45 protein-coding genes, 7 tRNA genes and 1 pseudogene are annotated in these 45,806 nt (G+C 42.7%); 30 read left to right on the top strand and 23 right to left on the bottom strand.

All coding sequences use genetic code 11. The features are described from left to right. The coding region (locus BM739_RS18595; protein WP_139326919.1) for an IS3 family transposase at positions 1-258 on the top strand (258 nt) is incomplete at its 5' end. Between the two features lie 803 nt (positions 259-1,061). Then, positions 1,062-1,403, top strand: coding sequence for a hypothetical protein (locus BM739_RS20175; RefSeq protein WP_139326918.1), 342 nt, complete (start codon positions 1,062-1,064; stop codon positions 1,401-1,403). On the opposite strand, the gene kdsA is transcribed toward BM739_RS20175, so the two are convergent. From kdsA to hemA, 7 genes are all read right to left on the bottom strand, one after another. After that, positions 1,334-2,182: a 3-deoxy-8-phosphooctulonate synthase gene (gene kdsA / locus BM739_RS18585; protein WP_076543124.1), complete on the bottom strand. Its 849-nt coding sequence runs from the start codon at positions 2,180-2,182 to the stop codon at positions 1,334-1,336. The two genes, BM739_RS20175 and kdsA, sit on opposite strands and share 70 nt — an antisense overlap. 62 nt (positions 2,183-2,244) lie before the next feature. Then, the gene (locus BM739_RS18580; protein WP_076543123.1) at positions 2,245-3,498 is read right to left on the bottom strand and encodes a DUF819 domain-containing protein; all 1,254 of its coding nucleotides are present in this window, start codon (positions 3,496-3,498) and stop codon (positions 2,245-2,247) included. Between the two features lie 168 nt (positions 3,499-3,666). Continuing rightward, positions 3,667-4,455, bottom strand: a complete 789-nt coding sequence (locus BM739_RS18575; protein WP_076543122.1) for a SirB1 family protein — start codon at positions 4,453-4,455, stop codon at positions 3,667-3,669. 9 nt (positions 4,456-4,464) lie between these two features. Then, positions 4,465-4,860: a SirB2 family protein gene (locus tag BM739_RS18570; protein WP_076543121.1), complete on the bottom strand. Its 396-nt coding sequence runs from the start codon at positions 4,858-4,860 to the stop codon at positions 4,465-4,467. Between the two features lie 200 nt (positions 4,861-5,060). Then, positions 5,061-5,918, bottom strand: a complete 858-nt coding sequence (prmC, locus tag BM739_RS18565; protein WP_076543120.1) for a peptide chain release factor N(5)-glutamine methyltransferase — start codon at positions 5,916-5,918, stop codon at positions 5,061-5,063. 9 nt (positions 5,919-5,927) lie between these two features. Then, complete coding sequence (gene prfA / locus BM739_RS18560) at positions 5,928-7,013, bottom strand: peptide chain release factor 1 (protein ID WP_076543119.1); 1,086 nt, start codon at positions 7,011-7,013, stop codon at positions 5,928-5,930. Positions 7,014-7,027: 14 nt separating this feature from the next. Continuing rightward, positions 7,028-8,278: a glutamyl-tRNA reductase gene (hemA, locus tag BM739_RS18555; RefSeq protein ID WP_076543118.1), complete on the bottom strand. Its 1,251-nt coding sequence runs from the start codon at positions 8,276-8,278 to the stop codon at positions 7,028-7,030. A gap of 316 nt (positions 8,279-8,594) precedes the next feature. Here hemA and lolB point away from each other — a divergent pair, with 316 nt between their 5' ends. The 3 genes from lolB to BM739_RS18540 all read left to right on the top strand — a co-directional run bounded on the left by lolB (position 8,595) and on the right by BM739_RS18540 (position 11,242). Then, positions 8,595-9,230, top strand: a complete 636-nt coding sequence (gene lolB / locus BM739_RS18550; RefSeq protein WP_254843586.1) for a lipoprotein insertase outer membrane protein LolB — start codon at positions 8,595-8,597, stop codon at positions 9,228-9,230. 97 nt (positions 9,231-9,327) lie between these two features. Next, the gene (ispE, locus tag BM739_RS18545) at positions 9,328-10,197 is read left to right on the top strand and encodes a 4-(cytidine 5'-diphospho)-2-C-methyl-D-erythritol kinase (protein ID WP_076543116.1); all 870 of its coding nucleotides are present in this window, start codon (positions 9,328-9,330) and stop codon (positions 10,195-10,197) included. Positions 10,198-10,294: 97 nt separating this feature from the next. After that, a complete protein-coding gene (locus BM739_RS18540) occupies positions 10,295-11,242 on the top strand; it encodes a ribose-phosphate pyrophosphokinase (protein ID WP_076543115.1) in 948 nt (315 codons plus the stop codon). 322 nt (positions 11,243-11,564) lie between these two features. Here the strand turns inward: BM739_RS18540 and BM739_RS18535 are convergent, their stop codons facing one another. The 11 genes from BM739_RS18535 to BM739_RS18485 form a co-directional block, all read right to left on the bottom strand. Next, a complete protein-coding gene (locus tag BM739_RS18535) occupies positions 11,565-12,143 on the bottom strand; it encodes a GNAT family N-acetyltransferase (protein ID WP_076543114.1) in 579 nt (192 codons plus the stop codon). Positions 12,144-12,560: 417 nt separating this feature from the next. Continuing rightward, positions 12,561-12,635, bottom strand: a tRNA-Gln gene (locus BM739_RS18530). A 56-nt stretch (positions 12,636-12,691) separates the two neighbouring features. Further along, positions 12,692-12,776, bottom strand: a tRNA-Leu gene (locus BM739_RS18525). A gap of 106 nt (positions 12,777-12,882) precedes the next feature. Beyond that, a tRNA-Met gene (locus tag BM739_RS18520) sits at positions 12,883-12,959 on the bottom strand. A gap of 5 nt (positions 12,960-12,964) precedes the next feature. Beyond that, positions 12,965-13,039 (bottom strand) — tRNA-Gln (locus BM739_RS18515). Positions 13,040-13,064: 25 nt separating this feature from the next. Then, positions 13,065-13,139, bottom strand: a tRNA-Gln gene (locus BM739_RS18510). 48 nt (positions 13,140-13,187) lie between these two features. After that, positions 13,188-13,272: transfer RNA gene (locus BM739_RS18505), tRNA-Leu, on the bottom strand. A gap of 123 nt (positions 13,273-13,395) precedes the next feature. Further along, positions 13,396-13,472 (bottom strand) — tRNA-Met (locus BM739_RS18500). A 204-nt stretch (positions 13,473-13,676) separates the two neighbouring features. Beyond that, the gene (ychF, locus tag BM739_RS18495; RefSeq protein WP_076543113.1) at positions 13,677-14,768 is read right to left on the bottom strand and encodes a redox-regulated ATPase YchF; all 1,092 of its coding nucleotides are present in this window, start codon (positions 14,766-14,768) and stop codon (positions 13,677-13,679) included. Between the two features lie 75 nt (positions 14,769-14,843). Then, the gene (pth, locus tag BM739_RS18490; protein ID WP_076543112.1) at positions 14,844-15,431 is read right to left on the bottom strand and encodes an aminoacyl-tRNA hydrolase; all 588 of its coding nucleotides are present in this window, start codon (positions 15,429-15,431) and stop codon (positions 14,844-14,846) included. 263 nt (positions 15,432-15,694) lie between these two features. Then, entirely contained in the window at positions 15,695-16,918 is a 1,224-nt protein-coding gene (locus BM739_RS18485; protein WP_076543111.1) for an FAD-dependent monooxygenase, read from the bottom strand. A gap of 260 nt (positions 16,919-17,178) precedes the next feature. Here BM739_RS18485 and BM739_RS18480 point away from each other — a divergent pair, with 260 nt between their 5' ends. The 6 genes from BM739_RS18480 to lnt all read left to right on the top strand — a co-directional run bounded on the left by BM739_RS18480 (position 17,179) and on the right by lnt (position 23,330). After that, positions 17,179-17,598 carry a hypothetical protein gene (locus BM739_RS18480; protein ID WP_076543110.1) on the top strand — a complete coding sequence of 140 codons (420 nt, stop codon included), beginning with the start codon at positions 17,179-17,181 and terminating at the stop codon, positions 17,596-17,598. 92 nt (positions 17,599-17,690) lie between these two features. Beyond that, entirely contained in the window at positions 17,691-19,121 is a 1,431-nt protein-coding gene (miaB, locus tag BM739_RS18475) for a tRNA (N6-isopentenyl adenosine(37)-C2)-methylthiotransferase MiaB (protein ID WP_076543109.1), read from the top strand. Positions 19,122-19,254: 133 nt separating this feature from the next. Then, the gene (locus tag BM739_RS18470; protein WP_083698218.1) at positions 19,255-20,376 is read left to right on the top strand and encodes a PhoH family protein; all 1,122 of its coding nucleotides are present in this window, start codon (positions 19,255-19,257) and stop codon (positions 20,374-20,376) included. Continuing rightward, a complete protein-coding gene (gene ybeY, locus BM739_RS18465) occupies positions 20,366-20,830 on the top strand; it encodes an rRNA maturation RNase YbeY (RefSeq protein ID WP_076543108.1) in 465 nt (154 codons plus the stop codon). The genes BM739_RS18470 and ybeY overlap by 11 nt, the downstream gene beginning before the upstream one ends. Positions 20,831-20,881: 51 nt before the next feature. After that, on the top strand, positions 20,882-21,760 hold the full coding sequence (corC, locus tag BM739_RS18460) for a CNNM family magnesium/cobalt transport protein CorC (protein WP_076543107.1): 879 nt from the start codon (positions 20,882-20,884) through the stop codon (positions 21,758-21,760). A gap of 43 nt (positions 21,761-21,803) precedes the next feature. Continuing rightward, a complete protein-coding gene (gene lnt, locus BM739_RS18455; protein ID WP_139326917.1) occupies positions 21,804-23,330 on the top strand; it encodes an apolipoprotein N-acyltransferase in 1,527 nt (508 codons plus the stop codon). 87 nt (positions 23,331-23,417) lie between these two features. On the opposite strand, the gene BM739_RS18450 is transcribed toward lnt, so the two are convergent. Next, positions 23,418-23,918 carry a zinc ribbon-containing protein gene (locus tag BM739_RS18450; protein ID WP_076543105.1) on the bottom strand — a complete coding sequence of 167 codons (501 nt, stop codon included), beginning with the start codon at positions 23,916-23,918 and terminating at the stop codon, positions 23,418-23,420. 120 nt (positions 23,919-24,038) lie between these two features. On the opposite strand from BM739_RS18450, the gene leuS reads away from it, so the two are divergent. From leuS to lipA, 14 genes are all read left to right on the top strand, one after another. Beyond that, on the top strand, positions 24,039-26,618 hold the full coding sequence (gene leuS, locus BM739_RS18445; RefSeq protein WP_076543129.1) for a leucine--tRNA ligase: 2,580 nt from the start codon (positions 24,039-24,041) through the stop codon (positions 26,616-26,618). Positions 26,619-26,754: 136 nt separating this feature from the next. After that, positions 26,755-27,249 carry an LPS assembly lipoprotein LptE gene (lptE, locus tag BM739_RS18440; protein WP_076543104.1) on the top strand — a complete coding sequence of 165 codons (495 nt, stop codon included), beginning with the start codon at positions 26,755-26,757 and terminating at the stop codon, positions 27,247-27,249. After that, entirely contained in the window at positions 27,249-28,280 is a 1,032-nt protein-coding gene (holA, locus tag BM739_RS18435; protein ID WP_076543103.1) for a DNA polymerase III subunit delta, read from the top strand. Before lptE ends, holA begins: the two co-directional genes overlap by 1 nt. Continuing rightward, the gene (nadD, locus tag BM739_RS20680; protein WP_076543102.1) at positions 28,277-29,149 is read left to right on the top strand and encodes a nicotinate-nucleotide adenylyltransferase; all 873 of its coding nucleotides are present in this window, start codon (positions 28,277-28,279) and stop codon (positions 29,147-29,149) included. The genes holA and nadD overlap by 4 nt, the downstream gene beginning before the upstream one ends. Before the next feature lie 119 nt (positions 29,150-29,268). Beyond that, entirely contained in the window at positions 29,269-29,598 is a 330-nt protein-coding gene (gene rsfS / locus BM739_RS18425) for a ribosome silencing factor (RefSeq protein WP_076543101.1), read from the top strand. Next, positions 29,598-30,068 carry a 23S rRNA (pseudouridine(1915)-N(3))-methyltransferase RlmH gene (rlmH, locus tag BM739_RS18420; protein ID WP_076543100.1) on the top strand — a complete coding sequence of 157 codons (471 nt, stop codon included), beginning with the start codon at positions 29,598-29,600 and terminating at the stop codon, positions 30,066-30,068. Before rsfS ends, rlmH begins: the two co-directional genes overlap by 1 nt. 95 nt (positions 30,069-30,163) lie before the next feature. Further along, positions 30,164-32,020: a penicillin-binding protein 2 gene (gene mrdA, locus BM739_RS18415; RefSeq protein WP_076543099.1), complete on the top strand. Its 1,857-nt coding sequence runs from the start codon at positions 30,164-30,166 to the stop codon at positions 32,018-32,020. Beyond that, positions 32,017-33,129, top strand: a complete 1,113-nt coding sequence (gene rodA / locus BM739_RS18410; protein WP_076543098.1) for a rod shape-determining protein RodA — start codon at positions 32,017-32,019, stop codon at positions 33,127-33,129. Before mrdA ends, rodA begins: the two co-directional genes overlap by 4 nt. Before the next feature lie 95 nt (positions 33,130-33,224). Beyond that, positions 33,225-34,256 carry a lytic murein transglycosylase B gene (gene mltB, locus BM739_RS18405; RefSeq protein WP_076543097.1) on the top strand — a complete coding sequence of 344 codons (1,032 nt, stop codon included), beginning with the start codon at positions 33,225-33,227 and terminating at the stop codon, positions 34,254-34,256. A gap of 49 nt (positions 34,257-34,305) precedes the next feature. Then, on the top strand, positions 34,306-35,121 hold the full coding sequence (locus BM739_RS18400; protein WP_076543128.1) for a septal ring lytic transglycosylase RlpA family protein: 816 nt from the start codon (positions 34,306-34,308) through the stop codon (positions 35,119-35,121). Between the two features lie 280 nt (positions 35,122-35,401). Next, positions 35,402-36,592 (top strand): serine hydrolase, encoded by a 1,191-nt coding sequence (locus tag BM739_RS18395; RefSeq protein ID WP_076543096.1) that lies wholly within the window; start codon positions 35,402-35,404, stop codon positions 36,590-36,592. 278 nt (positions 36,593-36,870) lie between these two features. Beyond that, complete coding sequence (gene ybeD / locus BM739_RS18390; RefSeq protein WP_076543127.1) at positions 36,871-37,137, top strand: DUF493 family protein YbeD; 267 nt, start codon at positions 36,871-36,873, stop codon at positions 37,135-37,137. A 102-nt stretch (positions 37,138-37,239) separates the two neighbouring features. After that, entirely contained in the window at positions 37,240-37,890 is a 651-nt protein-coding gene (lipB, locus tag BM739_RS18385; RefSeq protein ID WP_076543095.1) for a lipoyl(octanoyl) transferase LipB, read from the top strand. Position 37,891: 1 nt separating this feature from the next. Beyond that, positions 37,892-38,857 carry a lipoyl synthase gene (gene lipA / locus BM739_RS18380; protein WP_076543094.1) on the top strand — a complete coding sequence of 322 codons (966 nt, stop codon included), beginning with the start codon at positions 37,892-37,894 and terminating at the stop codon, positions 38,855-38,857. A 70-nt stretch (positions 38,858-38,927) separates the two neighbouring features. On the opposite strand, the gene BM739_RS18375 is transcribed toward lipA, so the two are convergent. From BM739_RS18375 to BM739_RS18360, 4 genes are all read right to left on the bottom strand, one after another. Beyond that, complete coding sequence (locus BM739_RS18375) at positions 38,928-39,146, bottom strand: DUF6500 family protein (protein ID WP_076543093.1); 219 nt, start codon at positions 39,144-39,146, stop codon at positions 38,928-38,930. A 60-nt stretch (positions 39,147-39,206) separates the two neighbouring features. After that, entirely contained in the window at positions 39,207-39,614 is a 408-nt protein-coding gene (gene rimI, locus BM739_RS18370; RefSeq protein ID WP_254843587.1) for a ribosomal protein S18-alanine N-acetyltransferase, read from the bottom strand. 181 nt (positions 39,615-39,795) lie between these two features. Beyond that, positions 39,796-40,161 (bottom strand): hypothetical protein, encoded by a 366-nt coding sequence (locus tag BM739_RS18365; RefSeq protein WP_076543091.1) that lies wholly within the window; start codon positions 40,159-40,161, stop codon positions 39,796-39,798. Positions 40,162-40,388: 227 nt separating this feature from the next. Then, positions 40,389-41,240 carry a GGDEF domain-containing protein gene (locus tag BM739_RS18360; RefSeq protein WP_076543090.1) on the bottom strand — a complete coding sequence of 284 codons (852 nt, stop codon included), beginning with the start codon at positions 41,238-41,240 and terminating at the stop codon, positions 40,389-40,391. Between the two features lie 376 nt (positions 41,241-41,616). On the opposite strand from BM739_RS18360, the gene BM739_RS20745 reads away from it, so the two are divergent. From BM739_RS20745 to BM739_RS18340, 5 genes and pseudogenes are all read left to right on the top strand, one after another. Continuing rightward, positions 41,617-42,249: an amidohydrolase family protein gene (locus BM739_RS20745; RefSeq protein ID WP_368483161.1), complete on the top strand. Its 633-nt coding sequence runs from the start codon at positions 41,617-41,619 to the stop codon at positions 42,247-42,249. Beyond that, positions 42,246-43,271 (top strand): amidohydrolase, encoded by a 1,026-nt coding sequence (locus BM739_RS20740; protein ID WP_368483160.1) that lies wholly within the window; start codon positions 42,246-42,248, stop codon positions 43,269-43,271. Before BM739_RS20745 ends, BM739_RS20740 begins: the two co-directional genes overlap by 4 nt. A 182-nt stretch (positions 43,272-43,453) precedes the next feature. After that, positions 43,454-44,242: an oxidative stress defense protein gene (locus BM739_RS18350; RefSeq protein WP_083698217.1), complete on the top strand. Its 789-nt coding sequence runs from the start codon at positions 43,454-43,456 to the stop codon at positions 44,240-44,242. 248 nt (positions 44,243-44,490) lie between these two features. Next, positions 44,491-45,423, top strand: coding sequence for a dihydroorotate oxidase (locus BM739_RS18345; RefSeq protein WP_076543089.1), 933 nt, complete (start codon positions 44,491-44,493; stop codon positions 45,421-45,423). A 117-nt stretch (positions 45,424-45,540) separates the two neighbouring features. Next, a pseudogene (locus BM739_RS18340) lies at positions 45,541-45,806 on the top strand (IS110 family transposase); the annotation flags it as partial.

Below are 45,806 nucleotides of genomic sequence, written 5' to 3'. Positions count from 1 at the left end.
CTGAGGCTGCATAAGTTTGTCGGCAGTATGAGTAAAAAAGGATGTTGCTGGGATAATGCAGTAGCAGAAAGCTTTTTCGGTAGCTTGAAGCAGGAACGAGTTCATTGGCGCAATTATCGGACGCGCTATGCAGCTCAACAAGATGTCTTGAATTACATCACGATGTGGTACAACAGCCAACGGATGCATTCATACCTCAATTATCAAAGTCCTAATGAATTTGAGCGTAAGGGTAAGCCGTTAAAAGAAGTGGCTTAACGAACTTAACTAGGGTGACCGAATTCAGTTGACCAGGTCAACAGTCTCATAAGAAAATTACGTTCCCAGCATTACATTAATGATATTTACGCTACCAATAATTGCTCTGTATTTAAGTTTATTAAACCTTTTAAGGGTGTTGATTATAGTTATGTTGCATTGCTAGAGGGCATTCAAGCTTTAATATCATTTAATAGTAGCGATGAAAAAGGAAGTAGGGTTTCTGAAATATGCAATATTTTTAAACACTTAGATAGTTAGTTTGAATGCCAAATAAAGCTATTTATAACAAGTGAGGTCAATACAAGCTTTAATAAGGTAGTTGGTTGGCTCATTATTATTGAATAGCTTCATCCCTAAATGGCGTTCTCGATGTTTTTGTTCGAGGTTACCCAACTCTATCCTTAGGTGGTTCTACTTTAAACTGATTTATAACTTTTATTTAATGTTTAGCTTAATGTTTATTGGCTAGGTTATAGAAGACCATCACTTCCATCTAATCCATTGCCTGCCGCAGGCTTATGTGCAGATACATCCAAGACACGCCGTGAACACATCCCTGTGGGCTCTGCGAAAACATCCCTGTTTTCAAAGGTCTTGAGCGCATCTACACTGGGATTATTATTTCTTCGATTTAACTTTATTCATAATAATTTAAAGATCAAAAAAATATAAATCTAAGAATCTAAAAGGCTCAATTTGAATTGAGGTCATCGAGAAAAGACCGTGAGCTTGGCATGGATGCCAAGCTAGCTTTCGTTAGGCCATGGATGGCCTATCGGAAGCGTTAGGGCTTTTCGACAATGACCGAAGACGGATACAAACGAAGTCAAAAGCTGGATCAATCCCCATCGAAAATTATGCGCTTTTCAGCATTTTTCGTCGGGGCGCTGGGGGATATCCAAAAGGGGAACAAGCGCTTTTCCCCTTTTGGTCTGCTCTTTACAACGGAAGGGGCGAAGCACCACGACCTTGATCTTATTTCAAAAACTAATAAAAAATTCAACTTAAATATGAACCCACAAAAAAGCCCCGAACTTAATCATAAGTTCAGGGCTTTTAAAAAATCTTTTATCTACTTACTGGTATCAATCGGCGCAAATGATTTAACCAAATCATCAACCGCTTTCATCTGGGTTAAGTAGTTTTCTAACTGATTCAGTGGCAATGCACATGGGCCGTCACACTTAGCATTATCAGGATCTGGATGCGCTTCAATAAACAAACCCGCTAAACCTAACGCCATACCACTACGCGCAAGTTCAGTTGCTTGAGCGCGGCGTCCGCCGGCACTATCAGTACGTCCACCAGGACGTTGCAGTGCATGAGTTGCATCAAAGATGACTGGGTAACCGGACTGCTTCATTTCATCCATACCCAACATATCAACCACTAGGTTGTTATAACCAAAGCTTGAACCACGTTCACACAAAATAATGTTGTCATTACCGGCTTCATTAAACTTCTTAATGATATGACGCATTTCATGAGGCGCTAAGAACTGCGGCTTTTTCACGTTAATGATTGAACCCGTTGCAGCCATCGCAACCACGAGATCAGTTTGGCGGGCTAAAAATGCTGGCAACTGGATAATATCAACCACATCAGCCACTGGCTGACACTGATGAATTTCATGCACATCGGTGATAATAGGCACATTAAAGGTCGACTTAATCTCTTCGAAAATCTTTAAGCCTTCTTCCATACCTGGACCACGATATGAGTTCACAGATGAGCGATTTGCTTTATCAAATGACGCTTTAAATACGTAAGGAATACCCAGTTTTTGGGTTACTTCTACGTAATGCTCTGCAATTTTCATTGCCAGATCGCGAGACTCAAGCACATTCATGCCACCAAATAAAACAAACGGTTTATCATTCGCAATTTCTAGCTCATTTAAACCAATGATTTTATGATCCATAGTCATTTCTCTTTAATCAATACCATGGGATTAGCCGCTGCTAACCCCATTAAAAAATAATGTTATACCGCAAGTATCTGCAGTAACTGGCCACACATCCAAGCCATATACGTGCCTACAGCATAGCCCAATACTGCCAACAATACGCCTACTGGCGCGAGTGCGGGATGAAACGCTGCTGCAACCACGGGGGCTGACGCTGCGCCGCCAACGTTAGCCTGACTGCCCACCGCCATATAAAACAGCGGCGCTTTAATAATTTTAGCCACGATAAGCATAAAGCTTGCGTGTACCAGCATCCAAATAATACCAATGGCGAAATACCACAGGTTTTGCTCATCAGCTAACTTGGATACATCCATATGCAAACCAATGGTCGCGACAAGAATATATAAAAATGCCGATGCCACTTTCGAGGCGCCCGCAGCTTCTATCTGTTTTACAGGACTAAAAGATAAGGCTAAACCAATAGTGGTGGCGATAACAACCAGCCAGAAGAACTTGGAGGTTAAGCTGTAGTCTTGAGTCCAAGGGTAATTAACTTCAAAAAATGGTCCTAAAAAGTCTGCCGCAAAATGCGCTAACCCGGTAACACCAAAACCGATGGCCACAATCAGCATTAAATCACGTAGTGAAGGTATACGGGCATTTTCTGCATGGTACTTTTCAACTTTGGCTTTGAGGGCTTCAAGGGCGGTGGTGTCTGCGCCTGTTTTAGCATCAATCTCTTTCGCACGAGATGCCATCAGTAATAATACAGCCATCCACAGGTTAGCGACAATCACATCTACAGTCACCATCACTGAAAAGATATCGCCGCCCACTTCATAAATTTCTTTCATTGAGGCTTGGTTAGCGCCGCCGCCAATCCAACTGCCCGCAAGCGTGGTCATTCCGCGCCATACTGCATCTGGGCCATTGCCGCCTAATACGTCAGGATTAATCGCTGAAATAATTAATAGTGCTATGGGGCCGCCGATGACAATCCCCACTGTGCCGGTTAAAAACATCACAATGGCTTTAGGGCCTAAACTTAAAATCGCTTTTAAATCGACACTTAAAATCAATAACACCAAACAAGCAGGTAATAGGTAACGCGAGGCAACATAATAGAGTTTTGAGGTGTCACCATCGACGATACCAAAGGTATTCAGTAGTGAGGGTAAGAAGTAACACAGCAATAAGGCTGGGATAAACTTATAGAATTTTTGCCAAAATGGGTGTGCTGACGAACTGGTATAGAAAACAAAGCCGAGAATGACGGCAAGTAATCCCAGTGCGGTTGCGTCATTGGTTACCATGGGGGTGGTGGTCATGAAAAAGCTCCCTTGCAAATGCATTTCATAGTGAATTTATTATTGTTATGAATGTACTTTAAAGTACTTATTATTTTTAAATTGGTGAAGTTACTGGCAGATTAACTGCTTTGCGATAAACAATTCAGGCTCATAAATGAGCCTGAATTTGAATATTATATTAACCACTTAGTGATAAGTCTGTGGTTGTTGACTTAACTCTTTCAGCTGAATTTTGACAATTTCTGTCACCGGATCGTGTGGACTGCTGTCGATAAAGTGCTGTAAATCTGAAATGGCCACTTTAATGCACCCCAGTTGCTGGGCAATAAAAGCGCGCTCTCGATTTAAGCTCACATCATCAGGATGCCACTGCAGCAATAAATTGCAGCATTCCATCGCTTGTTCAAATTTCTGGGTTACGATGCAACCCGCTTTTAGCTCATGTAACATACGAGTTATTAAGCGTTTTAGGCTGGCTGTTTTTAAGTACTTAGGCTTAAGCATGGCCGAATTACCTAACTCACCACGCACCAGTAAATGCAATTGGTGGCGGCTTAATTGCTGCCCCGTTAGCGGATCGATATAAATGATATTATCATTTATATGGCTTCTCACTACGGTGTGCCCCGGTAATAATACCGCTTCTAAGCTAATATCAAGCTGCTTAGCCAATAAAATTAATACCGTGGCTAAGGTGGTGCTGTTACCTTGGCGGGTCATAATGCAGCGACCAAGATCGGCAGCATCAACACTGAAGTAATCATCACGCACACAAAAGCCTAAATCATCATAAAACCAGTGCAATAAGCCTTCAAAGCGCTGTTGCTGATCTTCGACATATAAGCTCATCACTGAGCCGGCAATTTCGTACCAAGCCCAAAGCGCTTTCTTCTCTTGAGAAAAGCCAAGATGTTGTGTTATTTCAAATGCAGTTTCGGGGATCTTAACTGCATCTTTCATTTGATGTTTTGCCATTAAACTCTATTAACCCATTAATACAACTTGTTTAAAATGAGCCAGCCTGGCAGCTAATACGAGCCATCCGATAGCACCTAAAAAGGCGAAGATTTTGAATAAATTGTTACGGTTACCTTTAAGCGCCATAACGCCCAATCCAATGTAGGCTAAAACCGCAATTAATTTTTCAGTCATCCACTCATCGACAAATGGATATTGTTTGATCATGAAGCACAAGATTAGCCCTGATAACAATAAGAAGGTATCAATGACATGAGGGGCAACTTTAACAAACTTTTTATCCATGATTGGCGACTTGCGCATGTGTAGTACAAAGCGAGTGACAAAAAAGACCACACTTAAAAAGATGAAGGTTAAGTGTGTGTGTTTAACAGCTGGATATAAACTGTAAAAGGTTTCCATTATTGTTTTTCTCTTTGAGCTACCGATAAAATGGCCGCTAGTTTACTCGATCTGGCGGCTTATTAGCAATGTTGTGAAAATCACCCCACGAGGCCAGTCACTATATAAGTAAATCAGCAACTAACTCAGTAGTAACTGGGTAAGTAACTCAATGGATCACTGCCAATGATTAACGAACGCCAAATGGCGGTTGCAAGTGCTTAAACCTTGTTCCATTGACCTAAGGTGCAACGGTCATTACTGCCAAAATCTCGCACGGTTGCTACATTGTCATAACCAAGATCAATGAGCTTTTGTCTTACGACCAGCGCCTGTTCAAAGCCGTGTTCCAGCAATAAATAGCCACCTTCAGATAAGTACGCCCGCGCATGGGTTGCGATATGAAATAAATCAGCAAAACCTGCGTCACCTGCGGTCAATGCACTTGATGGTTCAAAGCGCACATCCCCCATGGCTAAATGCTCATCGGCTTCATCAATATAAGGAGGGTTTGAGACAATTAATTGAAATTGCTGACCTTCAATTGCACTAAACCAATCTGATTGTAAAATTTCAACTTGAGTGAGATTTAAGTTTTGCCGATTGGCTTTAGCAAGTTCTACCGCATCTGTGACTTTATCAACGGCTGTGATTTGCCATTGCGGTCGCTCAGATGCAAATGACAATGCTATCGCGCCTGTTCCCGTGCCTAAATCCAGTACCTTAGCGGTTTCGGCTACAGGTAAATTTAACGCGGTTTCAACTAAGATTTCAGTATCAGGGCGCGGGATTAAGGTGGTGGCGTTAACAATAAATGGCAATGACCAAAATTCACGTTCACCAATAATGTGCGCGACAGGCACACCTTGCTGGCGCTTTTCGACCATGGCTTTATAAGCTTTGAATTGATCGGTAGTGAGGACTTTTTCAGGCCAAGTATAAATGAAGCTACGCTGCTTATTGATGCAATGCAGAAGTAAGGCTTCTGCATCGATATTGGCCGATTCAGATGAATCGACCAATAAACTGTAAGCCCATTGCAAAGACTCCGCAATGGTAGAGAAAGAAGACTGTGACAAGGTTACTCCTTAGTCGTCAGCTAATGCAGCAAGCAAGTCCGCTTGTTCCTCTTGCATTAATGGCTCAATAATGGCGTTTAAGTCGCCTTCCATGATTTCATTTAAGCGGTATAGCGTTAAATTAATTCGGTGCTCACTCATACGACCTTGTGGGAAGTTGTAAGTACGAATACGTTCTGAACGATCACCACTTGCCACTAGATTACGGCGGGTTGATTCTTCTTCGCTACGACGCTTTTCATCTTCAACCGCTTGTAAGCGCGCTGAAAGTACACTCATGGCTTGGGCACGGTTTTTATGTTGCGAGCGTTGATCCTGACATTCCACCACAATACCTGACGGTACGTGAGTAATACGAATGGCTGAATCGGTTTTGTTGACGTGCTGACCACCTGCGCCAGATGCGCGGAAGGTATCGACTTTTAAGTCTGCTGGATTAATTGAAATCTGTTCAGCTTCAGGCACTTCTGGTAATACAACCACGGTAACGGCTGAGGTATGTACTCGGCCTTGAGATTCTGTTTCTGGTACACGTTGAACACGGTGTCCGCCAGATTCAAATTTCAATTTACCGTAAACGCCTTCACCAGTTACGTGAACGATTAATTCTTTAAAGCCACCATGCTCACCTTCGTTGGCGTTCATGATTTCCATTTGCCACTTATTCGACTCACAAAAACGTGAATACATGCGGAATAAGTCACCGGCGAATATAGCGGCTTCATCACCACCGGCGCCGGCGCGGATTTCTACGAAGGCATTACGGTCGTCATTAGGATCTTTTGGAAGCAATAAGATTTGTAATTCATCTTCAAGCTCTGCAATGGCTTTTTTGGCTGCTTTAATTTCTTCTTGCGCCATTTCACGCATTTCTGCATCATCTTCAGTGAGCATTTCTTGCGCAGACTCAAGATCGGCTTGAGCCTCTTGAAACGCTTTAAAGCTTTTTACAATATCTTCTAACTGAGAATATTCTTTTGATAAGCCGCGAAAGCGGTCTTGATCCGCAATAACTTGTGCATCACTCAGTAATGCCAATACTTCTTCATTACGTTCAAGCAAGCCTTCCAGCTTGCGAATAACCGACTCTTTCATTTAGCTTTATTACCTTAATTTTTATCCAAACCAAGCGTGACACGTAATTGGCCTAAGGTATTCAAGTCCCCTTGACGACTAGCAGACGTTAACGCTTGTGTCGGTGCATGGATTAAGCGATTGGTTAGCCTATTGGCTAGCTCTAAAATCACTTGTTCATTGTCACCACCTTGAGTTAGTTTGTTCAAGGCGCGCTCTACTAATTCATCTTTAATTGCCAAACTTTGGCTTCGGTATTCTCGAATACTGTCTACAGACTCTAACGAACGCACCCATTCCATAAAGATATGAGATTGTTCATCGGCAATTACTTCTGCCTGCTCGGCGGCTTCTTTACGTGAAGCCATGTTCTGTTCAATGATGCTGTGTAAATCGTCTACAGTATAAAGGAAAGCATCGTCTAATTCGCCAACTTCTGCTTCTATATCACGAGGAACTGCAATATCAACCAATAGCATGGGTTGATGACGACGTTGTTTCAGTGCCTTTTCGACCATGCCCTTACCTAATATAGGCAATGGACTGGCGGTAGAGGATATCACGATATCGGCTTTAGGTAGATAGTCTGGTATTTGTTGCAGCGTAATTGCCGTTGCATCAAACTCTTCACGCATCGCCTGTGCGCGCTCAACCGTTCGGTTAGCCACTACAATACCGGCAACCTCATTGTCTTTTAAATGCTTGGCAACTAATTCAATGGTTTCACCAGCGCCAATCAATAATACATTGGTGGTGCTCAGTGATGAGAAAATATGTTTGGCCATACTGACAGCGGCAAACGCCACTGACACCGCGGCGGCGCCAATTTCAGTTTCAGTACGCACTTTTTTAGCCACTGAAAAGGTGTTTTGAAACAAACGGTCAATAGTAACTGCCGTTGTACCTGCCTCTTTAGCTTTCACAAAGGCTTGTTTAACTTGCCCAAGAATTTGTGGCTCACCTAATACTAGAGAATCTAGACCTGAAGACACCCGCATTAAGTGTTTAACGCATTCCTGATCTTCATAGCTATAAATACAAGGCATGAGATCGTCATGACTAAGATTATGATAATCCTCTAGCCATTCAATGATGTCTTCTTTAGTGCCGTTGTTGCAATAAAGTTCTGTACGGTTACAGGTTGACACGATCACGGCTTCACCCGAGCTAGTTCGACTAGCTAGACTCTTCATCGCATCGTGAATCTTATCCGGTGAAAAGGCGACTTTCTCTCGAAGATCGACCGTGGCGGTTTTATGATTTATTCCGATTGCTACTAGGCTCATGTGACTCGTTTTAAGTTCTTCGCAGGATCATTAATTAGGTCATTCTACTTAATTGGTAAAACTAAAAACACAATTGGCTTAACAAAACGGAATAATTATCTATTTTTTTTCTAATAATTCTATCTTGTTAACAAAATCAACCATCATTTGACAAATTACACCAAGAAAAACAGGGTTATGAATATCTACTTTAGCTAATATTGTCTAGTATAGGAGTAATAATTAATCAAATCTGCTTTATTTATAAAAGCATTTTTACAATCAGCTTATTGCCCAGTATCATGCATTATCGCTTTTTTTATCCCAGTGAGTCCCTTTGCGAATTTTAACAACTTACCTAAAACACTTACTGTTAATGAGCTGCTTATTATTAACCGCTTGCTCTATTAGTCCACCGCACACGCTTTCAAAAACACAAGTGCAGCAACCCAGTGACGCCCAAGCATGGGAATTACAAGGTAAACTGGCTTTTCGTTCTAGCAGTGATAAATTTAGCACCAACTTATTTTGGCTACACGATCAAAGCAGCCAATATGATCGCGATGAATTAACCCTCACCACCATGATTGGCACCACCGTATTGTCACTTAAGTCTGAAAATGGTCGCGCCAGTTTAGACATTCAAGATAAAACCTACACAGACAACAACCCTGAACGGCTAATCTACCGCGTCAGCGGCATGAGCATTCCCATTACTAAATTACCGCTTTGGATCACAGGTCAAGTCGCCGCTGATGATGAAGTGCTAGAATATAACCCCGATGGCAGCATTAAACGTTTTAGCAGTGCTGATAATGGCGGAGATTGGCTGGTAAGCTTTATGAGTTATCAGCAACAAAGCGGTGCTAAACTGCCCAGATTACTGCAAATCAATCGCGCCGATGTGCAAATAAAAATTCAGATAAATCAATGGCAAGCTCTCACAGCTAATCTGGCACAAACCAATAACTAATCGATATTGGTTTATCGGCTATTGATGATGCGCTGTTAGCTAATACTTATATAGTCACTTCGACTCAAAATGACAAAACCTCTTGAATGGCTTTTACATGACAACAAATAAAGACAATTTGGCAATCTCCACTGATTGGCCAGCTCCAGCAAAGCTTAATCTGTTTTTGCATATTACCGGACAAAGAGCTGATGGTTACCACGAGCTGCAAACCCTGTTTCAGTTTATTGACCAGTGTGACTATTTAGATTTTCAGCCGACAGCGTCGAAACAAATAAGCTTGCATTCAGAATTATCAAAAGTTGTCGCAGAAAAAGATAACTTAATTCTAAAGGCCGCAAAATCTTTACAAGAATATTGCAATTATCAGGGCGGCGCACAAATTTGGCTGCGAAAAAACCTGCCTATGGGTGGCGGTTTAGGTGGCGGTTCATCTGATGCGGCCACCACATTAGTGGCATTAAATAAGTTGTGGGGGCTTGATTTACCCCATGAAACCCTAGCCGAAATCGGCCTAAAACTTGGCGCGGATGTCCCTGTTTTTATTAATGGTTTTGCAGCTTTTGCTGAAGGCGTTGGAGAGCAGCTTATTGCAGTACAACCAGCACAGTTGTACTACCTCGTCATAGTGCCTGAAATCCATGTCTCCACCCAAGCGATTTTCCAATCACCAGAGTTAACTCGCAACACTCCTAAATTAGCAATTGATACTTTAATGCAGCAAAATTGGTCAAATGATTGCCAAAAACTTGTCACAGAAAAGCACCCTCAAGTTGCCAATGCCTTAAGCTGGCTGGTAGAATATGCGCCGTCAAGAATGACCGGAACTGGCGCATGCGTCTTCGGTGAATTCCAACAGCAACAATCGGCGCTGGACGCTTTGGCACAACTGCCAACGACCATGAGCGGCTTTGTTGCTAAAGGCTTAAACGTGTCACCTTTGATGACACGTTTAAACCAAGATTAACAAATACCTTCTAGAAATGTATTTTGCTTATTGATGACAACATCCTTAAGTCGCATTTTTAGCCACTAACTTAAAGCCAACACCTGAGGTTCATAAAGTGCCCGATATCAAGCTCTTTGCTGGTAACGCTACCCCTAAACTAGCCAAAAAAATAGCCGACCGTTTATTTTGCAAACTTGGCGATGCAGTAGTAGGCCGTTTCAGCGACGGTGAAATCAGTGTTCAAATCAATGAGAACGTACGTGGTGCTGATGTATTCATCATCCAATCGACTTGTGCACCGACCAACGACAACCTAATGGAACTTATCGTTATGGTTGATGCGCTTCGCCGTGCATCTGCTGGTCGTATTACCGCAGTAATTCCATACTTCGGTTACGCTCGTCAAGATCGTCGTGTTCGTAGTGCTCGTGTACCTATTACTGCTAAAGTTGTTGCAGACTTCTTATCAAGTGTTGGGGTTGACCGTGTATTAACTTGCGATCTTCACGCTGAGCAAATTCAAGGTTTCTTTGATGTGCCTGTTGATAACGTATTTGGTAGCCCAGTGTTACTTGAAGATATGTTAGGCAAGCAACTTGATAACCCAGTTGTTGTTTCTCCTGACATCGGTGGTGTTGTACGTGCTCGTGCAGTGGCAAAACTACTTGATGATTCTGACTTAGCCATTATCGATAAGCGTCGCCCACAAGCGAACGTTGCTCAAGTAATGCATATCATTGGTGATGTTCAAGGCCGTGACTGTATTATTGTTGATGACATGATCGATACTGGTGGTACTTTATGTAAAGCGGCAGAAGCGTTAAAAGAACATGGTGCTAACCGTGTATTCGCTTATGCAACTCACCCAGTGTTTTCTGGCAATGCAGCGAAAAATATCGCTGAATCAGTTATCGATGAAGTTATCGTTACCGATACTGTGCCATTAAGCCCTGAGATCGCTAAACTTGAAAAAGTCACTCAGCTAACAATGTCAGCAGTACTTGCTGAAGCGATCCGTCGCGTTAGCAACGAAGAGTCTATTTCTGCGATGTTCCGTCACTAATTACTAGATTAGTTTCGATATCGTAAAAAGCGCACTCTTTAACGAGTGCGTTTTTTTATGGCTTTAATTGTTTCCTCTGACTTAAACAAGATGAGATATCAGTCATTAACCATAAGTTATTGGCCGTTAGTTATTAGCAATTAGTTATTGCCCGTTAGTTTCACAAACTAGCGATTGAACGATAATTTTTTCGCATCTATGGCTTTAATTGTTACCCATGACTTAAACAAGATGAGATATCAGTCATTAACCATAAGTTATTGGCCGTTAGTTATTAGCAATTAGTTATTAACCATAAATTATTGCCCGTTAGTTTCTGAAACTAGCGATTAAAGGATAGTTTTTTTCGCATCGCTTTGGCGCCTGCCCCATAACTTGCTTCAATTGCTGCAGCTTGCAGCTCACTCACCTCAAGATCTAATTCAAAACCTTGCTTCTGCCAAAAAGGCACTGAACCTTGTATGGCAATTAGTAACACTTCTTTATAACCCTTTGCTGTCGCTAGCGCGATTAAATGCGCCACCATCAGCTTACCAACGCCCATGCCCTTTACATCCTTAGACACTGCGAGATCATGCAAGAACAGCCTTATCGCGCTGCCTTGCTTGGATTTACTACCTGAGGCAGCAGTATGAGTTGACGACAGTGGTTGGTGCAATTTCGGCGCTTCAGCGCCCGCTAGCTCATGGGCAAGCAGATATGCCTGTATTGGCGCGCTTGACGACAGCGGCGAATCGGCATTTTCAGTCTGATTTGAACAGTAAGCAAAACAAGCATGGGGTGAGTGCAGCCACTTACTGCGCAGCACTTCCATAGTTTCAGGTTCAATTTCGCTATATACCTGACACTGTAAATCATAAATGGCTGGCCATAGGCGCTCAGTAATGGGGATTATCGACATAATTAACCTGAAATACTCATAATAAAAAATACCACTGATGAATTTGCTAGCTTAACGGATCAATTGCCGCTGTACACAGCTATGCGAATAAAATGACAGCTCGGTAGTAAAAAATTATTCAACATAGCAAAAGCGTTAGTTAACTGAGGGAAATGTATGAGGGCTTTTAATTAGAGCTATTAACTCGCGCGCGAGCCAAGGCCTACTTCAAAGACGAAATTAATTCGAAGACCAAGTTAATTCGAAGACCAAGTTAATTCGAAGACTAAGTTAATTCGAAGACTGTGTTAATTCGAAGGCTTACCAGATCCAGAACTGCTTGGCTTGAATGGCCTGTACTGAGTTGTGCAGTAAATTATAGACAACAAAAAGCCCGTCATAAGACGGGCTGTTTGCTTTGATTGCAATAATCAAATTTGGCTGGGATACCAGGATTCGAACCTGGGGATGCCGAGATCAAAACCCGGTGCCTTACCACTTGGCGATATCCCAAAATTGGTTATGTATAACTTTTCATAAAGGAAGGTTTACATATTGAAAAAATTTGATGGTACGGGAAGAGAGACTTGAACTCTCACACCTTACGGCACCAGAACCTAAATCTGGCGTGTCTACCAATTCCACCACTCCCGCATCAAATCTTTCTCAGAATATACACTAATTATATACAGTGTAAACTCTGTTGTTGCTCTTTTCTAACTAAGTAGCATAGGGTTACCCACTAGTCTACCTTCAAACATGGTAGCAATGGCGGGACTTGAACCTGCGACCCCAGCATTATGAATGCTGTGCTCTAACCAGCTGAGCTACATTGCCTAAGATGGCTGGGATACCAGGATTCGAACCTGGGGATGCCGAGATCAAAACCCGGTGCCTTACCACTTGGCGATATCCCAATAATCTTGTCTACTTACTTTAAAATGGCTGGGATACCAGGATTCGAACCTGGGGATGCCGAGATCAAAACCCGGTGCCTTACCACTTGGCGATATCCCAATCTAAAGCTTTTTCGAAAAACCCGCTAATGCCAGTCTTTCTATATAATGGTACGGGAAGAGAGACTTGAACTCTCACACCTTACGGCACCAGAACCTAAATCTGGCGTGTCTACCAATTCCACCACTCCCGCACTGACTCTGTTTAACATCCAGAACACGATGCTCATTTAACCTTGAGAAGGTAGCCAGTCATATTTCTAAAACCTTGCGGCTTTAACTAACCAGCGAATCTCTAGTTTGACATCTTGAGAAGATGGTAGCAATGGCGGGACTTGAACCTGCGACCCCAGCATTATGAATGCTGTGCTCTAACCAGCTGAGCTACATTGCCACTTTATCTTTCGTTGCCCTCGTCGTGAGGACGGGGCGTATTATGCTTATTCAGCGTATCGAGGTCAACTGCTTTTTTTAGCTATTTTCATCAATTGACACTGTTCGGCTATAAGTTCACCAAACTGCGTAGCAAATCGGCATATTTGACCGAAAAAGTTAACCTCGACCGCTTGTTTGACTAATTAAAGTCTGAAAATACTATTTATACGTTGAATAAGAAATGCATTACATCGCCATCTTTAACGATATAAGCTTTACCTTCTACGCGTAACTTACCTGCTTCTTTAGCGCCTGCTTCACCATTAAACTCGATAAAGTCGTCATAGGCCATTACTTGGGCGCGAATAAAGCCACGCTCAAAGTCGGTGTGGATCACACCAGCAGCTTGTGGCGCACTGGCACCAACAGGCACAGTCCATGCTCTTACTTCTTTTACACCAGCAGTAAAGTAAGTTTGTAAGTCCAATAATTCATAACCACCACGAATAACGCGATCAAGGCCTGGCTCTTCAAGACCAAGGTCTGCCATAAACTCATCACGCTCTTCAGCGTCCATCTCAGCAAGCTCAGACTCAATAGCGGCACATACTGCAACAACCACTGCGTTTTCTGTCGCTGCAATGGCTTTAACAGCGTCTAAATGCGGATTATTTTCAAATCCATCTTCTGATACGTTAGCAATGTACATGGTTGGCTTTAGGGTTAAGAAGTTAAGGTAGGCAATTGCAGCCATTTCTTCTTTGCTTAACTCTAATGAACGCAGCATTTGGCCTTCATCTAAAGTCGGACGCATTTTTTCAAGTACTTCTACTTCAAACTTAGCATCTTTGTCGCCGCCTTTAGCGCGCTTTTGCTGACGGAAGATAGCACGCTCTAAGCTGTCTAAATCCGCTAACGCAAGTTCAGTGTTGATAACATCAATATCGCCAGCAGGGTCAACCTTGTTAGCAACATGGACGATGTTGTCATCTTCAAAACAACGTACAACGTGACCAATGGCATCAGTTTCACGAATGTTAGCTAGGAACTTGTTACCTAAACCTTCACCTTTTGATGCGCCAGCAACTAAACCTGCAATATCCACAAATTCCATTGTAGTCGGTAAAATACGTTCTGGATTAACAATCGCTGCTAATGCATCTAAACGTGGATCCGGTACTGGAACCACACCCGTATTTGGCTCAATGGTACAAAACGGGAAGTTAGCAGCTTCGATTCCTGCTTTAGTTAACGCATTAAATAGTGTTGACTTACCAACGTTTGGCAAACCCACAATGCCGCATTTAAAACCCATATTTTTACCTTTATATAATTAAACTCACCTAGGAAGTGGTAAGTTGTGTCAAATCAATAATCAAAGCGCGGCTAATTAGAGCGCTTTAAATGTGTGTAATCGGTGCATCGCTTTCGCCATGTCTTCTTTAAACAGTATTTCAGTTGAACGCACCGCTTCATCTATTGCTGCGTCCATCTTTTCTTGATCGCTCGCTGGCGCTTTACCTAAGACATAACCACTGACGCGGTTTTTATCTCCAGGGTGACCAATACCAATACGTAATCGGTAAAAGCCTTTTTCATTGGCAAGCTTAGCAATAATATCTTTTAAGCCATTATGGCCACCATGACCACCGCCCAGTTTAAACTTAGCAACGCCCGGCTCCATATCAAGCTCATCATGAGCCACTAAGATCTCTTCAGGTAAAATACGAAAAAAGTTCGCTAATGCCCCTACTGACTTACCGCTTAAATTCATAAACGTGGTAGGTATAAGTAGGCGAACATCTTTACCGTCAATAGTGACTCTGGCGGTTAAGCCAAAATATTTACTGTCTGGCGCTAAGGTGGCGCCACATAAACGCGCTAACTCTTGTACATACCATGCACCCGCATTATGACGAGTGTGGGCGTATTCAGCACCAGGGTTAGCAAGGCCGACAATTAGTTTTATTTGACTCATTAGCACTCAATTTCAGTGGTTAAATGACTGCGTTATCTTCAAAATCATTTATCCGTCTTAATAGTTATAGACTAAGATTTTGTGATTTGAAGGCGCTAAAGCGCGGCATTTTAACACTCAAAACTGAACTCAACAAATACAGTGTGGTAATTAGCTGCAATGGGGTTAACTTTAACTGTTAAAAGGTTTGCAGTTAATGGCGTTAACCCGCATTTTAAATTGCAGTAACAAAGTAAGGTAGGTGGTGGCTTAAAACAAGCTGATTAACTTAAGCCCAGTGCGTATTTAAGCACCTTCTGTTTGATCGGATTGTCGTGGTTTGCAAGCTTCAATAAACCATTTCTTAATAGCTTTATCGGTAATAAATCATTACTAAAGCCAGCATAGAATGCATCCATTGCTGACATCATCAATAAGTTATCGCTATATCGTTGACACTGATATTGCTTTAAGCACGATGCAGTCCACCAAGGTTTATCATTGCCAACAGCATCGGCAATGGTCGCTATCAACACATCGACATCTTTAAAACCAATATTAACCCCCTGCCCTGCAAGCGGGTTAATGGTATGCGCTGCATCACCTAAAATCACAATATTGTCTTGGCAATAATCTTGGGCATGGCGCCTTGTGAGCGGAAAGCTGCCTCTATCTATAACGGTAAAGCTTGGCTCAAGCCTTGATGGAAAGTGCGCTCTAATTTGCTCTGCCAGTTGTTTATGATTGAGCTGCATCAACTGCTTAATGCGACTATTACTGTCATACCATACTAATGAGGCGTTATTACCCGGTAATGGCAGTAATGAGCGTGGCCCTTGAGGGGTAAACTGTTGCCAAGTAATGTCTTGCTGCGCGGTGTCCGTTTCAACATTTATCAACATGGCTGACTGAGCATAATCCCAGCCAGTAATACCAATACCGGCCCATTGTCTTACTTGTGAATTAGCCCCATCTGCGCCAACTAATAATGATGCATGTAATTCCACGCCACTTTTAAGGGTTGCTTTAATACCTTGAGACAATGACTTTACGTCACTATTGCTCATTTCAATACGCTCGAAGCTAGCAACGCTATCAGGGCAATAACAATGCACATTATCCATAGCATCAATTTGCTGCCACAGACTCAGTTGAATTAAGCGGTTCTCAAAAAAGTAGCCTAAATGAGTTTCATTTATTTGATCAGCATGAAAACGGGTAATGCAATCATCGAGCTCCCAAGTTTCTAAGCCTTTGTAGGCAACATGACGCATGGTGCGAAGTTGCTCCATGACGCCCAAGCGTTCAAGTAATTGCTCAGAGGCCACACTAATCGCTGATACGCGTAAGTCTAAAGGCTGCTCAGGTAAATAGGCTTTAGGCGCGAATGCTTCAATCATGGCAACGTTTAAACCTAATTGACCTAATCCAACAGCCACAGCTGCGCCCACCATACCACCGCCAACGATAACGACATCATGTTCAACTACATTCGATGCTTGCTGCATTGTTTATTTACCTTTAAAAAAAGCTGTAATACTGAAACGACATTGGCTGTGATGATGATTATGCCAATAAGTGTCACTGAAACTATGTACAAAGATGTCTGTAACGCCTCAATCGTGTCGATATGTTGCTATCTTGAGTTTGAGCAACACCTGCTTACAATGGTTAAACTTTAACCATTAAACCTTACCTTATACTGAGACTGTCTAGTATGACATGCCTTGCAACCAACCCCTTAAATGCCAAGGTAAGAGAGGATAGTATGTTCAGTCAAAGTACCTATGTACAATCTAATAATGGAACCCTTAAATCACTAACAAGCAGCCGTAATACGTTAATGAGTTATGTAAAAAAGTTTACTAAGTCATTCTTTACTATGCCGCTACTTGCAGGGCTTCTTGCTGGTGCTGCCATTATGCCAATGACAGCACAAGCCGAAGTGCAACCGATGGAAACCATTACGGTTATTCACCGTTCATCCTTCGATTATGCCTTATATCAACAAACCACGGAAATGCTTACGCAGTTTAATAGAGAGCTAGCGCAAAAAATAATTGTTCAAGCGAGACAAGATAACGTCACAATGGCGAAACAATTTGGCTATTTTACCAATCAATCAAACGAGTTAGCCCAAATAGATAAACACCCTGAAAATATAGGGGTATTCGTCATTTCAGAATAATGCCGTCTAAGTGTGCACAAAGGCTAGCCAGCGAGCCTTTGTGCAGTTAAAATACTCGGCTATTTTTCTGTGGTAATAGAACGGCGTAACTGATGAGTAAAAAACTACACATAAAGACCTGGGGCTGTCAGATGAATGAATACGATTCATCTAAAATGGCTGACTTGCTGGACGATTATCAAGGTTATACCTTGACTGAGGATGCTGAAGAAGCAGACGTACTGCTACTAAACACATGTTCAATTCGCGAAAAAGCGCAGGAAAAAGTGTTTCATCAGCTTGGACGCTGGAAAACCCTCAAAGACAAAAATCCTAATCTAATTATCGGTGTAGGTGGTTGTGTAGCCTCACAAGAAGGTAAAGCCATTAAAGAGCGTGCTCAGTGCGTTGATATTATTTTTGGCCCACAAACCTTACATCGCTTACCTGAGATGATCACCCAAATTAATAATGGCGATAAAGCGGTTATTGATGTGAGCTTCCCTGAAATTGAAAAATTCGATCGCCTACCAGAGCCTCGCGCTGACGGTCCATCGGCGTTTGTGTCTATTATGGAAGGCTGCAGCAAATATTGTTCATTCTGCGTTGTACCATACACCCGTGGTGAAGAAGTTAGCCGCCCGGTTGATGACGTTATTTTAGAAATCGCACAACTTGCTGAGCAAGGTGTACGTGAAGTCAATCTACTGGGGCAAAACGTCAATGCATTCCTTGGTGCTACCCATGATGATGATATTTGTACCTTCGCAGAATTACTGCGTTTAGTGGCATCGATTGATGGTATCGACCGTGTGCGTTACACCACCAGTAACCCCATTGAGTTTTCACAAGACATTATCGATGTTTATGAAGACACCCCTGAAGTGGTGAGTTTCTTACATTTACCAGTGCAATCAGGTTCAGACCGCATTCTAACTAATATGAAACGTGGTCATATGGCCATCGAATATAAATCGATTATTCGTCGTTTACGTAAAGCGCGTCCTGATATCCAAATCAGTTCTGACTTCATTGTCGGCTTCCCTGGCGAGTCAAATGCTGAATTTGAAGACACCATGAAGTTGATTGAAGATGTCAGTTTTGACCACAGCTTTAGCTTTATCTACAGTGCCCGTCCAGGAACACCAGCGGCTGATTTGCCAGATGATGTCACTATGGAAGAAAAGAAAAAGCGCTTAGCGATTTTACAAGACCGTATTACCCAACAAGCCATGCGCTACAGCCGCCAAATGTTAGGCACAGTGCAGCGTATTTTGGTTGAAGGGCCTTCAGTTAAGGATCCAATGGAGCTTCGCGGCCGTACTGAAAATAACCGCGTCGTGAACTTTGAAGCCGATCCTAAGTGTATTGGTGGTTTTGTGGATGTTGAAATTGTTGATGTATACACCAACTCGCTGCGCGGCGTATTTATTCGCGGCGAAGACGAAATGGATTTACGTCGCAGTTTACGTCCGTCAGATATCGTAGCCAAACACAAAACTGATGATGATATTGGTGTAAGCCAATTTACCCCAGGCAGCTAATTTAGCCATAAAGCGGGTTTATCATTATTTAATAAAGGCGGCCTCGAGCCGCCTTTATTGTGCTTTTCAGTTAATACCGTGGTATTTTAACTTTCATACCTATTCGCATTCTTTTTCTTTTGGAGCATTATTTTTGTCCACTAAAGTTACTACCATGAATTTATACCTCGAGCCTGCTGAAACTCGAAGAATTGCCTCATTATGTGGTCCATATGATGACAACATTAAACAGCTTGAACGTCGTTTAGGTGTTGAGATTATCCATAAGAATAATCATTTCAAAATCGTTGGCCTGCCAAGACATGCCTTTAATGCTAATAATTTACTGAAACAGTTATACATTGAAACCCAAACGGTTAAAGGTAGCACCCCAGATTTAGAGCCAGAGCGAGTGCATCTCGCCATTCAGGAGGTCATTAACCTCGAAGCTGAATCATCGGCTGAAGATGACACCCTGCATATCAAAACCAAGCGCGGTATCATCAAACCTCGCAATCCCAATCAGTCAGTGTATGTGGCCAATATGGCTAAACACGACATTACCTTTGGTGTCGGACCTGCCGGTACCGGTAAAACCTTTTTAGCGGTTGCTGCAGCAGTTGATGCCCTTGAAAGACAAGAAATAAGACGCATACTCCTTACCCGCCCTGCTGTTGAGGCTGGCGAAAAGTTAGGTTTTTTACCTGGAGATTTAAGTCAGAAAGTCGATCCTTATTTACGTCCACTTTATGATGCTTTATTTGAAATGATGGGCTTTGAGAAAGTTGAAAAACTGCTTGAGCGTAATATTATTGAAGTTGCCCCTTTAGCCTATATGCGTGGCCGAACCCTAAATGATGCGTTTGTTATTTTGGATGAAAGCCAAAATACTACCGTTGAGCAAATGAAAATGTTCTTAACCCGTATCGGTTTTAACTCAAAAGCGGTGATCACCGGCGATATTACCCAGATAGATTTGCCTCGCAGCCAAAAATCAGGGCTTCGCCAAGCCATTGAAGTATTGAGTGAAGTAGATGACATTAGCTTCAACTTCTTTATGTCTCAAGATGTGGTGCGCCATCCGATTGTGGCAAGAATTGTTGAAGCCTATGAAGCCTTTGACAGTAAAGAGCAGGCATTAAAAGCTGAAAAAGAGCACCAATATAAACAACGTCAAACGGCCTTTAATGAACAAATGGCCAAAGTGGACGTTAATACGAATGACGTTAACGCCAATGAGATCAGTAAAGACGGAGCAATAAATAATGAGTCTTAAACTTGATTTAGATCTGCAGATTGCCGTCGCAGACAGCAGTAAGCTCCCGAGCCAAAGTGAATTTGAGCTATGGGTAACAACGGCCCTTGGCAACACCATGGCGCAAGCTGAACTGACCATCAGAATTGTTGAAAATACTGAAAGCCAGCAGCTTAATAATACTTACCGTGGTAAAGACAAGCCGACTAATGTATTGTCTTTCCCCTTTGAAGCGCCTCCAGGGATAGAGTTACCGCTATTAGGCGATCTCATCATTAGTGCTGAGGTGGTAGAACTTGAAGCAAATCAACAAAATAAGCCCCTTGTTGCACATTGGGCCCATATGGTTATCCACGGCTGCTTGCATTTACTAGGCTATGACCATATTATCGATAATGAAGCTGAAGAAATGGAGTCATTAGAGACTCAACTCATTGAAGGCTTAGGTTTTTCAAATCCATATAAGGAAGCGTAAATAAATCAAACGACTGCATATAACATGCTGATTTTGATTTAGTAAAATATTATGAGTGACGACATCCCACCGAGTACCAACGCCCGTAAGAAGAACTGGATTGGCAAAATTAGTCAGATGTTTCAGGGCGAACCTCAAAATCGCGAAGACTTAGTTGACGTAATTGCCGGCGCAGAAGAGCGCTCTTTAATTACTGAAGACACCCGCGAAATGATGAATGGCGTATTAGAAGTATCAGGGTTGCGGGTACGCGACATCATGATCCCTCGAAGCCAAATAGTCACATTGCAAATCGATAGCACTGTTGAAGAGCTACTAGAAACAGTCATCGAGTCTGCACACTCCCGTTTTCCAGTGGTCAACGAGGATAAAGATCATATTGAAGGTATTTTGCTTGCAAAAGATTTACTTAAATATGGTTTTAAACAATCAGCTCAACCTTTCTCATTGCATCAAGTCATACGACCTGCGGTTGTTGTGCCTGAAAGCAAACGCGTTGATGTACTGCTAAAAGAATTCCGCTCTCAGCGATATCATATGGCCATTGTGGTCGATGAATATGGCGGTGTATCCGGTCTAGTGACGATTGAAGATATCTTAGAAGAAATCGTCGGTGAAATCGAAGACGAGTTCGATCATAGCTCAGTAGAAGATACCGAAATCAAAAAGATCAGTAATACCGTGTTTATGATTAAAGCACGAACACCGATTGATGAATTTAATGATGCTTGTGGCACTCAATTTAGCGACGAAGAATTTGATACTGTTGGCGGCTTAGTTTCACACGCATTTGGTCACTTACCAGAGCGAAATGAAACTGTGGTTATCGATAATATCGAGTTTAAAGTCACCAATGCCGACACCAGACGTTTGATTCAACTTAGTGTGAAGTTACCCGATCAAAAACAGCTAGAAGAACTCGACGACTAACTCTGTGCTAAAAAATAAACTTTCCAAGTCATCAGTGATTAAAATGGTGACTGCATTTGTTGCAGGTGCTTCAACCACACTTGCTTTTGCACCCTACGCTATCTGGGCTTTTTACCCCGCAGCAATGCTGTTTGTGTTATGGCAAAGTCGCAGCCTAACCCCGAAAGAAAACTTCTTTCACTGGTTAAGCTTTGGCTTTGGCTGTTTTGCATTTGGCATTAGTTGGGTACATGTCAGCATTGATACTTTTGGTGGTTTGCCGCTAATAGTATCAATGGCATTAATGGCAATATTGGCGCTGTATCTGGCCTTATTTCCAGCGCTAGCAGGTTATCTCACTGCTAAACTGTCCCAACATCAGCAAACTCAAGGCTGGCAAGTTTATTTTCGTTACTTAGGGTTATTTCCTGCGCTGTGGGTATTTACCGAGTGGATGCGCGGTTGGGTTCTCACCGGTTTCCCTTGGTTATGGGCAGGCTACAGTCAAACCCAAGGACCATTATCAGAGCTTGGTAGTATCATTGGCGCATTAGGCTTAAGTTATGTTATCGCACTGGTTTGTGGCAGTATCGCACTGGTGTTATATCAACGTTTTGCCAGTGCTATCATCATTTTCCCATTGATATTTATCTGCACTTACCTTGCGCCGCACATATCCGAAATTAGCCCACGAAATGAAACGGTTAAAGTGGCTTTAGTACAAGGCAATATTGAGCAAAGTATGAAGTGGGAGCCTGACGCACTATGGCCAACTTTACTCAAATATATGGATTTAAGTCGGCCTAACTTTGATGCTGATATTGTCATTTGGCCTGAAGCCGCGATTCCCGCGCCTGAAGCTATGGTGGCAGACTTTTTACATAATACCGACAAGGTCGCTAATTTAAATAATAGCGCCATTATTACCGGTATTATTAGCCTGCAAAAAAATGACTTTTATAACTCATTAATTGTATTGGGCAATGCTTATCACCCTCAGCAGACTGAGGGCGATTATGTTGGAAGTGGCATTAATGATTACAAGAAACATCACCTGTTGCCAGTAGGTGAGTTTGTCCCCTTTGAAAGTCTGTTACGCCCAATAGCCCCGTTTTTTAATTTACCCATGTCATCCTTTGCGCGTGGCAGCTATGAGCAAAAAAACCTTAATGCTTTAGGTTATCAAGTGGCGCCGGCTTTATGCTACGAAATCGTCTTTCCTGAGCAGTTACGGGCTAACGTCAATGAAGATACCGACTTCTTACTGACGGTTTCCAATGATGCCTGGTTTGGTGACTCTATCGGGCCACTGCAACACATGGAAATTGCCCAAATGCGCGCAATTGAGTTAGGACGCCCCTTAGTAAGGGCTACCAATAACGGCGTTACCGCAGTGGTTGATATCAAAGGTCGTATCACTCACCAACTACCTCAATTTAAAGCTGGGGTGTTAGTGGCTGACGTTGCCTTATATGACGGCGAAACCTGGTTTAAGCGCCTTGGCCAAACACCGTTACTTATATTATGTAGCTTATTGATATTATTTGGCTTCACACACAAATATTTATGCTGTAAGCCCAAGAGAAATTAACGCAGTTAAGCTCATCTGAACTCACTTTATTATAATGCTGATGCCCAATGTCTACATTGGTCATCGGCATTATTTGTTTTAAAGATACTAAGGCGTTAGCGCTTCTCGAGTAAACATTTCATTATCACACTGCGGGCAATCAGGAATAATACTGGGGAATTCAATTTTCATTTCATGATTACACTCAGTACAAATCACCTTACCTTGGTTAATCACCTCACCTGACATATAAAAACCCTGATGCTTAAAGTCTTGGGCAATTTCATGCCACTCAACTTGGCTGCGATCAGTAATTTCACCCAACCAGTGCCATAAGGTGTTTTCAATGCCAATGACAGTTGGACTAAAACTGAGGTTATCGGCATTTTCCTCTTTTATGTAGCTGGCGATGTCACGCTTTAAAAAATCTTCTGCTAAAGCAAGCTCCTCAGCATCGGCTGCTGACTTTAATTGCAAATAATCTTTACACTGGGTCACAGAAGCAAAAAGGCTCTTTGCAGTCAATGAGTTATCTTCATCATATTGTTTCTTAACTTGCTCGAAAAGCGTCTTATATAGTGCTAATAACGCTGAACTTCGTCCACTCATAGTAAATACTCCTTCATCTGAACCTTTTTAATGCATCACTTCTAGTTTATTCTATGCAGATCTTACTCGCGCTTTTTAGCGCTAGATCAAACAATGGGCGGCATTGGCCGGAATAGAGTGATGCAAGAGCAATATAATCCCTCAGAAATTGAAGCCTTGGTGCAAAAGCACTGGGAAGACAAAAAAACCTTCGAAGTCACTGAAGATGAAAACAAAGAGAAATTTTACTGTCTCTCTATGTTCCCTTATCCATCAGGCCGACTTCACATGGGACACGTCCGTAACTACACCATAGGTGATGTTGTTGCTCGTTACCAACGTTTGCAAGGTAAAAATGTGTTACAACCTATCGGTTGGGACTCATTCGGTCTACCTGCAGAGAATGCCGCAATCAATAATAAGACTGCGCCTGCGCCATGGACTTATGAAAATATCGACTACATGAAGAACCAACTTAAGCTATTAGGCTTTGGTTATGATTGGAGTCGTGAAATCGCGACTTGTACCCCTGAATACTACCAGTGGGAACAATGGTTCTTCACCCAGTTATTTGAAAAAGGCTTAGTCTACAAAAAGACCGCCTCAGTTAACTGGTGTCCAAATGATGAAACAGTACTGGCTAACGAGCAAGTACAAGACGGTTGTTGCTGGCGTTGTGACACTGAGGTGGTTCAAAAAGAAATCCCTCAGTGGTTCATTAAAATCACCGATTACGCTGAAGAGCTATTAAACGATATCGATCAGTTAGATGAATGGCCTGAGCAAGTTAAGGCGATGCAACGTAACTGGATTGGCCGCAGTGAAGGGATTGAAATGACCTTCGGTGTTGCTGGCAGTGACGATAGCTTTGATATCTACACCACTCGTCCTGATACCGTGATGGGCGTAACCTATGTTGCTATTGCCAGTGGTCACCCACTTGCTGAAGCTGCAGCAAAGAATAACCCAGAGCTTGCTGCATTCATTGAAGAATGTAAAAACGTTGATACTACCGAAGCGGCTATGGCTGCCATGGAAAAGAAAGGCGTTGCGACTGGTCTTAATGCAATCCACCCATTAACTGGCAAAGAAGTGCCTATTTGGGTCGGTAACTTTGTATTAATGAACTACGGTACTGGCGCAGTAATGTCAGTTCCAGCGCATGATCAACGCGATTACGAGTTTGCTAAAAAATACGGTTTAACCATTGAAGCTGTGATCAAGCCAGCTGATAGCGATGTGGATATCAGTGAAGCTGCCTTTACTGATAAAGGCGTGCTATTTAATTCAGGTGAGTTTGACGGCTTAGAGTTCCAAGCGGCATTCGATGCTATTGATGCCAAACTAACCGCTGAAGGTAAAGGCAAGCGTCAAGTGAACTTCCGTCTACGTGACTGGGGTGTATCGCGTCAACGCTACTGGGGCGCTCCTATCCCTATGGTTACGCTTAAAGATGGCACAGTAATGCCAACACCAGCTGAGCAACTGCCGGTTGTATTACCTGAAGATGTGGTAATGGATGGTATTCAAAGCCCAATTAAAGCTGACAAAGAGTGGGCTAAAACCACGGTAAATGGTCAGCCAGCACTACGTGAAACGGATACCTTTGATACCTTCATGGAATCATCTTGGTACTACGCGCGTTACTGTAGCCCGCACGCAGATCAAATGCTTGATCCAGCTAAAGCGAACTACTGGTTACCTGTGGATCAATATATTGGCGGCATCGAGCATGCTTGTATGCATTTGCTATACTTCCGCTTCTTCCACAAGCTGCTACGTGATATTGGTTTAGTTGACTCTGATGAGCCAGCAAAACGCTTGCTTACGCAAGGTATGGTATTAGCTGATGCTTATTACTATAACAACGAGAAAGGCGCCCGCGTTTGGGTTTCTCCTGCTGACGTTACAGTACAAGAAACTGACGACAAAGGCCGTGTTGTTAAAGCGGTAGACAGTGAAGGTCATGAACTGGTTTATACCGGCATGAGCAAGATGTCTAAATCTAAGAATAACGGTATCGACCCACAAGAAATGGTTGATAAATACGGTGCTGATACCGTGCGTTTATTCATGATGTTTGCAGCCCCACCTGAGTTAACCCTTGAGTGGCAAGAATCAAGTGTTGAAGGCGCGCACCGATTCATTAAGCGTTTTTGGAAAACAGCTCATGATCATATCGCTCAAGGTGATGTGGTTGAGCTTGACCCTAAAGCACTTGATAACAATCAAAAAGCGCTTCGTCGTGAATTACACAAAACCATTGCTAAAGTCAGTGATGATGTTGAACGCCGTCAAATGTTCAATACCGCCATTGCCGCTATCATGGAGCTGATGAACAAGTTGCAAAAAGCCCCGTCTGCTAATGAGCAAGACAGAGCCCTGATGCAAGAAGCATTATCAGCAGTAACACGTTTGCTTTACCCAATCATCCCGCATACTTGTTTTAGCATGTGGACTGCCTTAGGTAACCAAACGGATATCGAAGATAGCCTATGGCCAACTGTTGATGAGTCTGCACTAGTTGAAGACAGCAAGCTGATTATCGTGCAAGTTAACGGTAAGCTGCGTGCTAAAATCACAGTAGCTGCAGATGCTGCTAAAGAAGAAGTTGAAGCCCTAGGTTTAGCGGATGAAAACGTACAAAAATTTACCGATGGCGTCACCGTACGCAAAGTGATTTATGTACCAGGTAAACTGCTAAACATCGTTGCTAATTAATCATTTATAAGTAACGATAGATTGAAGGTGACCAATGACAAGCAATTAATCTCGTCATTCGTCGCCTTCATAAAGTTAAAGATGTGACCGAATACCCATCTTATGCATGTACAGTTAAAGGATGCCAAAAACAGTGATGCTAATTAAACGCATTAACTTGGCCTTGTTGGCGCTCGTCATTATGACCAGTGCTGGTTGCGGCTTTAAATTACAACGTAGCTATTCAATTCCTGCCGAACTGGAAGAATTGCACCTGCGTTCCAATGATCAATACAGTGAACTGACACGTCTGGTTAATGAGCGCCTTCGTATTCACCGTGTGGCAACCGTACCAGCATCAGATGAAACCCCTACTTTAAGCCTCATCAATGACTCACTAGAGCGTGCAACCCTGTCTTTATATCCTACGGGTAACGTAGCTGAGTATGAGCTTATTTATGTGGTTAATTACGCTGTGATGTTACCAGGCAGCGAGCCACAACGATTCGTATCTGAAATTCGCCGTGATTATCAAGACGATCCGCGTACTGCACTAGCAAAAAGCCGAGAAATGGAGATGTTAGTCAAAGAAATGCGTATTCAAGCGGCTGATAATATTATCCAAACTCTGGCCTCAATCGAGGTGAATTGATGCGGGTTTACCCAGATCAATTAAATCAGCATCTCAAAAATATCCATGGTTGTTACTTACTGTTTGGTGACGACCCGTGGTTAATTGAAAACTGCAAAGCGCAAATTCTCAGCGCGGCTAAAAAACAAGGTTTTGAAGAGCGGGTACATTTAACTCAAGACAACAGCTTTAGCTGGAATGATTTGCTACAAGAGTGGCAATCAATGAGTTTATTTGCCAGTCGCCGCATCATCGAATTGACGCTTCCCCAAGCAAAACCAGGCACCGAAGGCTCGGCAGCGTTAACTGCCATGATGCAAAATCCTAATCCGGATATTATTCTGATTATCCATGGGCCAAAGATATCTGCTGAAACCAAAAGCAAATGGTTTAAGTCCCTTGATAGCGATGGTATTTATTTACCTTGCGCTACCCCTGAAGGAAAACAGTTCCAGCGCTGGTTAGATAATCGTATTCATTTTTACAAGTTACAGGTACAGATGGACGCCAAAGCCATGCTGTTTAACTTGTTTGAAGGTAATTTGTTGGCCGCTGAGCAAGCCTTACAGCTATTGCAATTACTCAGCCCTGATAAGCCAATCCATAGCGATCATTTAAACGATTATTTTGAAGATCAGTCGCGCTTTACTGTGTTTCAATTAACCGATGCGCTGCTGGGAAACCACCAAAAACATGCCCAGCATATGTTAGTGCAGCTTAATGCTGAAGGCACTGCGATGCCAATTCTAATGTGGGCATTGTTTAAAGAGCTAAATGTATTACTCAGTTTAAAAACTGCAGTAGAGCAAGGCGAGCAACTGAATAGTTTATGGCCTAAACATCGTATTTGGGATAAGCGTAAACCCTTTTATCAAGCGGCATTAACTCGACTCACCCTCAGTCAAATCGAACATATGCTCGCCTTTGCCTCAAAAATTGAGCGCAATCTCAAGCAGCATGGAGTAGAAGATTGGACCGCAATCAGCCATTTAAGCCTGTTATTTGATCCTAATGCCCACAGACGATTAGCCCATATAGAACTGCAAACATGAAGATTGGGATTTTAGGCGGCACCTTTGATCCCATTCATTATGGTCATATCAAACCTGCCATTGAAGTAAAACAACAGCTAAATTTAGACAAAGTTTGGCTAATGCCCAATCATATCCCGCCCCACAAACAAACCACCAAAGTTAGCAGTGAGCAACGCTTAGCTATGGCAGAGTTAGTTTGTCAGCAATATGATGAGTTTGAAGTGTGTGATATCGAAATTAATCGTGATAGTCCATCTTACACTGTGACCACCCTTGAGCTACTAACCCAGCGTTATCCCCAGCATCAATTTTATTTCATTATGGGCACAGACTCTTTTATTCAGCTCGCGTCATGGTATCAATGGCAGCAATTATTTAAGCTGTGCCATTTGGTGGTTTGTCGCCGCCCTGGTTGGTCAGCGAGCCATGACCACCCGATGATGCAACTGCTTAAACAAAAGCAAGTCGATTATCAGCAAGCTGAGTTGATAGAGGCTAAAGTTGGCAATATATTTCCAGTTGAAGTGACCTTGCAAGATATCTCCTCCACAGAAATAAGGGCGCAACTGGCCAAGTTAATGGCTAACGAAGCTCACTTATCCAGCCAAAGCACGAAACTAATCGCTGAAGGCGCTCATCTTTCTGCTGAAGGTTCTCATTTTTCTGCTGCTGACTCTTTGAAATTAGCTGAAGGCGCTCATTTAACCTCTGAAGGCTCTCATTTAACCGCTGAAGGCTCTTTAAAATTAGCTGAAGGCGCTCATTTATCCGCTGATGGCTCTCATTTAACCGCTGAAGGCTCTTTAAAATTAGCAAAAAGCTCATTAAATAAAAAACTGCCAGCGTGCATCCAAGCCTATATTTTACAACACCAACTTTACCGTTAAGCCCTGGTAATTCCCGCCTCAAAAATCGCTACTGTTAAAATCAATTTCAGCTTCAATTGCGCTAGCATAGGTATTTTGCGTATAATGCCCCGTTATTTTTATATATCGAGGTAAGTGACGTGCAGAGCACGGAATTAAAAGATTTTGTTATCGATAAAATCGATGACCTGAAAGCCAAAGACGTTGTGGTATTAGACGTTGCAGAACAATCACAAATCACTGATTTTATGGTTATTTGCTCTGGCACATCAAAAACACACGTCCGCGCAATTGCGGAAAACATGATCGTTGAATCTAAAACTGCAGGCTTACAACCATTAGGTGTTGAAGGTCGTGAGAGCAGTGAATGGGTACTGGTTGATCTAGGTGGCGTAATCTTACATGTAATGCAAGACCAAACACGTGAGTTTTATGATCTAGAAAAACTATGGTCTGAAAACAACGCATAATGAAGTTACAACTGATTGCTGTTGGCACCAAGATGCCAGATTGGGTAACCCGCGGATTTGAAGAATACCAACGTCGTTTTCCTCGTGATATGGCGTTAGAGTTGATTGAGATCCCCGCAGGAAAGCGCGGTAAAAATGCTGATATAGCACGCATTCTTCAAAAAGAAGGCGAACTAATGCTAGCAGCAGTACCCAAAGGCAATCACATTGTAAGCCTAGACTTGCCTGGTAAGAACTGGGAAACCCCACAACTTGCCGAGCAACTCAGCAAATGGCAGCTTGATGGCCGTGATGTCAGTTTATTGATTGGCGGTCCTGAAGGTCTTGCGCCAGCATGCAAAGCTGCTGCAAGCCAAAGCTGGTGTTTATCCGCCCTCACCTTGCCCCATCCATTAGTTCGTGTACTGGTTGCCGAAAGCCTTTACCGAGCATGGAGTATAAATAATAACCACCCCTACCATAGAGAGTAAACCTTATTGGTCAAGGCTCTGGTAAAAGCAAAGCTAATTCAGCTAATATAACAAATCTGAATTTATTAGCCTGAATCTCATCGGAGAAAGCTTAAGTGTCGCCAAAAAAGCGCATTGCCATGCACGACCACGCTGCCGAGGCGTCGCTATTCAAACGTCGTGCTTTGTTCACTTTCCTGTGCGTGTTTATTCTCATCAGTGTTTTACTGTCTAACCTCTATCAACTGCAAGTTGTCTCATACACTGATTATGAAACCCGCTCTAATGACAACCGTATCCGCGTTGTGCCCGTTGCCCCGAGTCGCGGCTTAATCTACGACCGTAACGGCCAACTGCTTGCTGAAAACCAGCCATTTTATACCCTAGAAGTCATTCCAGAAAAATCTAAAGATATTACTGCGACCCTAGATAAACTCAATGAGGTTATTGCCCTTACTGAAGAAGAACGTGAAAGTATCACTGAAAGATTACGGTATCATCGCCGCTTTAAACCATTAACCATCAAAAGCCGATTAACCGAAGAGCAAGTTGCCGCATTCAGTGTTAACCAACATCAATTCCCCGGTTTTAGGGTCGAAGCTGGCCTTAAACGCCATTACCCCTATGAAGATTTAATGACCCACGTATTGGGTTATGTGGGTAAAATTAACACCCGCGATCGCGCATCTCTGGAAAAATCGGGAACCTGGAAAAATTACGCCGCCACTAATGATATTGGCAAACAGGGGATTGAAAAGTTCTATGAAAGCCTATTATTGGGCACGCCCGGTCACCTTGAAGAAGAAGTGAATAACCGTGGCCGCGTGATCCGCACCTTGAAGGTGACCCCGCCAACGCCAGGGCAAGATATTTACCTCACCTTAGATTTAAAGCTGCAGCAAAAAGCCATGGAACTATTAGCTGGCCGCCGCGGCTCAGTGGTTGCTATCGACCCACAAGATGGCGGCGTACTTGCGATGGTTTCAAGCCCAAGTTATGACCCTAATTTATTTGTTCATGGCATTAGCAGTAAAGCCTATAACGCACTACTTAATGATAAATCACGCCCCCTTATCAACCGAGCGACCCAAGGCCAATACTCACCGGCATCAACGGTAAAACCGCATATTGCGTTACTGGGCTTAGAGCAAAAAGCCATTAGCGATAAAACCCGAATTTGGGATCCGGGCTTTTGGCAAATCCCCAATGTCGAACGTAAATATCGCGACTGGAAACGCTGGGGTCACGGCTGGGTTGATGTATACAGTGCCATTATGGACTCCTGTGATACCTTCTTTTATGACTTAGCCTACAAAGTCGGTGTCGATAAGATTGCTGATTTCATGAACCAATTTGGTTTTGGCGAATCAAGTGGCATTGATATTTACGAAGAAGCGAACGGCATCATGCCATCAAAAGATTGGAAGCGTATGCGTTACAATCAGCCTTGGTATATTGGTGATACGATTTCGGTGGGTATTGGTCAAGGCTACTGGACCTCAACCCCATTACAGCTTGCTAATGCCGCCACCATTTTAGCCAATCATGGCACCCGTTATACGCCGCATTTATTAAAATCATTTAAAGATGACACCGCTAAAATCGATACCCCGATTGATGAGCGTGAACCAATAAAATTAAACGATGATAATAACTGGGAAATCATTAACGAAGCGATGCGAAAAACGGCTGACAAGTCTCGCTTTACTGATGCCAAATATACCGCAGCAATGAAAACCGGTACTGCGCAGGTATTTAGTGTTGCCCAAGATGAAAAATACGATGCTGATACCGTGTCAGAGTTTTTACGAGATAACGCCTTGATTATTGCCTACGCGCCTTATGAAAACCCTAAAATTGTTCTTGCAGTGGTTATTGAGAATGCCGGCTGGGGCGGCGTCAATGCAGGTCCTGTCGCCCGGGCACTATTGGATGAATACATGTTACGAGATCAATGGATGGTGAAGCAATGAATACCTCACACCACCCACACAAACAGACTATTTGGCAAAAACTACACATAGACTTACCGTTATTGCTCGGCCTACTCGCGCTAATGATTTTTGGCTTGTTTGTGATTTATTCTGCCAGCGGCGAAGACTTTGCCATGATGGAAAGGCAATTAACCCGCTTTGGCTTGTCATTATTTGTCATGTTTATCTTTGCCCAAATAAACCCTGAAATTCTCAGGCGCTGGGCTTTACCCATTTACGTGGCAGGTATCATCCTGCTGCTTGGGGTACACTTTTTCGGCACCATAAATAAGGGCGCACAGCGCTGGCTAAACTTAGGCTTTATGGAGTTTCAGCCATCAGAGCTTATCAAACTCGCCTTCCCTATTACTATGGCGTGGTACATCAGTAAATTTCCGCTACCACCAAAAAAACGTTATTTAGCCGGTGGCTTGGTTATTCTGCTAATTCCTACCTTACTGATCGCTAAGCAACCTGACTTAGGTACCTCAATTTTGGTCGCCGCTTCGGGGATTTTTGTGCTGTTTTTATCAGGCATGAGCTGGGTTATTGTCGGCAGTTGTGTGGCCGCGGTTTTAGCCTTTTTACCGGTACTGTGGTACTTCTTAATGCACGACTATCAGCGCACTAGGGTTATGACCTTGTTTGATCCTGAGCGCGACCCTCTCGGCGCGGGTTATCATATTATTCAATCGAAAATCGCCATTGGCTCGGGTGGTCTGTGGGGTAAAGGCTGGCTGCAAGGCTCACAATCACAGCTAGAATTTTTACCCGAGCGTCATACCGACTTTATCTTTGCTGTGATCGGTGAAGAGTTTGGCCTGATTGGCAGTTTACTGTTACTTGCCCTGTATATGTATATCATCGGCCGCGGCTTGGTTATCGCATCGCGAGCGCAAACTTCCTTTGCTCGCTTACTGGCAGGCAGTATTACCTTAACCTTCTTTGTTTATATTTTCGTCAACATTGGTATGGTGTCTGGCATCTTACCTGTTGTGGGAGTGCCCTTACCTTTGATCAGTTATGGCGGTACCTCGATGATGACATTGATGATAGGTTTTGGCATTCTGATGAGTATTCATACCCATAGACGCTTTGTGGACAGGTAACCCCAGCCAAACCTAATGGAATAATTTAATAAGGAAAACTGCCGCGCAGCTGAATTGACATCACTTCGCGGTAGTCCAATTACACAGGACCTTAAATGCAAATAACAACTAAAATCGCAGCAGCGCTGGCATTACTTCTCAGCTCAACAACACTTTTTGCGGCGCCAACAAAGCCAACAGAACAAGAAGTCAGCGCACTAAAGCAGGCTTTTATCACTGAACAAGTGAGCAAGGGCTTTACCGAACAAGAAGTGCAGCAGTTCCTATCTTCTGCTAATCATAATCAAGCGGTACTTGATGCGATTTCCAAACCTTGGGAAGCCAAACCTTGGCACCAGTATTATCCGATATTTTTAACTGACTCCCGTTTAGAAAAAGGCTTAGCCTTTTGGCGAGAAAATGCTGAAACCATCAAGCAGGCCTCTGAAAAATTCCAAGTTGACCCACAAATCATTGTTGCCATCATCGGTATCGAAACCTACTACGGCGGCTACATGGGTAACTATAAAGTGCAAGATGCGCTTTATACTTTAGGCTTTTACTATCCACCTAGAGCCACCTTTTTCAGAAAAGAATTTGCTAACCTGATGTCATTAATTAAAGAAGAGCAATTAGATAACGACAATCTTAAAGGCTCTTACGCTGGCGCTATGGGTTATGGCCAGTTTATTCCATCAAGCTATCGCCACTATGCGGTTGACTTCAGCGGTGATGGCCGCCGAGATCTACTTAATAGTAAGCCGGATGCGATTGGCAGTGTTGCTAATTATTTCCACCAACACGGCTGGAAAAAAGGCGCGCCTGTTGCCCTTAAATTAAATCACACCGTTGAAACCGCACCTAAAGCCAAGGTATGGCTTAAAGGCAAGCCGACACAAACAGTGGCAGATATCTTGACCCCAAGTTTATCCCTAGCGGTTGCTAAAGATATTGATGCGGCGCAATCTGCGTTGCTGATCAAACTTGAGCAGCCGGAAGCAACTGACTACTGGTTAGGGCTTAATAACTTTTATGTGATTACCCGCTACAATCGCAGCCCACTTTACGCCATGGCGGTATATCAATTTAGCCAGCAATTAGCCGCTGCGTACCACTCAGGTTCAGCCCCTGCTGATGGCAATGAATAAGATGTGCACTCACATGAACAGTCAAATAAACTATCACATCAAATATGACATGCTAAAAAAATCACTCATTAGTTTGACCCTGGTTGGCTTATGCGGCGCATTGGCTGGGTGTTCAAGTTCATCAAGCTCAAGTAGCCAAGATAATCGCTATCAACTGAGAGATGATCGCGCCCCTAAAAGTGCCCCCGATGTCAGTAAGGTTGAAGATGCTCACCCAAAGTATGAGCCCTATAGCCGCCAAGGGAACCAGCAAAACTACACTGTGCGCGGCAAGTCATATCAGGTGATGTCGAGCGCGAAAGGCTTTAAACAAACGGGCGGCGCATCTTGGTATGGGTCAAAGTTTCATGGTCACTTAACATCAAATGGCGAAACCTATGACATGTACTCCATGTCAGCAGCCCATAAAACCTTGCCGTTACCAAGTTATGTGCGGGTCACTAATGAGGCTAATAACAAACAAGTGATTGTCAGAGTCAATGACCGTGGTCCATTCCATGAAGGGCGCATCATTGATTTATCCTACGCTGCGGCCTACAAAATTGGTATGTTGCAACAAGGCACGGCTAAAGTCAGCATTGAAACCATTCATATTGAGTCACCTGAATCAATGGCGCTAGATGAACTAAAAGACTCCAGCGTGCATTTTATTCAAGTAGTGGCCTCTAAAGATCTGGTGCGGATTAATGTGCTGGCAAAAGAGCTTGAGCAAAAGTATCAAGTGCCGGCAAAAGTTGAAGCGGCCAACGGCTTTTATCGACTGCAATTGGGTCCAATAGGGCAGCGCTACTTAGCCAATAAGCTATTAGTGCAGCTAAAACAAGATGGTCACCCCAATAGCTATATGATGTACCCTAAAAAATAACCAGTTTCTGAAAAATAATAAATTAGCCTGTCTGACAATTTATTTATGTTAATGAAGCTTAATGTAAAATTATTGAAGACTAATGATATAATGTTTTTAATTATGTCGTTTATTCATAGAAACCGACTAAAGATGCTTTAAAGTAATAATCTTGCTTGGTTTTTATGCTATTTTTGATAAATGCGTTTGTTGGTGCTTTCACTAGCACATCAAACACGCTAAGTTAAAATAAACCCTAAACGACGTCACCTTCTACAATGACCAGAGATGTGCCAATTTAATGATGAATATTGTTAACACTCCCCTAAAATCTTTGCTGTTGCTTTCTGCGGTATCTTTTTCATCTCAAGCAGCCAACGCAGCTAATGCACCTATGGTTATGCCTAATGCGCCGACTGTCGCCGCTAAAGCTTATGTTCTAATGGATTACAATTCAGGGCGCGTGATTGCTGAAAGCAATGCCTATGAATCACTTAACCCTGCTAGCTTAACTAAAATGATGACCAGTTATGTTATTGGTCATGAAGTTAAAGTCGGTAATATTTCTTTAGATGATGAAGTAACCATCAGTAAAAAAGCTTGGTCTAAAAACTTCCCAGATTCGTCAAAAATGTTTATTGAAGTGGGTAAAACTGTCACGGTCGAAGATTTAAACCGCGGCATTATCATTCAATCGGGTAACGATGCCTGTGTGGCAATGGCTGAACATATCGCCGGCACCGAAGATGGCTTTGTTGACTTAATGAACTCGTGGTCAAAGCAACTGGGCATGACCCAAAGTTACTTTGAAAACTCACATGGTTTAGATTCTGATAATCACAAAACCACCGCCTATGATATGGCATTGCTAGGCGCGGCATTAATTCGTGATGTGCCAGATGAATACCGTGTTTATTCAGAAAAATCTTTCACCTTTAACGGCATTAAACAATATAACCGTAACGGCCTATTGTGGGATAACAGCCTTAATGTTGACGGCATCAAAACGGGTCATACATCAGGTGCGGGTTACAACTTAGTATCTTCAGCAACCAATGACGGTATGCGCCTTATTACCGTGGTGATGGGTACTAACAGCGAGTCAGCCCGTAAAGCTGAAAGCAAAAAGCTGCTTAACTACGGATTCCGTTTCTTTGAAACCATTACCCCATATAAAGCTGGCGATACCTTCGTTACCCAAAAAATCTGGTATGGCGATCGTGAAACGGTTGATTTAGGTGTTGTTACCGACACGCCTATTACCATTAATCGTGGTCAAGCTAAAAACTTACAAGCCAACTTCGAGCTAACTAAGCCACTAACTGCGCCGTTAGCGAAAGGCGAAACTGTTGGCCGTGTTTTCTTCCAATTAGATGGCAAAGACATAGCTCAATTCCCATTAGTCACTTTAAATGAAGTGAATGAAGGCAGCTGGTTTAGCAAATTGATGGATTACTTCAAGCAAATGTTTGAAGGCTGGTTTGGTGAATAATAAGCTAAGCTATTTTCTAAATAATTAGCAAAATGGTCAGTTAAACAAACTGATATCTACAATAAAGCCACCTTCGGGTGGCTTTATTGTTATCGAAGCAGCAGCGCAAAACTAACGCCTTAGGTAATAAATTACAATGGCGCAGTAAAAATGACCATCAAACGCTGCTCGCAGACTTGTATTACAGTATAATTACCCCATATAGAAGTGATAACAGCTTCAACTGTACCTGCTGTAATATCTACAAACAGGCGCATTCAACCGTAGAGAGCAAACACATGTTAGAAACAAACTTTGGCGAACTAATGGATTTTCCAAATTCATGCCCATTCAAAGTCATCGGTAATGCTGACGATACCTTAGCTGATCGCATCGTTGCTGTAGCGCAAAAACTCGCACCTGGCGATTATGCGCCAACAGTCAAAGCATCAAGCAAAGGCACCTACTACGCAGTATCAATTCGTATTACTGTTACCAGTAAAGAACATATTGAGCAAGTTTATACAGATCTTGCTGCAATTGAAGGTGTAAACCGCGTACTTTAACACCGCTCAAAATGGTATAAAACGTGATCCACCTATCACTTTGATGTTATTTCAGTGATAGGTGCGTATAATAAGCCAACTTTTTTGAGGGAGAGCTTGCCCTTGCAAACTCAGACGTTACATATCAGGCATCTTGGCCGCCAAGATTACGAGTCGGTCTGGCATGCCATGCAAAGTTACACTGACAATCGCGACAGTGACAGCAACGACGAGCTATGGATAGTTGAACATTCACCGGTATTCACCCAAGGCCAAGCAGGCAAAAGTGAACACATTCTCAATCCTGGCGATATCCCAGTGATCCAAGTGGATCGCGGCGGACAAGTCACTTATCACGGCCCCGGCCAACTGGTTGTCTATCCACTCATTGACATAAAAAGAAGTAAACTCGGTGTGAGACAATTAGTGAATAATATCGAGCAAAGCATCGTTGATATGCTCGCCATGTACGATGTCAATGCTTACGCCAAAGCAGATGCACCCGGTGTCTATGTTGACGAGCGAAAACTCGCCTCATTAGGGTTACGCATTCGTAAAGGCTGCTCTTTTCATGGCCTTGCCCTCAACGTCGATATGGATTTAGCACCATTTCTGCGCATTAATCCTTGTGGTTATGCCGGACTTGAAATGGTGCAATGCAAAGCCTTAGGCGGCCCACAAACCGTGACTGAAGCTGGCGATAAACTGATTCAAACATTAAGCCAAGTATTAGGCTACCAAGAACTTGTACATCATCAAGGATTAGCAGAATAAAATGAATAGGCCTGAAAGATTACAACCCGGTGTTAAATTGCGTGATGCTGAAAAAGTCGCGCGTATCCCTGTTAAAGTGGTTCCATCTGAACGTGAAACCATGTTGCGTAAACCAGATTGGTTAAGAGTAAAACTCCCTGCATCAAACCAGCGAATTACTGATATAAAATCAGCACTGCGTAAAAACGGTTTGCACTCAGTATGTGAAGAAGCCTCATGCCCTAACCTTGCTGAATGCTTTAACCACGGTACTGCCACCTTTATGATCTTAGGGGCGATTTGTACTCGTCGTTGCCCTTTTTGTGATGTTGCCCACGGCCGTCCACTAAAGCCTGATGCAGCTGAGCCTAAGAAACTAGCGCAAACCATTCAAGATATGAAGCTTAAATATGTGGTGATCACCTCTGTAGATCGTGATGATTTACGTGACGGCGGCGCACAGCACTTTGCTGATTGTATTCGTGAAATCCGCATCTTAAATCCTGAAATTAAAATTGAAATTTTAGTGCCTGATTTCCGTGGCCGTATTGACGCCGCTTTAGATATTTTAGCCACTGAGCCACCAGATGTGTTCAACCACAACCTTGAAACAGCGCCGATGCATTACCGTAAAGCGCGCCCAGGGGCAAATTACCAGTGGTCATTGGATTTACTAAAACGCTTTAAAGACCGTCACCCTGATGTTCCAACTAAGTCAGGTTTAATGATGGGCTTAGGGGAGTCAAACGAAGAAATCGCCGATGTATTACGTGATTTACGTGCTCATAACGTCGAGATGTTAACCTTAGGTCAATACTTACAACCAAGTAAGTTCCACTTACCGGTTGAGCGTTACGTGCCACCAGCAGAGTTTGATGAGCTAAAAGCATTAGCTGACGAGATTGGCTTTACCCATGCAGCCTGTGGCCCGCTTGTACGTTCAAGCTACCATGCGGATTTACAAGCGCAAGGTAAAGAAGTGAAGTAAGCTTTATTTGCTTCCTAAGAGACTAAAACGGCGCCTAGAGCGCCGTTTTTAATGTCTGTTATTAATAGTATTACTTACCAGCTTGAACCATTGCTTTAATCACATGGGCTTTAACGAAATGATCAAGTTGATGAGTTTCAATCCACCAAGTCGCAGCTTCCATCAATAATATCGGGTCATCGTTCTTATTGGCAAAAAAGGCATAAAATGATAAACCAACATTATCGCCTTTGGCGGCAATTTTTTTATCGCACACTTGGATTATTTTGGCTCTTAACGACTCTCTCATTTAACGCTCTTTATTGGTTTAACAATATTAATTTACTCAGCATATGATTCATTCAGTCATTTATTCTGGCAATAACCTGTAATCCATCAAGATAGCATCTTCACGGCCAGTTACGCTTGGGTAATAACCCGTGCGGCGACCTGCTTCAACAAAACCTAATGTATTATACAAGCCAATGGCGGCAAGATTAGACTGTCGAACCTCCAACATCACCACCACTGCCTGTTTCACTTTAGCATCATAGATAACATGATTAAGTAGCTGCTTTCCTAGACCCTTTCCTTGTTGATTCGGCGCAATACAAATATCTAATAACGTCAGCTCATCGACAATTTGCTGCACAATGGCAAAACCAATAAGCTCATCTTTATCAAAGACTCCATAAACGCGATATAAGCGGCCAAAACAGTCTCCTAAGCTAGCTAAACTCCAAGGGTGAGAATGTACGGCAGACTCGATTTCAAACATTGCAGCGGTGTTTTCAGGGGATAATAGCGAAATAGTAAAACGGGTTTGAGGAGAAGTAGAAGTCATAAGGTTTCTTCAATAGTGGGAGTTTGAATAATCGAAGCTTTACATAATCTAAGCTTTAACTAATCTAAGCTTTAACTAATCAATGTGTTATATCGCCACAGTCAGCAACTAAGTTCTAAGCTGACTTATTTGTATCCATCGAAGCCGTTTTATCAAGCTGCAAACAAAGCTGTTGCCACAGCTCTCTCTTACCTTGATGGCCTTGCAATAATGCCTCAATAGGATCGGTAATAATCCAAGCCACTCGTGGACGGACGCGCATTTTTCGCATATCCCAAACCACCTGCATGCCTTTGACCATTTCAGTATCAAACTCACATTGTGACTCATCAATATGTAATAGCGACAACACGCTTTTAACCAAACTATGCTGGCTAATATCATCACCGTCATCATGAATAATTAAATACGGCTTGCCTTGGCTATCAGCGCTGCGCCAACGGGTTACGCCCATGGCATCTAAAAAAGCTGATTTTTCCATAGTAATTCTCTATCAATGATCTCGTCACTAGAATAGCAGTTCATTAACCACAATGTGAGAGCAAATCAGCTTGAGCTGGGTAGATTTAATCCAATTAAAGCCTTAACAACAAAAAACCGCAATAATTTAAAAACCTTGGTAAATACATATCTGGTTAATAGGAGCCCTAGGTTCTTCAGAATGAGCGATATTCACCACTCGCTATTCAGTTTTAAGAATAATGACCCCTAACGATTTTCAGCATCTAAAACAGACTCTGGTAGCGCTGTTGTCGGTAGATGAGATTGATAATACTGATGGGTCATTTCATTCTTTTTTGCGTGATACATGGCGATATCGGCATGCTTTATTAAGGTTTTGCTATCTTGCCCATCCTCTGGATACTGAGAAATTCCAATACTGGCGGCAATGACAATCAAATGTCCAGCGCAAGGAATGTCAATCAGTAGCGCAGTTTCAATATCTTTCGCCACATCAGAAATATTCAGAGTGGCGGTATCAGGAATAATAATCGCAAATTCATCACCGCCAATACGGGCCGTTAAGCTATTTTCAGGTACGACTTGCAAGATCCGCTGGGCAATCACTGTTAAAATTCGGTCCCCTTCTGGGTGCCCAAACGTGTCATTAATCATTTTAAAATTGTTAATGTCTAACATTAAGCAATAAAAACCTTCACTTTTTAGCGCTAACATTTGATCCATATGGCGATAAAAGTGCTGACGATTGGCTAATGTGGTTAACAAATCATGGTTCGCTTGATGGTGCTTTTGCTGCAATAACACATCAATATCCATAATTGTTTGCTTACTTAGGTTCGTCACCAAGTACACAAACCCGCCGCCAGCGAAGAAAATACCAGCCACTACTAATTGTATAAAATCAATCTCAGTGGCAGAGTTAAATAATAAAGATAAATAACTGAGGTAACTGACAATAAATAATCCAATTAACAATAACAGCGTCAACCAGCCTTTATTACTAAACTGAGAATAAGCACAGATGGCATAAGCTGGGCGTAACGATAACACCAGCCCGATGCTTCCAACCAGCACCAAAAATAAAGCAACATAATCCATAGCACACCCAAACAGTTGTCAAAATCGTATTCGATTCATTTGCTACAGTTATCGAAGCTCTTTGCCATAAAAGACATTGGCATGGGAATTCGCTGAAACCGATAAGGTTAATTAATATAAATATTGTTAAATATTAACCTATTACATAACTTTCAAGTATACCACTTCATCGCAAACATCGATGTTCAAGATTTAGCCAACTGAATAAGGAGGGAGCATTGATCTTTCGAGATGAATGTTAACCACCAAAGCACTATAGACCTAGTTTCAAAGGTCACTTTCAAAACAAAGCAGTTAACATTTTGGCAACAGTGTGGCATTTTGTATTTAAGATACGTCAAAATAACCAATAATAAGAACATGGACCCGTTTAATCATGCTTAAGAACTATAAAGTACTATTACTCACTTGCCTTTGCTTTACCCCGTTAACAAGCCTTGCCCAAAGTAAACTTATCAATAATATCAATGGCTATACTGTCAGTAATGGTAAGTTAGTTGAGTTTAAAGCATTACAATTTAACGGCGATACCATTGAAAAAATCTACCTTGAAAATGAACGCCTTCCCTACAGTACTGACTCCAGTATTGTAAGAATTGATGGACAAGGCAAAACCTTACTACCAGGCCTTATCGATGCCCATGGTCACGTTTTAAGCTATGGATTAAGCCTTATGCGAGCCCAGTTACGTGACAGCATGACTGAACAACAAGCCGTCGAAACTGTTGTAGCATTTAGGCAATTACAACCAACAATGCAATGGATACAAGGACGCGGCTGGAACCAAGTGTTATGGCCACAACAAAACTTTCCTGTGGCCGCATCACTGGATAAAGTCTTTCCCGATACGCCTGTATGGTTAGTTCGTATTGATGGTCACGCCGGTTGGGCCAATAGCGCTGCGATGAAAATCGCTGGTATTAGCTCTGCCACCACCAGCCCTGAAGGTGGTGAAATTATTAAATATGCTGATGGCCAACCAACTGGGTATTTATTGATAATGCCATGAGCCTTATTACCACTAAAATCCCCCAACCTTCTATTAACGAGCAACAAGAGGTACTGCTAACAGCGCTTACTTCGCTGGCTAAGCAGGGATTAACAAGTGTCCATGATGCTGGTATTGGCAGTGACACTATCGCGGCTTATCAGGCACTTGATTATGCCGATAAACTGCCAATTCGCGTGTACGCCATGATAGATGCTCAAGACCCTGAGTTTGACAAGATGATGCAGGCGGGCCCGATGGCTGCAGGCTCAGATAAATTACACATCAGCAGCGTAAAAATATCCGCCGACGGCGCCCTTGGCAGTCGCGGCGCTGCATTGATTGAAGACTATAGCGATTTAGCTGGCCACAAAGGATTATTGCTCTATTCTGAAAAAGAGTTGGGCGATACGATTCAACAGGCCATGGATGCCGGTTTTCAGGTCAATACCCACGCCATTGGCGATAATGCCAATCAAATAGTGTTAGATCACTACCAAGCCAATATCGCCGCAAGTAACAGCCGTCATTTACGCCATCGAATTGAACACGCCCAAGTGCTGCAATTAGCCGATATTCCACGTTTCGCGCAACTCAATGTTATCGCATCAATGCAAGCGACCCACGCCACAAGTGATAAAAACATGGCGTTAGACCGAATTGGTAACGCCCGTATTAAAGGCGCCTACGCTTGGCGTAAGCTACTTAATGCCAATGCGATTATTGCCGCAGGGTCTGATTTTCCCATTGAGTCGCCAAATCCTTTTTATGGCTTACATGCCTCGGTGACTCGTCAAGATCACGACAATCAGCCCATTGATGGCTGGTATCGACGCGAGAGCATGAATTTAACTGAAGCTTTAGCCACATTTACCACCCATGCTGCTTATGCAGCCCATCAAGAGCAAATGATTGGCCAACTCGCCCCTAAACATAAAGCAGATTTTATTCTGATTGATAAAGATATTTTTGCTATTAACCCAGAAGATATTTGGAAAACTAAGGTGCTGGAAACTTGGGTTAATGGTCAGCGCCTTGAATAATGAAAAATAACATAGTCTGTGCTAACAAATACCTCAGTTATATTTAGCGATTAACTGAGGCCACTCAGCCGAGAAAATCAGTTTAAAAATAATCATAAAATAATTAACCCTTTTCATTTTTGCGCTCGTTAATAGCAATAACTCGGTTGTTTAAAACCTTATTTATTGCTTTGGAGCACAAGATGACCACCTCAACAACTCGCTTTTTAACATCAACCCTATTCAGTGGCCTATTTACAACAGGCTCTCGTTCAACACGCCTTGCTTCAGTGCGCCTGCTATCAGCAAGCTTGTTATCAACAACGCTAGCATTGGCAACTATCCCTCATCAGGCTAACGCTGCTGAATTAAGTTTCCCCCACCTTGAAACCGTTGGGGTAAGTCAAATCAAGATCGAGCCAGACATGGCTAACATCACAGTGCAAGTGAGCCTAACTAAAGATGACGCGAAACAAGCAAAAGTGGCCGTAGATCAAGCTGTCGCTAATTTCATTAAACGCTTAGCTGCTGCAGGGGTTGAAAAAAGCGCAATAGAAAGTGCCAATTTATCCATTCAGCCGCAATATCACTATCCATCACAGCAGCCCAAAGAGTTAGTGGGTTACCGCGCGAACAGACAAGTGATTGTCACTATCAAGCAGTTACCTAAGCTTAACGATATTTTGGACTCCGCTTTAGAAGAAGGCATTAATCAAGTGCAGCACATCAGCTTATCGTCATCAAACCAAACTGCAGCAATTGAGCAAGCAAGACAAGCCGCCATTAAAGATGCCAAACAAAAAGCCCAATCACTGGCCCAAGGGTTTGAACGTGAACTCGATGGCCTATGGAAAATCAGCTACTTAACCCAACAACCGGTACAACCAGTAATGATGCGTATGGCGGCAATGCAAAGTGACGTCGCTGAAAGCTATCAATACGGTCAAGTCAGTGTTGAGGAGCGTGTCGAGGTGACTTACAAATTAAAATAGTGATTAACTGAAATGGCGATTAACGGCAATCGTTCATCGCCAGCCCTTCTCGTACATAAAGAACAGCGCATAAAGAACCGCGTATCAATAACAGCACCATTTATGCGCTCAAGTTAACACTCTTAAAAATTAATCTCACATTTGCCCACTTTATTGTTTTTAATCAATACCGCTATTGTTCTGCAGCATAAACTACCTCGCAATTTGTACATGCTTTTCTATTGTTTATTCCACCAAGAGGTAGCTTAATGAAAATCGATTTATCCACTGAAATTGCTGGTATTAGCTTAGACAGTTACTTGATGAACGCCTCTGGCCCCAAATGTACCACTTGGGATGAACTGCACACTATCGCCCAGTCACACTCGGCTGCTGTGGTCACTAAATCTTGTACTATGGAAGCGCGCGAAGGCAACCCTGAGCCACGCTATAAAGATTTACCTTTAGGTTCGATTCAATCGATGGGCTTACCCAATTTAGGCTACAAAGCTTATTTAGAAATGGTGCCAAAGCTTAAAGCATTAGGTAAACCTGTGATTGTGAGTATTTCAGGCTTTAGCATTGAAGATAATATTGAAATGGTTAGCGCCTTTCAAAACAGTGATGTTGACCTAATCGAAGTGAACTTCTCTTGCCCAAATATCCCAGGTAAAGCGCAAGTCGCTTATGATTTCGAACAAACCGATAAAGCACTCGCTGCGCTAACAGCCCTTGGCAGTAAACCAATTGGCATTAAACTGGCGCCTTATTTTGATATGTCGCACTTTGTGGCAGCAGCCAATGTCATCAAAAAGTATCCAGTTAAGTTCATCACCTGCATTAACTCCATCGGCAACACGCTAGTTATCGACCCTTATACAGAACAACCTATCATCAAACCTAAGGGCGGTTTTGGCGGTTTATGTGGTGATTATATTAAACCTGTAGGTTTAGCCAATGTCCGTGCATTTAGAGAACTGCTAGATGATGACGTACAAATCATTGGGGTTGGCGGAATAAAAACCGGCATCGATGCCTTTGAATACTTGTTAGCAGGTGCAGATGCCGTACAAATTGCAACCTGCTTTGAAAAAGAAGGCCAAGCTTGCTTTGAGCGCATTGAAGCTGAACTCGCTGATTTTATGCAGGCTAAAGGCTATCAGTGTATTAATGACGCTAAAGGCAAATTAAAACCGCTTTAATCGCGATTCAAACTTCCAATGCACTTTCAAGCCACTGTATTCACGGTGGCTTAATTAGATAGTCCGCCTCACCCCTAAGCTAAAATTAGAGTTTGGCAATCAAAGAGGCGAACCATCATGTCTACTATTAAAGTCATTGGAATCGATTTAGGCAAATCTTCTTTTCACCTTGTTGGGCATGATCACACTGGTCGTGAACAATTTCGTCAACACTTAAGCCGTTTAAAACTTATTCAATTTTTAGCGCAAACACCTCAAACGATGATAGCAATGGAATCATGTGGTGGTTCCCACTGGTTGGCAAGAAAATGCCAAGCCCTCGGTCATGAGGTTAAACTTATTCCCCCGCAGTACGTTAAGCCTTATGTTAAAACCAATAAAAA

It is taken from the genome of Shewanella sp. UCD-KL21 (assembly GCF_001957135.1).
In the GTDB taxonomy this organism is placed as follows: domain Bacteria; phylum Pseudomonadota; class Gammaproteobacteria; order Enterobacterales; family Shewanellaceae; genus Shewanella.
The sequence above is the reverse complement of the archived record's forward strand: the minus strand, read 5'-3'. Positions and strand labels throughout refer to the sequence as shown.

Bases quoted from the DNA above. Each gene is read 5' to 3' on its own strand.
- ychF (WP_076543113.1), bottom strand. From the start codon at position 14,768: ATGGGTTTTAAATGCGGCATTGTGGGTTTGCCAAACGTTGGTAAGTCA.
- BM739_RS18350 (WP_083698217.1), top strand. From the start codon at position 43,454: ATGACCACCTCAACAACTCGCTTTTTAACATCAACCCTATTCAGTGGC.
- BM739_RS18360 (WP_076543090.1), bottom strand. From the start codon at position 41,240: ATGGATTATGTTGCTTTATTTTTGGTGCTGGTTGGAAGCATCGGGCTG.
- hemA (WP_076543118.1), bottom strand. From the start codon at position 8,278: ATGAGCCTAGTAGCAATCGGAATAAATCATAAAACCGCCACGGTCGAT.
- BM739_RS18485 (WP_076543111.1), bottom strand. From the start codon at position 16,918: ATGCAGCAAGCATCGAATGTAGTTGAACATGATGTCGTTATCGTTGGC.
- kdsA (WP_076543124.1), bottom strand. From the start codon at position 2,182: ATGGATCATAAAATCATTGGTTTAAATGAGCTAGAAATTGCGAATGAT.
- BM739_RS18480 (WP_076543110.1), top strand. From the start codon at position 17,179: ATGTTCAGTCAAAGTACCTATGTACAATCTAATAATGGAACCCTTAAA.
- holA (WP_076543103.1), top strand. From the start codon at position 27,249: ATGCGGGTTTACCCAGATCAATTAAATCAGCATCTCAAAAATATCCAT.
- BM739_RS18395 (WP_076543096.1), top strand. From the start codon at position 35,402: ATGATGAATATTGTTAACACTCCCCTAAAATCTTTGCTGTTGCTTTCT.
- BM739_RS20175 (WP_139326918.1), top strand. From the start codon at position 1,062: ATGACCGAAGACGGATACAAACGAAGTCAAAAGCTGGATCAATCCCCA.
- pth (WP_076543112.1), bottom strand. From the start codon at position 15,431: ATGAGTCAAATAAAACTAATTGTCGGCCTTGCTAACCCTGGTGCTGAA.
- rimI (WP_254843587.1), bottom strand. From the start codon at position 39,614: ATGTTTGAAATCGAGTCTGCCGTACATTCTCACCCTTGGAGTTTAGCT.
- lptE (WP_076543104.1), top strand. From the start codon at position 26,755: ATGCTAATTAAACGCATTAACTTGGCCTTGTTGGCGCTCGTCATTATG.
- mltB (WP_076543097.1), top strand. From the start codon at position 33,225: ATGCAAATAACAACTAAAATCGCAGCAGCGCTGGCATTACTTCTCAGC.
- BM739_RS18575 (WP_076543122.1), bottom strand. From the start codon at position 4,455: ATGGCAAAACATCAAATGAAAGATGCAGTTAAGATCCCCGAAACTGCA.
- BM739_RS18375 (WP_076543093.1), bottom strand. From the start codon at position 39,146: ATGAGAGAGTCGTTAAGAGCCAAAATAATCCAAGTGTGCGATAAAAAA.
- BM739_RS20745 (WP_368483161.1), top strand. From the start codon at position 41,617: ATGCTTAAGAACTATAAAGTACTATTACTCACTTGCCTTTGCTTTACC.
- BM739_RS18400 (WP_076543128.1), top strand. From the start codon at position 34,306: ATGCTAAAAAAATCACTCATTAGTTTGACCCTGGTTGGCTTATGCGGC.
- prfA (WP_076543119.1), bottom strand. From the start codon at position 7,013: ATGAAAGAGTCGGTTATTCGCAAGCTGGAAGGCTTGCTTGAACGTAAT.
- BM739_RS18535 (WP_076543114.1), bottom strand. From the start codon at position 12,143: ATGTCGATAATCCCCATTACTGAGCGCCTATGGCCAGCCATTTATGAT.
- miaB (WP_076543109.1), top strand. From the start codon at position 17,691: ATGAGTAAAAAACTACACATAAAGACCTGGGGCTGTCAGATGAATGAA.
- nadD (WP_076543102.1), top strand. From the start codon at position 28,277: ATGAAGATTGGGATTTTAGGCGGCACCTTTGATCCCATTCATTATGGT.
- BM739_RS20740 (WP_368483160.1), top strand. From the start codon at position 42,246: ATGAGCCTTATTACCACTAAAATCCCCCAACCTTCTATTAACGAGCAA.
- BM739_RS18345 (WP_076543089.1), top strand. From the start codon at position 44,491: ATGAAAATCGATTTATCCACTGAAATTGCTGGTATTAGCTTAGACAGT.
- BM739_RS18450 (WP_076543105.1), bottom strand. From the start codon at position 23,918: ATGAGTGGACGAAGTTCAGCGTTATTAGCACTATATAAGACGCTTTTC.
- rlmH (WP_076543100.1), top strand. From the start codon at position 29,598: ATGAAGTTACAACTGATTGCTGTTGGCACCAAGATGCCAGATTGGGTA.
- ybeD (WP_076543127.1), top strand. From the start codon at position 36,871: ATGTTAGAAACAAACTTTGGCGAACTAATGGATTTTCCAAATTCATGC.
- BM739_RS18365 (WP_076543091.1), bottom strand. From the start codon at position 40,161: ATGGAAAAATCAGCTTTTTTAGATGCCATGGGCGTAACCCGTTGGCGC.
- corC (WP_076543107.1), top strand. From the start codon at position 20,882: ATGAGTGACGACATCCCACCGAGTACCAACGCCCGTAAGAAGAACTGG.
- BM739_RS18570 (WP_076543121.1), bottom strand. From the start codon at position 4,860: ATGGAAACCTTTTACAGTTTATATCCAGCTGTTAAACACACACACTTA.
- rodA (WP_076543098.1), top strand. From the start codon at position 32,017: ATGAATACCTCACACCACCCACACAAACAGACTATTTGGCAAAAACTA.
- lipA (WP_076543094.1), top strand. From the start codon at position 37,892: ATGAATAGGCCTGAAAGATTACAACCCGGTGTTAAATTGCGTGATGCT.
- ybeY (WP_076543108.1), top strand. From the start codon at position 20,366: ATGAGTCTTAAACTTGATTTAGATCTGCAGATTGCCGTCGCAGACAGC.
- lnt (WP_139326917.1), top strand. From the start codon at position 21,804: ATGGTGACTGCATTTGTTGCAGGTGCTTCAACCACACTTGCTTTTGCA.
- ispE (WP_076543116.1), top strand. From the start codon at position 9,328: ATGACAACAAATAAAGACAATTTGGCAATCTCCACTGATTGGCCAGCT.
- BM739_RS18580 (WP_076543123.1), bottom strand. From the start codon at position 3,498: ATGACCACCACCCCCATGGTAACCAATGACGCAACCGCACTGGGATTA.
- leuS (WP_076543129.1), top strand. From the start codon at position 24,039: ATGCAAGAGCAATATAATCCCTCAGAAATTGAAGCCTTGGTGCAAAAG.